This is a genomic window from Microbispora sp. NPDC004025, from assembly GCF_053604425.1.
In genome coordinates this window covers 517852-574949 of record NZ_JBSGHN010000002.1, presented here as the reverse complement: position 1 = coordinate 574949, position 57098 = coordinate 517852, and the positions used below count along the sequence as shown (strand labels likewise).

General features: G+C 72.6%; 50 protein-coding genes (1 of these 50 running past the window's edge). 23 read left to right on the top strand and 27 right to left on the bottom strand.

The window, feature by feature from the left end:
- Nucleotides 1-170, top strand: the final stretch of a protein-coding gene (locus ACWEQG_RS06975) for an amino acid permease (RefSeq protein WP_452282460.1). Its footprint begins 1312 nt before the window's first position; the window shows 170 of its 1482 coding nt (coding positions 1313-1482); the start codon falls outside the window, past its left edge; it ends in the stop codon at nt 168-170.
- Here the strand turns inward: ACWEQG_RS06975 and ACWEQG_RS06970 are convergent.
- The gene (locus ACWEQG_RS06970) at nt 136-756 is read right to left on the bottom strand and encodes a LysE family translocator (protein ID WP_452282458.1); all 621 of its coding nucleotides are present in this window, start codon (nt 754-756) and stop codon (nt 136-138) included. The genes ACWEQG_RS06975 and ACWEQG_RS06970 overlap by 35 nt on opposite strands.
- Before the next feature lie 960 nt (nt 757-1716).
- On the opposite strand from ACWEQG_RS06970, the gene ACWEQG_RS06965 reads away from it, so the two are divergent.
- Entirely contained in the window at nt 1717-3912 is a 2196-nt protein-coding gene (locus ACWEQG_RS06965; protein WP_452282456.1) for an alpha/beta hydrolase, read from the top strand.
- Between the two features lie 112 nt (nt 3913-4024).
- Here the strand turns inward: ACWEQG_RS06965 and ACWEQG_RS06960 are convergent, their stop codons facing one another.
- On the bottom strand, nt 4025-4393 hold the full coding sequence (locus ACWEQG_RS06960) for a MerR family transcriptional regulator (protein WP_452282454.1): 369 nt from the start codon (nt 4391-4393) through the stop codon (nt 4025-4027).
- 127 nt (nt 4394-4520) lie between these two features.
- On the opposite strand from ACWEQG_RS06960, the gene ACWEQG_RS06955 reads away from it, so the two are divergent.
- Nucleotides 4521-5594 carry an alkene reductase gene (locus ACWEQG_RS06955; RefSeq protein WP_452282452.1) on the top strand — a complete coding sequence of 358 codons (1074 nt, stop codon included), beginning with the start codon at nt 4521-4523 and terminating at the stop codon, nt 5592-5594.
- Nucleotides 5595-5684: 90 nt separating this feature from the next.
- On the opposite strand, the gene ACWEQG_RS06950 is transcribed toward ACWEQG_RS06955, so the two are convergent.
- Both ACWEQG_RS06950 and ACWEQG_RS06945 read right to left on the bottom strand, forming a co-directional pair.
- A complete protein-coding gene (locus tag ACWEQG_RS06950; protein ID WP_452282450.1) occupies nt 5685-7325 on the bottom strand; it encodes a LuxR C-terminal-related transcriptional regulator in 1641 nt (546 codons plus the stop codon).
- Nucleotides 7307-8308: an AAA family ATPase gene (locus ACWEQG_RS06945; RefSeq protein ID WP_452282448.1), complete on the bottom strand. Its 1002-nt coding sequence runs from the start codon at nt 8306-8308 to the stop codon at nt 7307-7309. The genes ACWEQG_RS06950 and ACWEQG_RS06945 overlap by 19 nt, the downstream gene beginning before the upstream one ends.
- Before the next feature lie 234 nt (nt 8309-8542).
- On the opposite strand from ACWEQG_RS06945, the gene ACWEQG_RS06940 reads away from it, so the two are divergent.
- Nucleotides 8543-9028: a GNAT family N-acetyltransferase gene (locus tag ACWEQG_RS06940; protein WP_452282446.1), complete on the top strand. Its 486-nt coding sequence runs from the start codon at nt 8543-8545 to the stop codon at nt 9026-9028.
- 425 nt (nt 9029-9453) lie between these two features.
- Here the strand turns inward: ACWEQG_RS06940 and ACWEQG_RS06935 are convergent, their stop codons facing one another.
- The 7 genes from ACWEQG_RS06935 to ACWEQG_RS06905 form a co-directional block, all read right to left on the bottom strand.
- Complete coding sequence (locus ACWEQG_RS06935) at nt 9454-11559, bottom strand: 3-hydroxyacyl-CoA dehydrogenase NAD-binding domain-containing protein (protein WP_452282444.1); 2106 nt, start codon at nt 11557-11559, stop codon at nt 9454-9456.
- Nucleotides 11556-12779, bottom strand: a complete 1224-nt coding sequence (locus ACWEQG_RS06930) for a thiolase family protein (RefSeq protein WP_452282442.1) — start codon at nt 12777-12779, stop codon at nt 11556-11558. Before ACWEQG_RS06930 ends, ACWEQG_RS06935 begins: the two co-directional genes overlap by 4 nt.
- Before the next feature lie 152 nt (nt 12780-12931).
- Nucleotides 12932-13576: a hypothetical protein gene (locus tag ACWEQG_RS06925; RefSeq protein WP_452282440.1), complete on the bottom strand. Its 645-nt coding sequence runs from the start codon at nt 13574-13576 to the stop codon at nt 12932-12934.
- Complete coding sequence (locus ACWEQG_RS06920) at nt 13567-14136, bottom strand: RNA polymerase sigma factor (RefSeq protein ID WP_452282438.1); 570 nt, start codon at nt 14134-14136, stop codon at nt 13567-13569. Before ACWEQG_RS06920 ends, ACWEQG_RS06925 begins: the two co-directional genes overlap by 10 nt.
- A 90-nt stretch (nt 14137-14226) precedes the next feature.
- Nucleotides 14227-14601: a VOC family protein gene (locus ACWEQG_RS06915; RefSeq protein WP_452282436.1), complete on the bottom strand. Its 375-nt coding sequence runs from the start codon at nt 14599-14601 to the stop codon at nt 14227-14229.
- A 1-nt stretch (nt 14602) separates the two neighbouring features.
- Complete coding sequence (locus tag ACWEQG_RS06910) at nt 14603-15826, bottom strand: HRDC domain-containing protein (RefSeq protein ID WP_452282434.1); 1224 nt, start codon at nt 15824-15826, stop codon at nt 14603-14605.
- A 3-nt stretch (nt 15827-15829) separates the two neighbouring features.
- Entirely contained in the window at nt 15830-16426 is a 597-nt protein-coding gene (locus tag ACWEQG_RS06905; protein ID WP_142563873.1) for a DUF3000 domain-containing protein, read from the bottom strand.
- A gap of 567 nt (nt 16427-16993) precedes the next feature.
- On the opposite strand from ACWEQG_RS06905, the gene hemE reads away from it, so the two are divergent.
- Nucleotides 16994-18031, top strand: a complete 1038-nt coding sequence (gene hemE, locus ACWEQG_RS06900; protein WP_452282432.1) for a uroporphyrinogen decarboxylase — start codon at nt 16994-16996, stop codon at nt 18029-18031.
- Nucleotides 18032-18036: 5 nt separating this feature from the next.
- On the opposite strand, the gene ACWEQG_RS06895 is transcribed toward hemE, so the two are convergent.
- From ACWEQG_RS06895 to ACWEQG_RS06885, 3 genes are all read right to left on the bottom strand, one after another.
- A complete protein-coding gene (locus ACWEQG_RS06895; RefSeq protein WP_452282430.1) occupies nt 18037-19275 on the bottom strand; it encodes a DUF4349 domain-containing protein in 1239 nt (412 codons plus the stop codon).
- 147 nt (nt 19276-19422) lie between these two features.
- A complete protein-coding gene (locus tag ACWEQG_RS06890) occupies nt 19423-22737 on the bottom strand; it encodes a PQQ-dependent sugar dehydrogenase (protein WP_452282428.1) in 3315 nt (1104 codons plus the stop codon).
- Nucleotides 22738-22845: 108 nt separating this feature from the next.
- Entirely contained in the window at nt 22846-23994 is a 1149-nt protein-coding gene (locus tag ACWEQG_RS06885) for a sugar phosphate isomerase/epimerase family protein (protein ID WP_452282426.1), read from the bottom strand.
- A gap of 375 nt (nt 23995-24369) precedes the next feature.
- Here ACWEQG_RS06885 and ACWEQG_RS06880 point away from each other — a divergent pair, with 375 nt between their 5' ends.
- Genes ACWEQG_RS06880 through ACWEQG_RS06850 form a run of 7 tightly spaced genes read left to right on the top strand, consistent with a single transcriptional unit; the run spans nt 24370 to nt 30948 of the window.
- Nucleotides 24370-25512 (top strand): inositol-3-phosphate synthase, encoded by a 1143-nt coding sequence (locus tag ACWEQG_RS06880; protein ID WP_452282424.1) that lies wholly within the window; start codon nt 24370-24372, stop codon nt 25510-25512.
- Nucleotides 25509-26354 carry an SCO3242 family prenyltransferase gene (locus ACWEQG_RS06875; RefSeq protein ID WP_452282422.1) on the top strand — a complete coding sequence of 282 codons (846 nt, stop codon included), beginning with the start codon at nt 25509-25511 and terminating at the stop codon, nt 26352-26354. Before ACWEQG_RS06880 ends, ACWEQG_RS06875 begins: the two co-directional genes overlap by 4 nt.
- Nucleotides 26351-27190: a sugar phosphate isomerase/epimerase family protein gene (locus ACWEQG_RS06870; protein WP_452282420.1), complete on the top strand. Its 840-nt coding sequence runs from the start codon at nt 26351-26353 to the stop codon at nt 27188-27190. Before ACWEQG_RS06875 ends, ACWEQG_RS06870 begins: the two co-directional genes overlap by 4 nt.
- On the top strand, nt 27156-27659 hold the full coding sequence (locus tag ACWEQG_RS06865) for an EboA domain-containing protein (RefSeq protein ID WP_452282418.1): 504 nt from the start codon (nt 27156-27158) through the stop codon (nt 27657-27659). Before ACWEQG_RS06870 ends, ACWEQG_RS06865 begins: the two co-directional genes overlap by 35 nt.
- A gap of 6 nt (nt 27660-27665) precedes the next feature.
- Nucleotides 27666-28508 (top strand): TatD family hydrolase, encoded by an 843-nt coding sequence (locus tag ACWEQG_RS06860; protein WP_363462924.1) that lies wholly within the window; start codon nt 27666-27668, stop codon nt 28506-28508.
- Between the two features lie 2 nt (nt 28509-28510).
- Nucleotides 28511-29623: a metabolite traffic protein EboE gene (gene eboE / locus ACWEQG_RS06855; RefSeq protein ID WP_452282416.1), complete on the top strand. Its 1113-nt coding sequence runs from the start codon at nt 28511-28513 to the stop codon at nt 29621-29623.
- On the top strand, nt 29623-30948 hold the full coding sequence (locus tag ACWEQG_RS06850; RefSeq protein ID WP_452282414.1) for an alkaline phosphatase family protein: 1326 nt from the start codon (nt 29623-29625) through the stop codon (nt 30946-30948). The genes eboE and ACWEQG_RS06850 overlap by 1 nt, the downstream gene beginning before the upstream one ends.
- 89 nt (nt 30949-31037) lie before the next feature.
- Here the strand turns inward: ACWEQG_RS06850 and ACWEQG_RS06845 are convergent, their stop codons facing one another.
- Nucleotides 31038-32216, bottom strand: a complete 1179-nt coding sequence (locus ACWEQG_RS06845; protein ID WP_363469113.1) for an ROK family protein — start codon at nt 32214-32216, stop codon at nt 31038-31040.
- Nucleotides 32217-32493: 277 nt separating this feature from the next.
- Here ACWEQG_RS06845 and hemG point away from each other — a divergent pair, with 277 nt between their 5' ends.
- Both hemG and hemQ read left to right on the top strand, forming a co-directional pair.
- Nucleotides 32494-33921, top strand: a complete 1428-nt coding sequence (gene hemG / locus ACWEQG_RS06840) for a protoporphyrinogen oxidase (protein WP_452282412.1) — start codon at nt 32494-32496, stop codon at nt 33919-33921.
- An 87-nt stretch (nt 33922-34008) separates the two neighbouring features.
- A complete protein-coding gene (gene hemQ, locus ACWEQG_RS06835) occupies nt 34009-34710 on the top strand; it encodes a hydrogen peroxide-dependent heme synthase (RefSeq protein ID WP_452282410.1) in 702 nt (233 codons plus the stop codon).
- On the opposite strand, the gene ACWEQG_RS06830 is transcribed toward hemQ, so the two are convergent.
- The 3 genes from ACWEQG_RS06830 to ACWEQG_RS06820 form a co-directional block, all read right to left on the bottom strand.
- Nucleotides 34682-35302 (bottom strand): hypothetical protein, encoded by a 621-nt coding sequence (locus ACWEQG_RS06830; protein WP_452282408.1) that lies wholly within the window; start codon nt 35300-35302, stop codon nt 34682-34684. The two genes, hemQ and ACWEQG_RS06830, sit on opposite strands and share 29 nt — an antisense overlap.
- Nucleotides 35303-35422: 120 nt before the next feature.
- Entirely contained in the window at nt 35423-36076 is a 654-nt protein-coding gene (locus tag ACWEQG_RS06825; RefSeq protein WP_452282406.1) for a response regulator, read from the bottom strand.
- Nucleotides 36061-37908 carry a sensor histidine kinase gene (locus ACWEQG_RS06820; RefSeq protein WP_452282404.1) on the bottom strand — a complete coding sequence of 616 codons (1848 nt, stop codon included), beginning with the start codon at nt 37906-37908 and terminating at the stop codon, nt 36061-36063. The genes ACWEQG_RS06825 and ACWEQG_RS06820 overlap by 16 nt, the downstream gene beginning before the upstream one ends.
- 145 nt (nt 37909-38053) lie before the next feature.
- On the opposite strand from ACWEQG_RS06820, the gene ACWEQG_RS06815 reads away from it, so the two are divergent.
- Nucleotides 38054-38659: a hypothetical protein gene (locus tag ACWEQG_RS06815; RefSeq protein WP_452282402.1), complete on the top strand. Its 606-nt coding sequence runs from the start codon at nt 38054-38056 to the stop codon at nt 38657-38659.
- Between the two features lie 3 nt (nt 38660-38662).
- On the opposite strand, the gene msrB is transcribed toward ACWEQG_RS06815, so the two are convergent.
- Nucleotides 38663-39064 (bottom strand): peptide-methionine (R)-S-oxide reductase MsrB, encoded by a 402-nt coding sequence (msrB, locus tag ACWEQG_RS06810; RefSeq protein ID WP_452282400.1) that lies wholly within the window; start codon nt 39062-39064, stop codon nt 38663-38665.
- Between the two features lie 405 nt (nt 39065-39469).
- On the opposite strand from msrB, the gene ligD reads away from it, so the two are divergent.
- The 3 genes from ligD to ACWEQG_RS06795 all read left to right on the top strand — a co-directional run bounded on the left by ligD (nt 39470) and on the right by ACWEQG_RS06795 (nt 41301).
- The gene (ligD, locus tag ACWEQG_RS06805) at nt 39470-40483 is read left to right on the top strand and encodes a non-homologous end-joining DNA ligase (protein WP_452282398.1); all 1014 of its coding nucleotides are present in this window, start codon (nt 39470-39472) and stop codon (nt 40481-40483) included.
- A gap of 258 nt (nt 40484-40741) precedes the next feature.
- Nucleotides 40742-40909, top strand: a complete 168-nt coding sequence (locus ACWEQG_RS06800) for a hypothetical protein (protein WP_363469100.1) — start codon at nt 40742-40744, stop codon at nt 40907-40909.
- A 104-nt stretch (nt 40910-41013) separates the two neighbouring features.
- A complete protein-coding gene (locus ACWEQG_RS06795; protein WP_452282396.1) occupies nt 41014-41301 on the top strand; it encodes a hypothetical protein in 288 nt (95 codons plus the stop codon).
- A gap of 102 nt (nt 41302-41403) precedes the next feature.
- Here the strand turns inward: ACWEQG_RS06795 and ACWEQG_RS06790 are convergent, their stop codons facing one another.
- Together ACWEQG_RS06790 and ACWEQG_RS06785 are read right to left on the bottom strand one after the other, a co-directional pair.
- Nucleotides 41404-42366 carry a tyrosinase family protein gene (locus ACWEQG_RS06790; RefSeq protein WP_452282394.1) on the bottom strand — a complete coding sequence of 321 codons (963 nt, stop codon included), beginning with the start codon at nt 42364-42366 and terminating at the stop codon, nt 41404-41406.
- 227 nt (nt 42367-42593) lie between these two features.
- Nucleotides 42594-43178, bottom strand: a complete 585-nt coding sequence (locus tag ACWEQG_RS06785) for a TetR/AcrR family transcriptional regulator (RefSeq protein WP_452282392.1) — start codon at nt 43176-43178, stop codon at nt 42594-42596.
- A gap of 100 nt (nt 43179-43278) precedes the next feature.
- Between ACWEQG_RS06785 and ACWEQG_RS06780 the strand changes: the two genes are divergently transcribed.
- The 3 genes from ACWEQG_RS06780 to ACWEQG_RS06770 all read left to right on the top strand — a co-directional run bounded on the left by ACWEQG_RS06780 (nt 43279) and on the right by ACWEQG_RS06770 (nt 46085).
- Nucleotides 43279-44148 (top strand): SDR family NAD(P)-dependent oxidoreductase, encoded by an 870-nt coding sequence (locus ACWEQG_RS06780; RefSeq protein WP_452282390.1) that lies wholly within the window; start codon nt 43279-43281, stop codon nt 44146-44148.
- A gap of 106 nt (nt 44149-44254) precedes the next feature.
- Nucleotides 44255-44992, top strand: coding sequence for a pyrimidine reductase family protein (locus ACWEQG_RS06775; RefSeq protein WP_452282388.1), 738 nt, complete (start codon nt 44255-44257; stop codon nt 44990-44992).
- Complete coding sequence (locus ACWEQG_RS06770) at nt 44976-46085, top strand: ATP-dependent DNA ligase (RefSeq protein WP_452282386.1); 1110 nt, start codon at nt 44976-44978, stop codon at nt 46083-46085. Before ACWEQG_RS06775 ends, ACWEQG_RS06770 begins: the two co-directional genes overlap by 17 nt.
- 69 nt (nt 46086-46154) lie before the next feature.
- On the opposite strand, the gene ACWEQG_RS06765 is transcribed toward ACWEQG_RS06770, so the two are convergent.
- The 6 genes from ACWEQG_RS06765 to ACWEQG_RS06740 form a co-directional block, all read right to left on the bottom strand.
- Complete coding sequence (locus tag ACWEQG_RS06765) at nt 46155-46460, bottom strand: AzlD domain-containing protein (protein WP_452282384.1); 306 nt, start codon at nt 46458-46460, stop codon at nt 46155-46157.
- Nucleotides 46457-47512 carry an AzlC family ABC transporter permease gene (locus ACWEQG_RS06760; RefSeq protein ID WP_452282382.1) on the bottom strand — a complete coding sequence of 352 codons (1056 nt, stop codon included), beginning with the start codon at nt 47510-47512 and terminating at the stop codon, nt 46457-46459. Before ACWEQG_RS06760 ends, ACWEQG_RS06765 begins: the two co-directional genes overlap by 4 nt.
- Nucleotides 47513-47651: 139 nt before the next feature.
- Nucleotides 47652-49769: a glycogen debranching protein GlgX gene (gene glgX / locus ACWEQG_RS06755; protein WP_452282380.1), complete on the bottom strand. Its 2118-nt coding sequence runs from the start codon at nt 49767-49769 to the stop codon at nt 47652-47654.
- Nucleotides 49770-49883: 114 nt separating this feature from the next.
- The gene (locus ACWEQG_RS06750) at nt 49884-50312 is read right to left on the bottom strand and encodes an OsmC family protein (protein WP_452282378.1); all 429 of its coding nucleotides are present in this window, start codon (nt 50310-50312) and stop codon (nt 49884-49886) included.
- Nucleotides 50313-50400: 88 nt separating this feature from the next.
- On the bottom strand, nt 50401-52047 hold the full coding sequence (locus ACWEQG_RS06745) for an isovaleryl-CoA dehydrogenase (protein WP_452282376.1): 1647 nt from the start codon (nt 52045-52047) through the stop codon (nt 50401-50403).
- Nucleotides 52048-52143: 96 nt separating this feature from the next.
- The gene (locus ACWEQG_RS06740; protein WP_452282374.1) at nt 52144-53724 is read right to left on the bottom strand and encodes an ankyrin repeat domain-containing protein; all 1581 of its coding nucleotides are present in this window, start codon (nt 53722-53724) and stop codon (nt 52144-52146) included.
- A 129-nt stretch (nt 53725-53853) separates the two neighbouring features.
- On the opposite strand from ACWEQG_RS06740, the gene ACWEQG_RS06735 reads away from it, so the two are divergent.
- Nucleotides 53854-54543 carry a DUF1707 SHOCT-like domain-containing protein gene (locus ACWEQG_RS06735; RefSeq protein ID WP_452282372.1) on the top strand — a complete coding sequence of 230 codons (690 nt, stop codon included), beginning with the start codon at nt 53854-53856 and terminating at the stop codon, nt 54541-54543.
- Between the two features lie 120 nt (nt 54544-54663).
- Nucleotides 54664-55620: a trypsin-like serine peptidase gene (locus tag ACWEQG_RS06730; protein ID WP_452282370.1), complete on the top strand. Its 957-nt coding sequence runs from the start codon at nt 54664-54666 to the stop codon at nt 55618-55620.
- Nucleotides 55621-57098 lie beyond the last annotated feature (1478 nt).

Genomic DNA, 57098 nt, shown 5'->3' with positions numbered 1-57098 from the left:
CGATCCTGTCGGTGCTGGCGTCCGCCTACCTGATGCTCAACCTGCCGGTGGAGACCTGGATCCGGTTCTTCGTCTGGATGGCCATCGGCGCGGCCGTCTACTTCCTGTACGGCCACCGCCGCAGCAGGGTGGCGACTACAACGCCCGGGGAAGCAGTCCTCGGACGGTGAGCACGGCGCCGACGGCGGCCAGCAGCAGGCCGCTCGCGCCCAGCAGCAAACGGTAGCCGCGGGCGGTCAGCCGGTGCCGGCCGGCCCCCACGGCTCCCGCGAGCACCACCTTGGAACCCACCAGGACCAGGTAGAAGCCGCCCACGAAGGCCAGCGCGTACGCCGGGGCGTGGTCCCACGCCGAGACGAAGATCGGGGACCCCACGGCGATCCAGAACAGCCAGGGGTGCGGGTTGAGCAGGTTCACCACGACGCCGCGCAGGACCTCCCCGGCCGAGGAGGGCGCCGCCGCACCCGGCCGGGGCGGCAGGGCCGTACGGGCCTCGCGCAGCGTCTCCACGCCCAGGTACACGACGTAGAGCCCGCCCCCGACCGCCAGGACGCGCAGCAGCATCTGCGGGAGCGCCCCGACGGCCGTCACGGCGAGCAGCACCACGGGAAGATCGGACAGCAGTGGCACGCAGGCCAGGCGCACCCCCGCGCGGAACCCGCCGCGCAGGCTGGCCGTGATGACGAGCGTCAGCAGCGCCCCGGGTGTGACACCCGCCCCCAGGCCGAGGCTGAGCCCCATCAGCAGTTCCGTCACGCCCGTAACCTCCCGTTTCGTCCGCACGAGAGGCTACCGCCGGTCGGCCGGCGGGTCCGGAAACGGTGCCCCCCGGGAAACGGCGCCTCCTCCCGAAAACGGTGCCTCCCGGAAACGGTGCCTGGGAACGGCACTCCTGGGGCCCGTGGCCCTGCGCGGGCCTCAACGCGGGGTCTGCTGGTGGAAGGCGAGCTTCCAGCGGGTGGCGGAAAGCGCCGCCCAGCCCGCTGTCTCCAGGGCGATCAGCTCGTCTTGTGTCCTTTCCATGTCCGGCCTCTTCTCGTCGTCGCGGACACACGGGCCGCTTACCCGATCGCGGACGAGTATGCGGCTCCCGCGCCATTGGGAGGACGGTGACTCGTCGGGCGAACAGCGCGAGCCGCCGCGCCGATAACGAATTCGGTTCGGGCGACTGCGCGTCGCGGAGACGGAAACCGTACGACGAGGAGTGCGATCGGATCGCCGTCTCCGGAAACGGCGTCTTTCGCCTGAGCTGCCGATTCGGCGACGTCAGAGACGCCAGTCAAGCAGCGGCGACAGTCACGCCGCGGTCGGCGCGGTCATGTCTGCGGCGCGGACGGCGCCCCGCTGCCGTCCGTTTCCCATCCCGGGCGGCGCACGGTCGGCGTCGGCCGCTGCGGGCGGCGGACAAATGCGAGGTCACCCCTTGCGACGGCGAACCGGTGCCGTGTCCGCGTGCACGCCGTGGATGCGACATGCGCCGAGCCGGCGCCGGCGGAGCGGCCGTGTTCCGGCGGGGCGGCGCGGAACAGGCTTGTGGATTCAGATCATATCAATTAACTTGATTCGTTGGAATCGCGGCCGATATCGCTCGCGACTAAAAGAGGGCGAAAGTTCCTGTGACTCGGACGTTCGGTCACAGAATCGGTGGCGCCATTCTACCGACGAGTAAGGTCGGTGGGTCAGACCGACCACTGCGGCCATCAGGGGAGTTTCGGTATGACGTTGTTCCAGCACGGCGGCCCGCGCCCCACGGGGGTGCGCCGGCTCTCGGCGGTGATCACCGCCGGAGTCGTGGCGGTCGCGGCGGTTCTGGTCGCGCCCCGGCAGGCGGTGGCGGACACGCCGTGGCTGAGCGTTTCGGACGACGGCTACGTGGCGATCAGCATTCCGGCGGCCTACATCGAGGCCAACGCGGGCCAGGTGTCGCAGGTGGCCGTCGAGGGGAACTTCGGCCCCTCCTTCGCCTGGGCGGAGTACGGCTTGACCCGCAGGGGCGACATCTGGTGGGGAGCCCTCGGGCCGCTCAAGCCGGGGCTGTACTCCTACCAGGTCACGGGCGACGACACCAAGAGCCTCAAGGACCCGACGAACGCCACCGGCGTGACGTCCAAGCCCCTGTGGAGCACCTTCCTCGTTCGGGGCGACTCGGCGCGCCTGCTGGCGGACGCGCCGCAGGGGCAGGGCGGCAAGGTCGAGACCCTGACCTACCAGGTCAAGAAGAAGGAGCGGTCGGCTCTGGTCTGGACCCCGCCGGGCTACCAGGCCAAGGGCGCCAAGGGTCCCAAGGGTCCCAAGGGGTATCCGGTGCTGTTCCTGCAGTCCGGCGAGGGGCAGAGCGCCACCGACTGGCTCGACCTCGGCCGGGCCAAGCAGATCCTCGACAACCTCTCGGCCCAGGGCTCCATGGAGCCGATGGTGGTCGTGGTCGGCGGCGGTGACGGGCGGGCGGACGACAAGGAGCTGAAGGACCTCCGGAAGGCGGTCGCGGACAAGTACGACGTCCTGCGCGACCCGGCGCACCAGGCGATCGCCGGTGTGGCCGAGGGAGGGGCGCTGGCGCTGCGTGCCGCGCTGACCCATCCGAACGAGTTCGCCTACGCGGGCTCGTTCTCGGGCCTGTCGACGGACGGCGCCGGCCGGCCGGACGCGAGGGCGGTCGGCCGAGGCCTCACGCTGCTGCGGCTGTACACCGGGAACGTGACCGATCCCGCGTACAACCCCACCGTTCGGCTCACGAAGGCACTGGACCGCGCGGGAGTCAGGTACGAGTTCGACGGGGTCAACCCCGACGGCGGGGCGAACTGGAACACCTGGCAGGAGAACCTGATCGACTTCGTGCCGCGGCTGTTCCGCACGGTGCGCGATCACGGTCCGAGCGCCGGTCACGGGCGGCTGAAGGGCGAGTTCCACCCGCCCGCGCCCGGCACCACGCCGACGCCGTTCGTGCGGGACGGTTTCGTCACCTTCGAGACCACGACGGACTTCAAGGACGCCAAGCACGTCACGGTATGGGCGAACGACGCTCCCGGCGGGAGCTGGCTGCGCGTTCCGATGTCCCGCGACGGCGACCGTTGGCGGGTGACCATCGGTCCGCTGGACCCGTGGTTCTACTACTACCAGTGGATCGTGGACCGGGTCGCGGTCAAGGACACGTCGAACCCGACGAAGGTGACCTCCGAGCCGAACTGGAGCTCTTTCTTCATCCCGGGGGAGAGGGCACGCCTGCTCTCGGACGTTCCCGCCGGCCGGGGTGGCAAGGTCGAGAGCCTGACGTACCCGAGCACGGTGGCGAACCAGGACCGGACCGCCTTGGTCTGGACCCCGCCCGGGTACGACGCCAAGCGCGCGGAGCCGTACCCCGTCCTCTACCTCCAGCACGGCAGCGGTCAGAGCTACACGGACTGGGTCGAGATGGGCCGCGCCAAGCAGATCCTCGACCACCAGTTCCTCGACGGGAAGCTGGTGCCCATGGTGGTCGTGATGGGCAACGGCAACGTGCCCGACTTCAACAAGGAACTGCTGGACAACATCGTCCCGGCGGCCCGCGCCCGCTACAACATCTCCGGCGACCCGTCGCGGCAGGCCCTGGCCGGTCTCTCGATGGGCGGCGTGCAGACGCTCGGGGTGCTCAAGGCATACCCGGGCCGGTTCGCCTACGTCGCCGCGTTCTCGGCCTGGTTCGGCAGCGGCGACGGCGTCGACGCGGCGGCGATCAACAACGGGACCAGGATGCTGCGTCTGTACGTCGGCGACCAGACCGACTTCGTGCAGCCCCTGTTCATGGGATCCTTGCCCACCTTGGACAGCCTCGGCATCCGCTACGAGTTCGACGGGGTCACTCCCGGGCCGCACGGCTGGGACGTCTGGCAGAAGAACCTCATCGATCTGGCGCCGCGTCTGTTCAGGCGCTGACGCGGCTTCCGCCGCGCCTCTCCCGCGCGTGCGCGGGAGGGGCGCGGTGGCCTGTCGCGGTGGTCACGATCGGCGGCGCGCCGTCGCTGTCGTGTCCGAGGTCAGCGGGGCGTCAGGTGGGCGTCAGGTGACCGCGGTGCGCTCGGTTGGCGTCGATGAGCAGGTCGAGGGCGTCGCGGGCCTGGGCGAGCTCGTCGATGTGCCGGCTGATCCGGTCCCGCTCCTGGACCAGCCGCTCGAACGCCTCGTCGGAGTTCCGCTCGCTCGGCGTGTCGACACACGGCAGGACCTCGGCGATCGTCCGGCTCGACAGGCCCGCGCCGTACAGGCGCTGGATGAACCGCACCCGCTCGACCTCGTCCTCGGTGTAGTGGCGCTGGCCGCTGGGGCTGCGCGTGCTGGTGAGCAGGCCCTGCTCCTCGTAGTAGCGCAGGGAACGGACGCTCACCCCCGCCTGCGACGCCAACTCGCCGATCCGCATCGCGCCTCCTGTCGGAAAATCTCGGCTCAAACGCTTGCATCTGACGTCAATGTCAGGTCTTAGCGTAGTCGCGTGTCCAGCCGGCGGACACGTCCAACCGCAGAGATTTTCCGAAAGGCGTTCAGGAATGACGACCCTCTTCGACCGCTACCGGCTCGGCGCGCTGACTCTGCCCAACCGTGTCGTGATGGCCCCGATGACCCGGGTCCGCGCGGCCGCGGGCGGCCTGGCCACACCGTCGATGGCCGCCTACTACGCCCAGCGGGCCACCGCCGGGCTCATCGTGACCGAAGGAGTACAGCCGAGCCTTGTGGGGCAGTCCAACCCGGGCACCCCCGGGCTGTACACCGACGAGCAGGTCGCGTCGTGGCGGCCGGTCACCGACGCGGTGCACACCAACGGCGGCCGCGTCTTCGCCCAGATCATGCACGGGGGCCGCGTCTCCCATCCCGACACCACGGGGATGCGGCCGGTGGGACCCTCGGCCGTCCCCGCTCCCGGCGAGGTTTTCACCCCGTCAGGGCCCAGGCCCGCGCCCGTGCCGAGGGCGCTGGAGACCGCCGAGGTGCCCGAGCACGCCATGTCCTACGCGCAGGCCGCGCTCAGGGCCGTCGACGCCGGCTTCGACGGCGTGGAACTGCACGGCGCGAACGGATATCTCATCGCCCAGTTCCTGTCGAGCACCGCCAACCTGCGCACCGACGCGTACGGCGGGTCGGTCGCGGGCCGCATCCGTTTCGCCGTGGAGGCGGTGTCGGCGACCGTGGAGGCGGTGGGAGGCGACCGGACCGGCATCCGGCTCTCGCCCGGCGCGGGCCTGTGGGGCGCGGAGGAGAGCGACGTCCCCGAGCTGTACGGCGCGCTGCTCGCCGAGCTGGCCCCCCTGGACCTGGCGTACGTCCACCTCGAGGCCACCACCGACGAGGACGTGCTCGTCGAACTGCGCAAGGCCTGGCCCGGCACGCTCATCGTCAACCCGGTCTTCCCGATGGGCCCGCGCAAGGCGGACAAGGCGGCGGCCGATCACTGGCTGGGGCTCGGCGCCGACCTGATCAGCTTCGGCCGCGCCTTCATCGCCAACCCCGACCTCGTGGAGCGGCTGCGCCAGGGGCTCCCCATCGCGCCGGACGACGAGTCCACCTGGTACCAGGGCGGCGACGCCGGCTACCTCACCTACCCCGCCTACCGGCACGCGGCCTGACCGCGTCCCAGACCGGGCCCCTCCCTGGTGATGCCCACCGGCAGACCGCTCGGCGACGGACGGTTCCGACGGGGAGTTCTCCGGCCGTCGTCATGCCCCCACGACGCCGGCGAGTTCGGTGCGTGAGGTGACACCCAGCTTGGGGAAGGCCCGGTAGAGGTGGTGGCCCACCGTACGGGGACTGAGGAAGAGCTGGGCCGCGATCTCGCGGTTGCTGATGCCGGCGGCCGCGAGCCGTACCACCTCCCGCTCCTGGGGGGTCAGGCGGCCGAGCAGGGTGCCGGTGGCGCCGGCCTCGTCGACGACCTCCCCGGTGCCGCGCAGTTCCGCTCGGGCACGGTCCGCCCAGGGGGTGGCGCCGGCCTTCTCGAAGGCTTCCAGCGCCGTCCGGAGGTGACGCCGGGCGTCGGTGCGCCGGCGTCGGCGACGTAGCCATTCGCCGTACAGCAGGTGGGTACGTGAGCGCTCCAAGCCCTGCTCGTGATGGTCGAGGGCGGCGGTGAAGTGGTCTTCGGCCCGTTCGTCAGGGCTCGTCAGGGCGCGGCAGCGGGCGGCCAGGGCGAGCGTGGCCGGGCGGCCGGTCAGCTGCGCCCATCGCTCGTAGCGGGCCACGATGTCGTGGCGGGGCGTACCGGTGCGTGCGGCGGCCTCGACGAGGTCGGGCAGCAGGTAGGCGGTCAGCATCGGCGGCCCGGATGAGACGGGGTCGAGGTGGGTGAGGGCCGGTTCGGGATCGCCGGCGCCGAGGTGGAGGAGGGCGAGCGCGTGGTGGGCGTGGGCGGCGGCGGTGCCGATGTCGTGGGCGACGGCGTGGCTGCCGGCGGCCTCGGCCAGCTCGCGGCAGCGGTCGTCGTCACCGTCCAGGGCCGCGAGCGTGGCGAGAGTGGCACGCAGGTGGCAGGCGCGGTGGTCCAGCCCCGCGTACTCGGCGATACGCAGCCCTTCCGCGGCCGCCTGTCCGGCCTGGTCGAGCCGGCCGAGGGCGAGGTCGCTCTCCGCCAGTAGATGCAGGCAGGTGGCCTGCCAGCCCATCAGCCCATGGGAGCGGCAGTGGGCCAGCAGGAGGGCGGCCAACTCCCGGGCGGTGTCATGATCGGCGATGGCGTGCGTGGCGTGGGCGGCCAGGAAGCGCTCACTGAACAGCACATCGGGGTCGCGTGCGGCGTCCTCGAACCGCGGGTCCGCGGGCTGCCCGGCCAGCAGGGCGGCCACGCCGGTCAGTGTGCCGTACCGGCCGGCCGGAAGCGCGCGTGCACGGCCGCACATCCGCGCGATCAGATCGGAATCGCCGGCCGATTGGGCCGCGTGGAAGGCCTCGATCGCGATGGCCGGTTCGGCGAGGTCCGACCCGAGCAGGACCTGGACCGCTCGGATGGCCGAGCCCGCGTTCAGTTCCAGCGCGGCGCGCACCCGGGCCGTCTCCGGCGAGCCGGTGTCGGTGCCGCGCTCCAGGAGTGCGGCCACGCGGGAGAACTGCCCGGCGTCGGCCGAGGCCTGGGCGGCCGCGATCAGCCGGCGCTGCCTGGCGCCGGGGTCGGCGCTGAGCTGGGCGGCGCGCTCGTAGGCGGCCGAGGCCGAGGCCATGCCCTGCCGGCCGGTGGCGCGTTCGGCGGCGCGCTCCAACTCCAGGGCGGCCTGCTCGTCGGCGCCGGTCGCCGCGGCCGCGCGGTGCCAGGCGCGGCGGTCGGCGTGTTCGTCGCCGTCCAGGCTCGTCACCAGGGCCTGGTGCACGGCGATCCGCCCGGCCAGGGTGGCGCCGTGGTAGGCCGCGGCCCGGACCAGCGGATGCCGGAAGGCAGCGTGGGTCCGGTCAGGCGGATCAGCCCGGCTTTCTCGGCCGGTTCCAGATCCGGCACCGTGGCCCCGGCCGCGCGCAGCACCACGGCCAGCTCTCCCGTGTCGTCGGCGGCGGCGACAAGCAGAGCCGTTCGCGTGGACTGCGGCAGCTGGTCGATCTGCGCGCCGAAGCCGGCCTGCACGCGGCTGGACGGGGTGGCGCCGCCCGGCGTCGGCGGAAGCGGGCCGAGCAACCCCGCGCGCTGTTCCTCGGTCATCGCGCGCGGCAGCTCGATGAGGGCCAGCGGATTGCCCCTCGCCTGCGCCGTGACACGTTCCCGCACATGGGCGGGCAGGTCGGCGCCGGGCCGGGAGGCGAGCAGCGCGGTCGTCGCCCCCTCGTCCAGCCCCTCCAGCCGTAGCTCCGGCAGCCCCAGCGGGCGCGGCTCGCGCAGTGCGAAGAGCATCACGACGCCCTCGGCGTCGAGCCGGCGCGCGACGAAGGTCAGCGCGTCCAAGGACGCCTGGTCCACCCATTGGGCGTCGTCGACCAGGCACAGCACGGGATCCTCCCCGGCGTGCTCCGACAGGAGCGTCAAGACGGCGAGCCCGGTCAGGAAACGATCCTGCCCGGCGGAGGCCGTCACGCCGAAGGCCGCCCGCAGCGCGGCCGCCTGCGGCTCGGGGAGCAGGTCCAGCCGCCCCAGCGCGGGTCGCAGAAGCTGGTGCAGCGCCGCGAACGGAAGCTCGGTCTCCGATTCGATCCCGGTCGTCCTCAGGATCTTGGCCGATCCCGCCCGGGCGGCCAGGTGCTCCAGCAGCGCGGTCTTGCCGATGCCCGCCTCCCCGGTGATCACCAGCGCCGCGCTGGCGCCCGCTCGGGCCTCGGTGAGGAGGCGTCGCAGTTGTTCTTCTTCGGCGGCTCGCCCGTACAACACCCGACAAATCTACCTAGATGACGGTACGTGGATCTGTCGCGTTAAGTCATGACGACCGATTCGGGACGGGGTGCCGCCCGCCTACCGTCGTCGTTGTCCACCTCACGACCAGGGAGCAGACTTGACCCCCTTCGACAACCCCGTTCCGTTCACCTCGCGATCGCGGAGGCGTCGCGAGCAGCGCGTGACCGTCTTCCGGCAGCCCGTTCGCCGCACGGGCGTGCGAGGTGGACGGTGACAGTGTTCACCCTGGAAACGGCACGGCTCCAGTTGCGCCCGTTCACCCGCGAGGAGGCCGAGCACGTCGTGGCAGGCTCTCGCGAGGGCCGGAACTGGAGCCCTGGCTACCCGCGCCACGACGACCAGGACATCGCGCGGCTCGTCCTCCAGGAAGCTCCGGCCGACCCGCTGTTCGGCCCGCTGCAGATCGTGCTGCTCGGCTCCGGCGCGGTCATCGGCGGCATCGGCTTCTTCGGCCCGCCCGGCGACGAGGGAAGCGTCGGTTTCGGGTACGGCGTCGCCCCCGAGGTCGAAGGGCGCGGCTATGCGACCGAGGCGCTGCGTGCCCTCCTGCACGAGGGGTTCGCCACCGGGCGGATCAGCCGCGCCCTCGCCGACACCGCTCACGGCAACCGCGCCTCCCAGCGGGTGCTGGAGAAGGCCGGCCTGCGCCGGATCTCCTCCGACGAGCGCCTCCACTACTACGCGACCGAGACATGAGTTCCGCTACGCGCACGCTGACGCCTCGCGGTCCGGAGAGGGTCGGCGCGGCGCGTACGCCGGGCCGCCGCGCCGGGAACCGGCGCGGCGGCCCGGGCCGGGGGGCCCGCGGGTGGCGGGCCCCCCGGTTCCGCGCGGCCCCGTGGTGGGGGGGCACGTGGGGTCCCGAATTAGTTGGTGGCGGGGGCAGGGGGAAGGGGGGGGCGGGGCTCCCCGCCAGACGGCCGCCGCGCCGCGAGGGCCCGGCCCCCCCCCCCCCGGGCCGGGGGCCCCTGTGGTGCGGGGCCCCGGTGTTCCGCGCGGCCCTGTGGTGAGGGGCCAGGTGGGTCCGCGATTTCGTGTTCGCGGGTCCACGGCGGAAGGCTCGGACGGGACGCCCGGCCCGGCTCTCGCCGTACGGCGGCGGGCCGGGGCGACCCCGTGCGTCAGGCCGGTACGGACGCCACGCCGGGCTCCAGGAAGCGGGAGCCGGTCACCTCCTCGGAGATGCCCGTACGGTCGAGGTACGGCGTGATGCCGCCGGTGTGGAACGGCCAGCCGGCGCCGAGGATCATGCACAGGTCGATGTCCTGCGGCGCGGAGACCACGCCCTCGTCGAGCATGAGCCTGATCTCCCGGGCGAGGGCCCGCAGTGCGCGCAGCCGCACCTCCTCACCGGTCGAGGGGGACGAGCCGCCCTCGAACAGCGCCCGCACCTCCGGATCGATCCGGAAGTCCGGGCCGTACAGGCCGGGCTTGCCCGTGGCGACCAGCTTGGCGAGGTTCTCCGACACGCCGAACCGGTCCGGGAACGCCGCGTGCATGGTCTCGGCCACGTGCAGCGCGACGGCCGGGCCGACGAGCTGGAGCAGCGCGAACGGCGTCATCGGCAGGCCGAGCGCGTCGAGCGCGTGGTCGGCGACCTCCAGCGGGGTGCCCTCGTCGGCGGCGGCCGTGACCTCGCCCATGAAGCGCGTCAGCAGCCGGTTGACGACGAACGCGGGCGCGTCCTTGACCAGGACGGACGACTTCTTCAGCGTCTTGCCGACCGCGAACGCCGTGGCCAGCGTGGCGTCGTCGGTGGCGGCGCCCCGGACGATCTCCAGCAGCGGCAGCACGGCGACCGGGTTGAAGAAGTGGAAGCCCACGACCCGCTCGGGATGCCGCAGGCCGGAGGCCATGTCCGTGATCGACAGCGAGGAGGTGTTGGTCGCGAGCACGCAGGTGTCGGAGACGACCTCCTCGACCTCGGCGAACACCTTCTGCTTCACGCCGAGGTCCTCGAACACGGCCTCGATCACGAAGTCGGCGTCGGCGAAGGCGTCCTTGGTCAGCGACCCGCTCACCAGGCCCTTCAGCCGGTTGGCCTGGTCGGCGGAGATCCGGCCCTTGCCGAGCAGCTTGTCGACCTCGGCGTGGACGTAGCCGACGCCCTTGTCGAGGCGGGCCTGGTCGAGGTCGGTCAGCACGACCGGGACCTCCAGGCGGCGGGCGAACAGCAGCGCGAGCTGCGAGGCCATCAGCCCGGCGCCCACCACGCCGACCTTGGTGACCGGGCGGGCCAGCGACCTGTCCGGCGCGCCGGCCGGGCGCTTGGCCCTGCGCTGCACCAGGTCGAAGGAGTACAGCCCGGCCCGCAGCTCGTCGCTCATGAGCAGGTCGGCCAGCGCCTCGTCCTCGGCGGCGAAGCCCTCGTCGCGGGACGCCGTACGGGCCAGGGCCACGAGGTCGAGCGCCCGGTACGGCGCGGGGGAGGCGCCCCGCAGCTTGAGGTCGACGAGGGTACGGGCCTGGTCGACGACCGGGGCCCAGTCCCCGGCGGTGTGGTCGGCCCGCTCGACGGTCACCTCGCCGCGCAGCACCTGGGCGGCCCACCGCAGCGACTCCTCGACGAAGTCGGCGGGCTCGAACATCGCGTCGGCGATCCCGAGGGCGAACGCGTCCCGTCCCTTGATCATGCGGTTCTGCGACAGCGGGTTCTCGATGACGACCTTGAGCGCCTTCTCCGGGCCGATCAGGCGGGGGAGGAGCTGGGTGCCGCCCCAGCCGGGCACCAGGCCGAGGAAGCACTCCGGCAGCGCGATCGCCGGGACGCCCGACGACACGGTGCGATAGGCGCAGTGCAGGGCGATCTCCAGGCCGCCGCCCATCGCCGCGCCGTTGACGAACGCGAACGACGGCACGTCCAGCTCGCCCAGACGACGGAAGACGTGGTGCCCGAGCCGCCCGATGGCCAGCGCCTCCTCGCGGGAGGAGACCGCCGCCGCGCCCTTGAGGTCGGCCCCGACCGCGAAGACGAACGGCTTGCCGACGACGCCGACGGCCGCCAGATCGGAGCGCGATGCGATCGCGTCGAGCGCGTCGTTCAGCGCGAGCAGGCCGTGCGGGCCGAAGGTGTTCGGCTTGATGTGGTCGTGGCCGTTGTCGAGCGTGATCAGCGCCATCGTGCCCGCGCCGTACGGCAGCTCGACGTCGCGCACGAGGGCCTTGGTGACGACCTCGTCGGCGTTCTTGCCCTCCAGGAGGGCCTTGCAGGTCTCGATCGTGCTCATGCCAGGTTCTCCCAGATGACCGTGCCGCCCATGCCCATGCCGACGCACATCGTGGTGATCCCGTACCGGACGTCGGGACGCTCGGCGAACTCGCGCGAGAGCTGGGTCATCAGCCGCACGCCCGACGACGCGAGCGGGTGGCCGAACGCGATCGCGCCGCCGTACGGGTTGACGCGCGGGTCGTCGTCGGCGATGCCGAAGTGCTCCAGGAAGGCCAGCACCTGTACGGCGAACGCCTCGTTGATCTCGAACAGGCCGATATCGCCGATGGACAGCCCGGCCAGGCGCAGCGCGCGCTCGGTCGAGGGGATCGGCCCGATGCCCATCACCTCGGGGTCCACGCCGGCGAAGGCGTAGGACACCAGCCGCATGCGCGGGGTCAGGCCCAGCTCCCGCGCCACGTCCTCGGCGGCCACGATGCAGCCGGTCGCGCCGTCGTTGATGCCGGAGGCGTTGCCCGCCGTGACCCGCCCGTGCGCCCGGAACGGCGTCTTGAGGGAGCGCAGGCCTTCCAGCGTGGTGCCGGGGCGCGGCGCCTCGTCCGCCGTGGCCAGGCCCCAGCCCTCGGCGGCCTTGCGGGCGGCCACCGGCACCAGGTCGACCTGGATCTTGCCGTCGGCGTACGCCTTGGCGACCTTCTCCTGGGAGGCGACGGCGAAGGCGTCGGCGCGCTCCTTGGTGATGGACGGGTAGCGGTCGTGCAGGTTCTCCGCGGTCATGCCCATGATCAGCGCCGAGCCGTCGACGAGCTGCTCGGACAGGAACCGCGGGTTGGGGTCGACGCCCTCGCCCATGGGGTGGCGGCCCATGTGCTCGACGCCGCCGGCGATGGCCACGTCGTAGGCGCCGAAGGAGATGCCGCCCGCCACCGTGGTCACGGCGGTCATCGCGCCGGCGCACATGCGGTCGACGGCGTAGCCGGGAACCGACTTCGGCAGCCCGGCGAGCACCGCCGCGGACCTGCCGATCGTCAGGCCCTGGTCGCCGATCTGGGTGGTGGCCGCGATGGCCACCTCGTCCACCCGCTCCGGGGGGAGGCCGGGGTTGCGCCGCATCAGCTCGCGGATGACGCGGACTACCAGGTCGTCGGCACGCGTCTCGGCGTACAGGCCCTTCGGGCCCGACTTGCCGAAAGGCGTCCGAACGCCGTCGACGAAGACGACTTCACGGGACGCAGGCACGGGTTCGCTCCTACTGGTCGGTAGCTTCCGGAGGCCCATGCTACTGGTCGGTAACCGGTCGCTGGATCAGAGGGGGCGACGGACATGCCGGCGGTCTCGCGCACGACGCGAAGACGCCCCCGGAGGCCGCGCGACGGTCGTGCCGCGCACCTCCGGGAGCCTCCGGCCGCACCGGGACGACGCGGGCGGGTTCAGCCCGCGTCCGGGACGGGCGTGCAGGGCTTCACGGGAGAGCCGGCCTCGGCCAGCCAGGCGCCGAGCCGCCAGGGCCGCCGCGCGTCCCGGTTGTCGCGGAACTCCAGGACGAGCGTCTCGCCCGGCCGGATGAACTCCGGGCGAATCCTGATCTCACGGACGTCGACCACCTGGGCCGCCTCGAACGAGCGCCACCGTTCCACGCCGTTCCGCAGCTGTTCCTCCGTGTGCCCCCGCGACCCGTAGGAAGGGTCCACGCCCTCGAACCGGGCGTCCGCGCACCGCGTGTGCGGCGCCAGGAACGACACGTCGGCCGTGACGCCTGCCGCCAGCAGATCGGCTCGCAGCCCCTCGGGGTCGCGCATCTCGTGGAGAGCCACCGTGATCGTGCCGTCGGCGTTCTCGGTCACGGCGTACGCCGGGGTCCCGCCTCCGGCGACCAGCGGTGCGGTGACGGCCGCCGCCGCGACGCCGGCCGCGATCAGCAGCCGAGGGGCGGTGAGGACCCGCCGCGGTGAGGTGGCGGGGGCGGGCCGCCGGGCCCGCATCCCGTCCAACAGCCGCCGCCTGGCCCCGGCGAGGTCGTCCTGCGAGGCCGCGGGGACGGCCTGCCACATGCTGGTGAGCGCGTTCACTGCCATGCTCCTTCTGGTAGATCCCGGCGAATCTGGTTGCGGGCCCGGTTGAGGCGTGAGGCGACCGTGCCCGGGGGGATCGCGAGCGCGTCGGCGACCTCCTGGTAGCTCAGCCCGGCCCAGGCGACGAGCAGCAGCACGTCGCGGTCGGCCCGTTTGAGCCGCAGCAGGGCCCGTGCGAGCGGCCGGTTGACGGCCAGGGTGTTGACTCCGTCCTCCACCTGCGCGCCCGGTATCTCCCCCGGATGGACGCCGCTGCGCAGGTACGCGCGGTAGAGGGCGGCCTCGGCGCGCCGCCGTTTCCCGATCATGTTCGAGGCGATGCCGTACAGCCACGGGCGGGCGTCGGGGCGGCCCAGGTCGTAGTCGTCCCGGCTCTGGAAGGCGGCCAGGAAGGTGTCGGCCACGACGTCCTCCGCCTCGCCGGGCCCCAGCCGCCTGGTCACATAACGGTGGAGGAGCGGTGCGTGCCGGTCGAACAGGACGGCGAAGACCTCCGGCTCGTGCAGCGATCTCCCGATGAGGGTCGCATCATCCGCCGCGACGACTTCGCGGGTAGTTGTCATGCATCTCGGCCTTTCCTGGCGTCTGCGGTCACCTGTACTTACCGAGCCAGGCCGAAATGCTTCATTTCCGGTGACGGTCGTACGCCCCGGTCAGGTCTCCGGGGTGAGGAACTCCAGGCGGTTGCCGACGTTGTCGTGGGCGTGGAAGCGACGATGGCCGGGGAAGTGCGGATCCCAGGCGACCTCGACTCCGGCGGCCTCCAGACGCGCGGCGAGGTCGTCGAGGCCGGTCACCAGGATGCCCGGGTGCGCCTTGCGCGCGGGGCGGGAGTCCTCCTCCACGCCGAGGTGGATCTCCAGGGCGCCGGCCCGCACCCACAGGCCTCCGCGCGCGGCGAGCGCGGGGGGCTTGCCGATCTCGGTCATCCCGAGCAGGCCCACGTAGAAGGCGCGGCACTCGTCCTCCGCCCCGGGCGGAACGGCGAGCTGGACGTGGTGCAGGCCGTACCCGAAGGCATCGGTCATCTCACACCTCGCCCTTGATCTCCAGCCGTTCCAGAGCCTTCGTCAGCGGATGGACGGTCAGGCCGATCTGCCAGTCCCGCGCGCCCAGCTCGCGCAGCCGGTCTCCCACGGTCTCCTCGCTGATGGGCACGGGCGGTTCCCACGTCAGCCTGCGTACGGCGTCGGGCTGGAGCAGGTTCTCCGTCGGCATGCGGTGCTCGTCGGCGAGCGCCGCCACGACGGTCCGCGCCGCCGCGAGGCGCCTGGCGGCGGCGGGGTCCCGGTCGGCCCACCGGTTGGCCGGGGGAGGGCCGTCACCCGGCCCCACGGGCTGCGGCAGGGCCTGCTCCGGCATCGTGCGGGCCCGGTTCACCGCCGCCAGCCAGTCGTTGAGGTGACGGCGGGCGCTGCGGCCGACGAAGGGGGTGATGTCGGTGAGGGCCTTGGTCGTACGCGGCTGGTCGAGGGCGGCCTGGACGATCGCCGAGTCGGGCAGCACCCGCCCGGGCGCGAGGTCGGCCTCCCGCGCGATCTGGTCGCGCAGCGTCCACAGCTCCCGCACCACCGCGAGCCCGCGCAGCGTGCGCACGCGGTGGATGCCCGAGGTGCGCCGCCAGGGGTCGGTACGCGGGGGAAGCGCGGGGGCGGCCAGGATCGACGCGAACTCCTCCAGCGCCCAGCCCAGCTTGCCGGTGGCGGTCAGCTCCTCGTGGAGGACGTCGCGCAGCTCGACCAGCACCTCCACGTCGAGCGCCGCGTAACGCAGCCAGTCCTCCGGCAGCGGGCGGGACGACCAGTCGGCCGCCGAGTGCCCCTTCTCCAGCCGAAGTCCGAGGACGAGCTCGACCATGGTCCCCAGGCCCACCCGCTCGTAGCCGAGCAGCCGCCCGGCCAGCTCGGTGTCGAACAGCCGCCGCGGGCGGAAGCCCAGCTCGGCCAGGCACGGCAGGTCCTGGTTGGCGGCGTGCAGGACGATCTCGGCGTCGCTCACGGCCTCGTCCAGCGCGGACAGGTCGGGGCAGCCGATCGGGTCGATCAGCGCGGTGCCCGCGCCGGCCCGGCGCAGCTGCACCAGGTAGGCGCGGCCGCTGTAGCGGTATCCGGAGGCGCGCTCGGCGTCGACGGCCACCGGTCCCGTCCCGCGGGCGAAGGCGTCCACGGCGGCCGCGAGCGTGGCGGAGTCCTCGATGACGGGCGGGATTCCCTCGCGCGGCTCCAACAGGGGCTGGACTACGGGTTCTGTCACGGGCTATGGAACTTTCGGATCATCTCGGCGGGCGGGACGCGGATGCAGCGTCGCGACGTCGGGCGGCAGTGGGGGGATGCCCGCGGCCAGGCACATGAGGTCGCACCACGCGGCCGCGTGCGGCGACAGGTCCTCGTCGAGCGGGGACCACGAGGCGCGCAGCTCGATCTCGGTGGTGACGGGGTCGTCCGCCTTGCCGCCGAACCCCTCCGAGACGGCGCGGGTGACCGTGCCGCCCACCGCGGCGTACCGCGCGCCGTGGGCGTCGAGCGCCTCGGTAAGCCAGCTCCAGGCCACCGGCCCCAGCAGCGGGTCGGTGGTCATCTCCGGCTCCATGTCGGCGCGTACGTAGGCGACGAGGCGGAACGGCCCCTCCCAGCCGCGCTGGCCCTCGGGGTCGAACAGCATGATCAGGCGGCCGACGGCGAGTTCGTCGTCGTCGCGGTACACGGACGCCCCGACGGCTCCGGAGTACGGCGCGAGCCGCTGGGGGGCGGGGATGTCCTCCAGCTCGATCTCCGGCCGTACCTCGGCAGGGCGCAACGTCTCCAGCGCGCGCCTGAAGGCGGCGGGAGGCGCCGGCGGTTCACCGAGGGTCATGACGGAAGAGTAGGTCGGATTCGGGATGGCGCGAAGCAGGGGGGTGGCTGTGGGGGGCATCGCAAGTCGTCAAACCGTCGCCGCCAGTCGAGCCGTAACCCGGGCGGACGTCCGCGCCGAGGCGCGTCCGAGCGTGCGGTCCCGGCGGTCGCCGCAGCCGTCCACACGGCGGCGCCGCCCCGTCGCGCGCGCCGCGCGGCTCGGACGGGCGGGGCGCGCGGCGTCGCTGCCGGCACAGCGCTCAGTGCGGCGTTCGGGGGAACTCCACATCGAAGTCATCGCTCCGGGGCCTCTCGTCGGATCCACGGTCGTGGCGGTCGCTCGGGACTGATCCGACGTTGGCACGTCCCGGCGACATTTCCCCGCATCGCGCTCGGCGTGTCTCGAAAGTGGTATTGGAATCGATGCCGGATGGCCGATTGGCGAACACATTGCCGAGGTGTGAGAGGACTCACAGGAGGGGATGGGGTTCACCTTACGCGATGAGCGGCCTTTCTCGCGTCGTTCTGGAACCCCAGGTCATGGGTCCGGGCGCCGGGCGACCCCCGGGCATGGCAGGCTGGTGCCGTGAAACCCCAGCTCGCCGATTCCGTTTTCGTCCGCGCCTGCCGGCGTGAGCCCGTCCCGCACACGCCGGTGTGGTACATGCGCCAGGCCGGTCGTTCGCTGCCCGAGTACCGCAGGGTGCGCGCCGGCGTCGAGATGCTCACCGCCTGCGCCACGCCCGACCTCGTGGTCGAGATCACGATGCAGCCGGTCCGCAGGTACGGCACGGACGCGGCGATCTTCTTCAGCGACATCGTGGTGCCGCTCAAGGCCATCGGCGTCGACCTCGACATCAAGCCGGGCGTCGGCCCCGTCGTCGGGACCCCCATCCGCGACAAGGCGGGCATGGAGGTCCTGCGCCCGCTGGAGCCGGACGACGTCCCGTACGTGACCGAGGCGGTCGGCGCGCTCACCGGGGAGCTGGGCGGGACCCCGCTGATCGGCTTCGCCGGAGGGCCGTTCACACTCGCGTCGTATCTGATCGAGGGCGGCCCCTCCAAGAACCACGACCGCACCAAGGCCATGATGTACGGCGAGCCCGAGCTGTGGCACGAGCTGATGGAGCGGCTCAGCGCGATCACGCTCGCCTTCCTGCGCGTCCAGGTGGCGGCCGGCGCCTCGGCCGTCCAGCTCTTCGACTCGTGGGTCGGCGCGGTCGCGCCGCAGGACTACCGCTCCTACGTGCTGCCGCACACCAGCCGGATCTTCGCCGGCCTGGCGGACCTCGGCGTGCCGCGCATCCACTTCGGCGTCGGCACCGGCGAGCTGCTCGGCCTCATGGGCGAGGCCGGCGCCGACGTGGTGGGCGTCGACTGGCGGGTGCCGCTCGACGAGGCCGCGCTCCGCGTGGGCGCGGGCAAGGCCCTGCAGGGCAACCTCGACCCGGCGATCCTGTTCGCGCCCTGGGAGGTCGTCGAGAGGCGGGCCAGGGACGTGCTCGAACGGGGCAGGGTGGCCGAGGGGCACGTGTTCAACCTCGGTCACGGCGTGCTTCCCTCGACCGACCCCGACCAGCTCGCCCGGCTCACCGACTTCGTCCACGAGTCGTCGGCCCGCTGAGGGTCCTACCTCCGTGTGTGCCCGGACGCCCGGCCCTCGTCCCGGGCGTCCTCAGAGGCCTCGGCAGAGGCGTCGTCGGGCCCGTCTACAGGGCCGTCGTCGCGGTCCTCGTCACGGTTCGCGTCCCTGTCCTCGTGCGGGGCCGGCGCCGGCGCCGCGGGGCGCGGCCGCCCAGGATGAGGCGCGGCAGGATCCGGTGAGCCCGTCACGGCCGGCCCGGCGGGCTCGCCGCCCGGTCCGTACGGCCAAACGGGGACAGGGGCGCCCCCGGGGGAGGCGGGCCCGTACCCGGGAGGCACAGGACCCGAGGGGACGGCACCGGGGGGCACGGCACCGGGGGGCGGAGCGGCACGGCGGCGCATCCGGCGCATGACGGTCCGGACGACCAGCCACACCAGCCCGGCCACGACGAGCCAGGGCAGCAGCGCGCCCAGCACGGTCAGCGCCACCACGGTCGACGCGGTGAGGGTGTCCCATCCGGTGCGCAGCCCGCCGAGGAAGCCGGACGGGTCCTCCTTCGTGGGCCGGGCCGAGGCCTTCGGCGGAGGCACGAGGGTGAGCGTCACGGTGGCCATGCCGGTCTGCGCCGCCAGCGCCTTCTGCCTGGCCTGCAGCGACTCCAGCTCGGCCTCGCGGTTGGTGATCTCCCGCTCGATCTCCAGGATCTCGCCGATCTTGTTCGCCTTCGACAGCAGCGTGCGGAACTGCCCGAGCGCCGCCTCGGCCGACTTCACCCGGCTGGCGACGTCGGCGACCTCCTCGGTGACGTCCTGCGCGTTCTGCCGCATCGACCGGCGTTTCCCGAGGTCGCGGCCGAGCTGGGCCAGCACGTCGGCGTAGCGGGCGGGCGGCACCTTGAACGCGATCACCGCGCGCTGGCCGCTCGAATAGGAGTCGCTGCGCTCCTCGGCGACGTACCCGCCCGCGCCGGTCACGATCGACTTGGCGCCGTCGGCCGCCGCGGTGACGTCCTTGGCCTCGACGGTGAGCTCGGCCTGGTAGATGACCGCGCGGTCGGCCGGATCGATCCTGGCCTTCTCCTGCCCGCCGCCCTCGCCGTCCGCGGCCTGCCGCTCCGCGCTCTGACCCGTGGTCCCTGTCGTGGGAGCGTCCGCGGCCGGCGCCGCGGGCGCGCCGCCGCTGTCGGCCGCCCCGCTGCTCGACAAGTCCTCCGCGCCGCCGCATCCCGTCAGCAGAAAGGCGACGGCCGCCAGGGCCGCCGCGCCGTACCGGATTCGCCTCATGCCCTTACATCGGATCACCGCCGGGCACAGTTCAGCGCCGGCGATCACGATGGCATCACGATGCCACCGTGGTCGCCGGCGCCTTGGCTGGGGATGGGGGTCCCGTGGGTCCCGGCCGGGCCGGGCCGGAACCCACGGGACGTCTGGCTAGCCGCGCAGCTGCTCGATCAGGGCCTGCGCGTCGCGGATGAGCGCGTCGCTCGCGGCCTTGTCGGTCACCCGCTTGGCGTCGCCGGCGAAGCCGGCGAACCGCTCCAGAGCCTTGATCGCGTTGTCCTTCTTGCCCATGCCGGCCTGCTTGGCCGCCTGGTCGAGCTGTGCGGTCAGGACGTCACCGTCGCCGGTCACCGTGCCGGCGGTCCGGAAGGCGGTGAGGAGGGCCTTCACGTCGTCGAAGGAGGTCGTGACCGTGAAGGTCACCGACTTCTCCGTGACGTGCCCGGCCTTGTCCTTGGCGCTGACGGTCAGCGTGTTCTCGCCGAGCGGCAGCTTCCACAGCGGGAGGGCCTCGCCCGACTTGACCTGCAGGTCGCCGATGGCGCCCGTCACGCTCGCCACACCGGAGCCCGCGTCGGTCGCGGTGAAGACCGGCGTGATCGAGGCCGAGTCGCCGTGCTCGCCGGACTCGACGCCGTCGACGGTCAGCGCGGGTGCGGTCTTGTCGATCTTCACCGTGACGGTGCCGATCTGCGAGACGTTGCCGCCGCTGTCGGTGGCGCGGTAGCGGACCTCGGTGGTGCCCTCGGTGCTCAGGGTCACCGGGTTGTTGGCGTTCGACCAGGTGGCGCCGCCGTTGACCGAGTACTGCCGGCTCGCGACCGTGCCGTTGTCGGTCGCGGTAACCGTCAGCGTCACGTTGCCCTTGTACCAGCCGTTCTCACCGTTCGGCTGGGCCGGGTTGAGAGTGGCGGTCACGGTCGGCGGGGTCTTGTCGGCGGCACCGTCGCCCACGAAGGTGAACGCGTCCACCTCCACGCCGCCGGTCGAGGTGACGTACAGCTTGCCGCTGCCCGTGGGGGCGTTCTTCAGCTCGGTGGTCACCGTCTGCCAGCCGGAGCCGGCCGGGATCGCGACGGTCGCGAACGGGGTCGCGGCCGGCGAGTTCCAGCGCAGCGACAGCGTGCCCGCGCCGCTGGCCACGGTCTTCACCGAGGTGATTCCGGCGAGGTTCACCGGGTCGTAGCCGATGTGGTCGCCGGCGTCGAACGAGGTGACCTTGTTGAGGCCGGACGCCGTCTCGTCCTGGGTCTTGGTGACGCCCTTGCTGTCGTCCCCGTGCTCGGCCTGCATGAGCTTGGGGTTGAGGATCAGGGTCGCGTCGCTGGAGGCGCCGGGGATGCCGTTGGCGCCGTTGTCGCGGTAGCTGACCACGACCACGCCGAAGATGTTCTCGGTCACGCCGTGCTCGGGAGCGTCCGCGGGGGTCGCCCAGGTGACGGTGCAGCCCGTGCCGGTGGTGATCGGGTGGGCGTGCGTGTCGTGGCCGAGGCCGAAGGTCCACGCGACCCGGCTGCAGGTCGGGTTGTCGCCGTCCTCCTGGTCGGTCACCTTGACCGTGAGCGGAACCGCGTTGCCCCAGTCGATGAAGGAGCCGTCGCCGGGGGTCTCGATGCTGACCTTGGGCGCGGTGTTGCCCACGGTGATCTCGATCGTGGCGAGGCCGAACCTGCCGCCCGAGTCGGTGACGCGGAGCCGGGCGGTGTACTGCCCGAGCTTGTCGTAGGTGTGGGTCGCCGTCACGCCCTTGGCGTCGAAGGTGCCGTTGCCGTCGAAGTCCCACTCGTAGGTCAGGTCGCCGGCCTCGGAGTCGGAGGACTTGGCGCCGCTGAACTCGACGGTGAGCGGCGCGTTGCTGCCCGACGTCTTGTCAGCGGTGATCTTCGCCTGCGGGGCCTTGTTGCCGGGCGAGTAGTCGATGCGGTACAGACCCGAGTCGGGGTTGGCGCGGAAGAAGCCGTCACCGTAGTCGAGCACGTACAGCGCGCCGTCGGGGCCGAACTCGATGTCGATCGGGTTGTCCGTGATGGGCATCGCCATCTTGGTCAGCTCGGCGTTCGGCAGGAAGTGCTCGAGCTTGGTCACCGGCCCGTCAGAACCCGTCACGGTGAACGCCGCCAGGTAGTCCTGGGAGAACTCCGCGAAGAAGAACTTGTTGTCCCAGTACGCGGGGAACTTGGTGGGCGAGGGGTTGTCGGCGTCGTAGTGGTACACCGGACCGCCCATCGGGCCCTGGCCGTTCTGCACCGGGTCGAACTCGGTCAGCCCGGCCCACTCCGCCGGCTGGTCGCCCGCGCGGTCGCCGTAGTACATGTCGGCGGGAACCGCGGGCGGGAGCTTGTCCAGGCCGGTGTTCCAGCGGGAGGTGTTGACCGGGCCGCCCGCGCAGTCGAACCACTCACGCGGCTTGGAAGTCGCGTAGTCCCAGTTGTTGTAGTTGAAGTTGTCGCCCGTGCAGTACGGCCAGCCGGCGTTGATGGGCTTGGTGATCGGGGTGACGTTCCACTCGACGTAGCCCATGGGGCCGCGGTTGGGATCGGCGGTGCCGGCGTCCGGCCCGTAGTCGCCCCACGACACCGTCCCGGTCTTCGCGTCCACGTCCATGCGGAACGGGTTCCGCACGCCGGTGACGAAGATCTCGGGCCGTGTCTTGGCCGTGCCCTTCGGGAACAGGTTGCCGTCGGGGACGGTGTAGGAGCCGTCCTCCTGCACCTTGATCCGCAGGATCTTGCCGCGCAGGTCGTTGCTGTTGCCCGCACCGCGCCGCGAGTCGAAGCCGGGGTTCATGCCGGGCGCGTCGTTGTTGGGGGCCATGCCGTTGGCGCCGGGCGTGCTGGCCGGGGTGTTGTCACCGGTGGCCAGGTAGAGGTTGCCGTCGTCGTCCCAGTCGAAGTCGCCGGCGACGTGGCAGCACTGCCCGCGGTTGGTCTCGACCTTGATGATGACCTGCTCGGTGGACAGGTCGAGCTTGTCGCCGTCCCACTTGAACCGGGAGAGCTGGTTGTAGCCCTTCCACTGGTTCCAGTAGGACTCGTCCGCGCCCGCGGGAAGGGAGTTCGGCGCCGACCCCGCCGGGGTCTCCGAGGGGTACGGCCCGGTCATCTTCCGGGGCGCGTAGTAGACGTAGACCCACTTGTTGTCCGCGAAGTCGGGGTCGATCCCGATCGTCTGCAGGCCGTCCTCGGAGTTGTTGTAGACGTCGATCTTGTTGATGATCTTCGTGACGCCGGTGGCGGGGTCGGTCAGCCGTACGTCGCCGTTGCGGGCGGTGTGCAGCACCCGGCTGTCCGGCAGGATCGCCATGTCGATCGGCTCGCCGACGTCCTTGGTGAGCGTGACCTTCTCGTAGTTCTCCCAGTGCAGGGCGTCTTCGTGCGCCTGCGCCGGTGCGGCGGTGAGCGCCGCCGCGAACGGGAGCGTCAACGCGGCGGCGAGAGCGCCGCCCAGAATGCGAGTACGCTTCAAGTCTGCTGCGCCTCTTCTTTCACAGGGGGGTGACAGGGGAAAGGCGGGCCGCCGCGTGCCGGTGGAACGGGTCGAACGCGTGGCGGTCCGCCATACTCGTCGAAGTCGTCAGCCGCGCAGAGCGGACATGTTCCGGTAGCTCAGGTCCGCGTACTGCAGGGACTGGCCGGGGTTGGCCGTGCCGCCGGGGGCGGTGTCCTGCTCGTACATCGGGTTGTGGTAGCCCTTGGCGCCCACGCCGCGGAGGAACGCCGCGTAGTCGATGTCACCGGTGCCGAACGGAACCATGTCGTAGCCGTTGGCCGTGCCCGTGTTGATCTTGCCGTCCTTGGCGTGGAACAGCGGGAACCGCTTGGTCTGGGCCTGCACGACGCCGAGCGGGTTGAAGACCTGGGTCTGGGTGGACCCGTCCGGGGCGGTGAAGGTCTTGTGCTTGTACTGCGCGACGTGGGCCCAGAAGATGTCCATCTCGAGCCAGACGTGCTTGGGGTCGGTGATCTGGAGGAAGTACTCGAGGCGGCGAATGCCGGAGGAGCGGGTGGGCCGGCCCTGCGCGTCGAGCGGGCCGCTGTCGAGCAGGAAGCTGTAGGCCACGTCGTGGTTGTGCGTGTACAGCTTGAGGCCCGCGGCGGTGGCGATCTCGCCGAGCGCGTTCCACTTCTCCGCGGCGACGTCCCAGTCGGCCTTGTAGGCGCTGCCGGTCGGGTCGCTGCCGGTGCCGACGTGGGCCATGCCGAGGATGTTGGCGATCTCCAGGTGGAGCTTGAAGCGGTCCAGGTCGGCCTGGTTCAGCGGCCAGGAGCCGGGGATGAAGCCGTGGTTGCCCTGGGCGACCAGGCCGTTGTCGTCCAGCCAGCCGCGCAGCAGCTTGGCGCCCTCGACGCTCTCCAGGCTGGCGCCGCCCTCGGCGTTGCGGTGCTGGCTGTAGCCGGCGAACTCCACCTGCGCGTAGCCGATCCGGGCGAGCTCCTCGAACACGGCGCGGAAGCCGGAGGGGAGGTTGCTGGACAGCGGGTCACGGGAGATGGCGTCGCGGACCGTGTACAGGATGATGCCGCGCCGCGGCGGCGGGATCAGGACGCCGTTCGGGCCGTTGCCGGCGGTCGCCGCACGCGCGACCGACTTCATCGGACCGGCGGCGGCCACGGCGGCGGCCGCCGCCATGCCGGTCGTGGCCGCGAGCAGCTGGCGGCGGCTGAGGCCCAGCCGGCGTCCGAGGTTGCCGGCCGACTCCATCTCTTCTTCGTACGCACTCATCGTCTTGCCAACTCCATCTGCGTGAAGAACCTTGATCCCCCGATGACGCGGCCGAGCCGCGGGTGCACTTGGCGAGCAAGCTACGCCACTTTTGTCTGACAGGGAAGAAGTTTCTACATGATCTTTTGTACTTTGTGTTGACACAGGACAAAGTCCGAGGAGTGAAGGGAGAAGGGCGGCGACGGTGACCGTACGCGCGCGGGGGCTCCGACGGGCGGTCGGCGGCCGGGACCCGTTGATCACGGTTCCAAGGTGAGGGGCGTTGAACTTTCCGTAGCCTGCTGGAAACTTTTTCTTGTCAGCGACGAAAGATGCCTCTTAGTATCCGAATGTTCCGGGGTCATCCTTCATACCCGAGTTGACGGGAGAGTTACAGTGCCCATCGGTGTCTGGCTGGTCGGCGCCCGGGGGTCCGTCGCGACCACGGCGGTGGTCGGGGCGGCGGCGGTTCGCGCGGGAGCGGCCCCGCCCATCGGGTGCGTCATCGAGGCCGCCGGCTTCCCGGGAGGCTTCGCTCCCCTCGGTGACCTGGTGTTCGGCGGTCACGACGTGGTCGGGACCCCGCTGCGGAAGAGGGCCGAGATGCTCGCCCAGGCGGGAGTGTTCCCTCCCGTCCTGACGACGCTGCTCGCCGCGGACCTCGACGCCGCGGAGGCGGAGAGCAGGCACGGCTACGTGCCCGGCGAGGAGAGCCAGGCCGACGCCGCGCGGCGGCTGGCCGCCGACCTCACTGACTTCCGGGAGCGGCACGGCCTGTCCCACGTCGTCGTGGTGGACGTGTCGTCGACCGAGCCTCCCGCGGAGGTGCCGTACGCGCGGCTCGCCGACCTGGAGGAGGCGCTCGCGGCGGGGCAGGACCCGCTGCCCGCCAGCTCCCTGTACGCCTACGCGGCCTTCACCGCCGGCTGCGGCTACGTCGCGTTCACCCCGTCCGCCGGTCCGACGCCTCCCGCTCTCGACGAGCTGGCGCGGCGCAACGGCGTGCCGTACGCGGGACGCGACGGCAAGACCGGGGAGACGCTGGTCAAGAGCGCGCTCGCGCCGATGTTCGCCGGCCGTGCGCTGCGCGTGCGCTCGTGGTCGGGGCTCAACCTGCTCGGCGGCGGCGACGGCGCCACGCTGGCCGACCCCGCGGCCCGGGCGAGCAAGTCGGCGAGCAAGGCGCGCGCCGTCCCCGCGATCGTGGGCGAGGACGTCGAGGGCCTGACGCACATCGACTACGTCGCCGACCTCGGCGAGTGGAAGACCGCCTGGGACCACATCACGTTCGAGGGGTTCCTCGGCGTCCGGATGACCATGCAGTTCACCTGGCAGGGCTGCGACTCGACGCTGGCCGCCCCGCTCGTCCTCGACCTCGCCCGCCTCGTCGCGCGGGCCCACGAGGCCGGGCACAGCGGTGTGCTCGCCGAGCTCGGCTACTTCTTCAAGGACCCGCTGGGCGGCGCGGGACACGACCTGCCCACCCAGTACGCCCGGCTGGTGGACTTCGCACAATCGATCTCAGGTGAACGGCCGTGAGGGCCTGGCTGGAGCTGGTCCGCGCGCCCGCCGCGCTGTCCGTCCCCGGTGACACGCTGGCGGGCGCGGCGGTGGCCGGGCGGCCGGCACGGCCCGGGCTCGCCGCCGCGTCGGTGCTGCTCTACTGGGCCGGCATGGCGCTCAACGACTGGTCGGACCGCAAGCTCGACGCGAAGGAGCGCCCGGAACGGCCCATCCCCTCCGGCAGGATCAGGCCGGAAGGGGCGCTCGGCCTCGCCGTCGCCCTGACCGGCGCCGGGGTGGCCGCCGCCGCGGTCTTCGGCGGGCGTCGCGGGCTCGCGGTCGCGAGCCTGCTCGCGGGCTCTGTGTGGGCCTACGACCTGAAGCTCAAGCACACCCCGGCGGGCCCCGCTGCGATGGCGGCCTGCCGCACGCTCGACGTGCTGCTCGGGGCGGGCCCCGACACCCGGGCGGCCGCCCCGATGGCGCTGGCCGTCGGCGCGCACACCTACGGGCTCACCGTGCTCGGCACGGCCGAGGTCGACGGCGCCACCCCCGCGATCGTCACCCAGGCGCTGGCCGCGACCGGCGCGTCCGCGGCGCTGGCCGCCGTCGCCTGCCGCCACGGCGAGACGCCGGGGCGGCTGGGCGCCGCCGCGATGATCGCCGGCTACCTCGCCACGGCCGGCCGGGCCCAGCTGGCGCTGCGCGCCGACCCCGACCCCGAGCAGGTGCGCCAGGCGGTGCGGATGAGCATCCTCGGCCTGATCCCGCTGCAGGCGGCGGCGGTGGCCGGGCGGGGCAGGCTCGCCCAGGCGGCGGCGCTGCTGGCCGCGCTGCCGGCCGGCCGCTGGCTGTCGGCGAAGGTGGCCACATCGTGATCTGGGCCTACTGCACCAACGGCTTCCGCGACCATCCGCTCGACCAGACGCTGGAGGTGCTCGCCGACCTCGGCTACACCGGCGCCGCGGTCACGCTCGACCACGGGCACCTCATGCCCGGCGCCTCTCCGGCGGAGGTCGGGCGGATCGCGGCGCTGGCGCGGCGGCTCGGCCTGGCCCTCGCCGTGGAGACGGGCGGCAGGTACACGCTCGATCCCCGGCGCAAGCACTTCCCGACGCTGCTGCACGACGAGGCCGAGGCGCGGGTGGACTTCATCCGCGAGGCGATGCGGATCGCGGCCGACCTCGGCGCCCCCGTGGTGCACCTGTGGAGCGGCATCCGGCCGCCGGAGGTGCCCGAGGCCGAGGCGTGGGACCGGCTCGTCCGGCACTGCGAGCGCCTGCTCGGCGAGGCCGACGAGGTCGGCGTCACGCTCGGGTTCGAGCCCGAGCCGGGGATGCTCGTGGCGGACCTGGCCGGATACGAACGGCTGCGCGACCTGCTAGGCGGCCACGCGAGGTTCGGCCTCACCCTCGACATCGGGCACTGCCGCTGCCTTGAGCCGTACGACGTGCCCGAATGCGTCGAGCGGGCGCTGCCGTACCTCGTGCACGTGCAGATCGAGGACATGCGGCGAGGCGTCCACGAGCATCTCGAGTTCGGCGAGGGCGAGATCGACTTCCCGCCCGCGCTCGCCGCGCTCGACGGTTTCGGCGGGCTGGTCGCCGTCGAGCTGGCCAGGCACAGCCACGCGGCGCCCGACGTGGCGCGAAGGTCGATCGAATTCCTGAGGAGGGCACATGACCTGGCTGGCGCAGGCCGTAGCCGACGTTGAGCGCGACCCGGAGACCGTCTACGCGCTGTTCACCCGGGCCGCCAGGGAGGGCGGCCCGGGCGCCCGTGCCGAGCTGCTGAGAACGCTCACAAAGGCCCTGCCGGATCCGGTGGCGGCCATCACGAAGCTCTACTGGCAGGGCGACGCGGGGGAGCGGCTGGAGATCCTGGAGGCGCTTGCGCAGCTCGACCTCGGTCCGGCCGCTCTCCCGCTCGTCCACGACGCCCTGCGCACCAACGACACCCGGCTGGTCGCCGCCGCGCTCGGCCCGTACGGCTCGGCGTGGCTGGACGACCACGCCTTCCGTCAGGGCGTGCTCAAGTGCGTCTTCATGTCCGTTCCGCTCGCGTCGGTCGAGGGCCTCGACCGGCGCTTCGACGACGAACTGCGGCGCATGCTCGCCGACTTCGCCGCCGAGCGCCGTGCGGCCGGACGGCCCGTTCCCCCCGACGTTCTCGAGAGGCTCTGATTCCCGATGAGGATCTTCGACCCCCACATCCACATGACGTCCCGCACGACGGACGACTACGAGCGCATGTACGCCGCCGGGGTCCGTGCCGTCGTGGAGCCCGCCTTCTGGCTCGGCCAGCCGCGCACGAACGTCGGCAGCTTCCTCGACTACTTCGACGCCCTGCTGGGGTGGGAGCCCTATCGGGCGGCGCAGTACGGCATCCGCCACCACTGCACGCTCGCGCTCAACCCCAAGGAGGCCAACGACCCGCGCTGCGCGGGCGTGCTGGACGAGCTGCCCCGCTACCTGCTGAAGGACTCCGTCGTGGCCGTCGGCGAGGTCGGCTACGACTCGGTGACGCCGGAGGAGGACCGCGTCTTCGAGGCGCAGCTGGCGCTCGCCGAGGAGCACGGCCTGCCGGTGCTCGTGCACACGCCGCACCGTGACAAGGCGGCCGGGACCCGGCGCACGCTCGACGTGGTCAAGGGCATGGACCCGGGCAGGGTCCTGGTCGACCACCTCAACGAGCTGACCGTCGGCATGGTCCGCGACGCCGGGTGCTGGGCGGGCTTCTCCATCTACCCGGACACGAAGATGGACCCGGACCGGATGGTGGCCATCCTCAAGGAGTACGGCACCGAGCGGATGATCGTGAACTCCGCCGCCGACTGGGGGCGCAGCGACGTGCTGAAGACCCGCGAGGTCGGCGAGGCCATGCTGGCCGCCGGGTTCACCGACGAGGACGTCGACCGGGTGCTGTGGCAGAACCCGGTCGCCTTCTACGGTCAGAGCGGGCGCCTGCACCTGGACGACGTCGAGTCCGGCGGCGACTACGAGGGCAACACGATCCTGCGCGGGACGCGCTGACCATGCGCCTGCTGCATCCCTCCGGTTCCGTCGTCCACCTGGCCTACTGCACCAACGTCCACCCCGCCGAGGACCTCGACGGGATCCACGGACAGCTGTCCGGAGTCGCCGCCCGGGTGCGGGCGCTGACCGGCGCGCCGGTGCTCGGCCTCGGGCTGTGGCTGTCGTCGCGCGCCGCGCGGGCGCTGCGGGCCGACCCCGCCGAACTCGCGCGGCTGCGCGCCCGGCTGGACGAGCTGGGGCTGGAGGTCGTCACCCTCAACGGCTTCCCCTATCAGGGCTTCCACGACCAGGTCGTGAAGCTCCGGGTGTACCGGCCCGACTGGGCCGAGCCGGAACGGCTCGCCTACACCCTCGACCTGGCCGAGATCCTCACCGCGCTGCTGCCGGACGACGTGACCGAGGGCTCGATCTCGACGCTGCCCCTCGCCTGGCGCACGGAATGGACGCCGGACAAGGCCGCGGCGGTCGACGCCAACCTGGCCGCGCTCACCCGGGGCCTGCGGGCGCTGGCGGAGCGCACCGGCAAGACCATCCGCGTCGCCTTCGAACCGGAACCGGGCTGCATCGTGGAGACCACCCCGCAGGCCGTCGCGCTGCTGGGCGGCACCGACCCCGAGTTCATCGGCGTGTGCCTGGACGCCTGCCACCTCGCCGTCGGTCTCGAGGAGCCCGCCGACGCCGCCGCCATCGGGCTGCCGATCGTGAAGCTCCAGGTGTCGGCCGCGGTCGAGGCGCCGCCGGGCGGCCAGTCCGCCCTGGCGGCGTACGAGGAGGAGCGGTACCTCCACCAGACCCGCTGCGCGGCCGGGTACGCCGACGACCTGCCGGAGGCGCTGGCCGGAGGGCTCCCGGCGGACCTGCCGTGGCGCACGCACTTCCACATGCCCCTGCACGCCGCGGCCCCGCCGCCGCTCACCACGACGGCCCCGTACCTGGAGGACCTGCTGGAACGCCTCCTGGCCTCCCCGGACGCGCCACTCATCCGGCACCTCGAGGTCGAGACCTACACCTGGAGCGTGCTGCCCGGCGCGGTCGACGTCGCCGAGGGCGTCGCGGCCGAGCTGGACTGGACCCGGCGGCGGCTCGCCGCCCTCGGACTTAAGGAGATCTGATGGCGCCCGTCGTCGTCGTGAACGTCGTCGGCCTGACCCCGCGCCTGCTGGCGCACATGCCGAACGTGGCCAAAGTGGGGGCCGCCGCGTCCCTGAAGCCCGTGCTGCCCGCCGTGACCTGTTCCGTGCAGGCCACCCTGCTGACCGGTTCGATGCCGCGTGACCACGGCATCGTCGGCAACGGCTGGTACTTCAGGGACCTCGGCGAGGTCTTCCTGTGGCGGCAGCACAACCGGCTGATCCAGGGCGAGCAGCTGTGGGACGCGGTGCCCGGCATCCGCACCGCCAACGTCTGCTGGTGGTACGCGATGGGCGGCTCCAGCGACTTCATCGTCACCCCGCGGCCGATCTACTACGCGGACGGGCGCAAGGAGCCCGACTGCTACACCAGGCCGCCGTCGCTGCACGACGACCTGGTGGGCGAGCTGGGCGAGTTCCCGCTGTTCACCTACTGGGGACCGACGGCGAGCATCGCCTCGTCCAAGTGGATCATCGCGGCCGCCCGCCGGATCCTCGCGAAGGAGCGGCCCGACCTGCTCATGGTCTACATTCCGCACCTCGACTACGACCTGCAGCGGTTCGGGCCCGACGCGCCGCAGGCCGTCGCGGCGGCCCGGGAGGTCGACGCCGCGCTCGCGCCGCTGCTGCGGGAGGACGCCACCGTCGTCGTGCTGTCGGAGTACGGCATCACCAACGCCTCCCGCCCGGTCGACGTCAACCGGGCGCTGCGCCGGGCCGGGCTGCTCGAGGTCTACACGCAGGACGGCATGGAGTATCTCGACCCCTGGGCCTCGCGGGCCTTCGCGGTCGCCGACCACCAGGTCGCCCACGTCTACGTGAACGACACCGCCGACCTGCCCCGCGTACGCGACATCGTGGCGGAGTTGCAGGGCGTGGACGAGGTCCTGGACCAGGAGGGCAAGGCGAGGTACGGCCTCGACCACGAGCGGGCCGGAGACCTGGTCGCGGTGGCGGAGCCGGACGCCTGGTTCACCTACTACTACTGGCTGTCCGACGACCGGGCGCCCGACTTCGCGAAGCTCGTGGAGATCCACCGCAAGCCCGGCTACGACCCGGCGGAGCTGTTCATGGATCCCAACGACCCGCTGGTGAAGCTGCGCGCGGGCGCGGCGCTGGCCCGCAAGAAGGCGGGCATGCGCTACAAGATGTCGGTGGTGCCGCTCGACCCCGCCCCGGTGCGCGGCAGCCACGGCAGGTTGCCCGACGCGGCGGCGGACGGACCGGTGCTGCTGGGCCCCTTCGACAAGGACGCGTACGCCGCGACCGAGGTGAAGGGCCTGCTGACGCAGCTGCTGAAGGGCTGACAGGATCACGCGGACCGGCCGCCGTCCCCGGGAGGGGACGGCGGCCGGTCGGCGTTCGGATGAGGGCGCGGCACGCGGTGCCGCGCGGCTCACTCGGCGGAGAAGACGTGGTCGCTGATCAGGCGGGTGGCCCCGATGATCCCGGCCGTGTCGCCCAGCTCGGACAAGACGATGGGCAGGTTTCCGGTCGCCAGCGGCAGCGAGCGCTGGTAGACGACGCTGCGGATCTCCGCGAGCAGCGCGTGGCCGAGACCGGCGACCCCGCCTCCGATGATCACCAGGCCGGGGTTGAAGAAGCTCACGAGGGACGCGAGCACGAGGCCCACGTGCCGGCCGCCCTCGCGAATCATCCGTACGGCGGCGGCGTCGCCCGAGCCGGCGGCCGCGGCGACGTCCTCGGCCGTCAGCGTGCCCTCGTGCGTGAGCCGCTCCGCGAGGAAGGGGGACTCGCCCGACTCCGCCGCGGCCAGGGCGTCGCGGGCCAGCGCCGCGCCGCCGAAGTAGGCCTCGAGACAGCCGGTGTTGCCGCACGTGCACAGAGGGCCGTCGTCCGACACCCGGATGTGGCCGATGTCGCCGGCGCTGCCGGTCACCCCGCGGTAGATCTCGCCGTCGACCACGATGCCGCAGCCGACGCCGGTGCCGATCTTCACGAGCAGGAAGTCGCCGACGGCCCTGGCGAGCCCGGCGTGCAGCTCGCCGAGCGCCATGATGTTCACGTCGTTGTCCACGAGCACCGGGCAGCCGAACTCCCGGCTCAGCGTCTCCCGAACGGGAAAGCGGTCCCAGCCCGGCATGATCGGGGGCGAGACGGGCGTCCTGTCGAGGAAACTCACCGGGCCGGGCACGCCGATTCCGACGCCGTGGATCTCGGTCGTCTCGCCGGTGCGCAGCTTGCCGACGAGTTCGAGGGCCTGCTCCAGCACCGCCTCGGGGCCGTCCCGCACGTCCGCCGGCTTCGACAGGTGGCCGAGCACCTCAAGCTCGCCGTTCGTCACCCCCACGTCGATGGACGTGGCGCCGATGTCGATGCCGACGAAACGCAGGTGCGAGGCGATCCGCACGATGCCCGACCGCCGCCCGCCACGCGAGGCCGCGAGGCCGCCGGTTTCGAGGAGGTTCAGCTTGGTGAGCCGGTCGAGCTCGAGTGCGAGCTTCGACGGTGACAGACGGGCCACCTCGCCGAGTTCGGCGCGTGAGCGCGCGCCGTCCTGACGCAGGAGGCGCAGGAGCCGCGCCTGGTGCGGGTTCTCGGGGCGAGCCGTCATTCGCTTCACGCCGCTCTTCCGGTCGGGGAATTCGGGGTGCGTGCCAGAAGTGACTCTACTTCTGCTTCGACGACAGCAACTTTATTACAGCAAACCCTTACTTTTTGCCCTACAGGTGAAAAGTTTCTGAGAATCTTGCCTTCCCGACCGCTTTGTCGGGCGTTGTTCCAGTGGGTGACTATCTGTGCTCTTTCTGTGGCGGCGAGGTTCCCGCTTCGTGGCGGACACGCCCCGCGCCGATGCGGGAGCCGCCCGTACGGGCCGATAGTTTTTCCCCATGGACGGGATTACGGGTCGTCATGTGATCGTCGTCGGCGGGGGCATCGCGGGTCTGGCCGCGGCGCTGCACCTGAACCGGGCCGACGCCGGTCTGCGGATCACAGTGCTGGAGGCGGCGCCGAGGGTCGGCGGCAAGCTGTACGCCTCACAGGTGGCGGGGGTGGAGGTCGACGCGGGCGCCGAGTCGATGCTGGCGCGGCGGCCCGAGGGCAAGGATCTGGCCCGGCTGGCCGGCCTCGGCGACGACCTGGTCGACCCGGGCACGACGCGAGCCGCGGTCCTGTCGCGCGGGTCGCTGCGCCCGCTGCCCCGGCAACAGGTGATGGGAGTCCCCTCGGACGTGGTCGCCCTCGCGCGCTCGGGCGTCCTGTCGCCGGCCGGGCTCGCCCGGGTGCCCCTCGACCAGTTCCTGCCGCCCACACTCGTGACCGGCGACGTCTCCGTCGCGGCCTACATCCGGGCCCGGATGGGCGGCGAGGTCGTCGACCGGCTGGTAGAGCCGCTGCTCGGCGGCGTGTACGCGGGCCGGGCCGACATGCTGTCCCTGGACGCGACCATGCCGCGGATCGCCGCCGCCGCCCGCACCGAGCGGTCGCTGCTGCAGGCGGCCAGGGGCATCGCCGCGGAGGCGCCCGGGAACGCCGGGCCGGTGTTCACCACGCTCAGGAACGGCCTGGGGTCGCTGCCCGCCGCCGTCGCGAAGGAGTCGGGCGCGCAGATCCGCACCGGCGTCACCGTACGCGACCTGATCCGGACGCCGGACGGGTGGCGGCTGGTCACCGGGCCCACCCGGGACGAGGAGGTGATCGACGCCGACGCCGTCGTCCTGGCGGTCCCCGCGCGGCCCGCCTCCCGCCTGCTCCGGCGTGAGGTGCCGAAGGCGGCGGCCGAACTGGCCGGGATCGAGTACGCCAGCATGGCGATCATCACTCTCGCCTATCCCCGTAGCGCCTTTCCCGAGCCGCCGGAGGGCAGCGGCTACCTCGTGCCGCCGGTCGAGGGCCGGCCGGTCAAGGCCGCGACGTTCAGCAGCGTCAAATGGCCGCACCTGGCCGAGGCCGACCGCAACGTCGTGATCGTGCGGTGCTCGGTCGGCCGCCTGGGCGAGGAGCTCGTGCTCCAGCGCGACGACGCCGAGCTGACCGCCCTGGCGATGAACGAGATGGCCGAGATCATGGGCGTGCGGGGCCTGCCGCTGGACACCCGGGTCACCCGCTGGGGTGGCGGGCTCCCGCAGTACGACGTCGGCCACCTCGACCGGATCGCCCGGGTGCGCGCCGCGATCGCCGGGCAGCCCGGCCTCGCCGTCTGCGGCGCGGCGTACGAGGGTCTCGGCATCCCGGCGTGCGTCGCGACCGCCCGCACCGCCGCCAAGCTCGTCGTGGAGCACCTGCGGGGCGACCGGGCGGCGGCCTCCGACGCCTGACCGTACGCCCGGCCCCCGGCCGCCGGTGCGTATTCCCGGTAGGCACCCGGCGGCCGGACCACCACGTCGTACCGGCAGAATGGAGGCATGACGGAGCCTGCCCCGCGGCCCAAGGCACGCGATCTCAACCTGGTCATCCGATACACCATGTGGTCGGTCTTCCGGCTGCGCGACCAGCTTCCCGTCGCCCGCGACGGCGTGGCCGACGAGGTCGAGGAACTGCTCGCGCAGGCGGCGGGCAAGGACGTGACGACCCGCGGCTGCTACGACGTCGCCGGGTTCCGCGCCGACGCCGACTTCATGTTCTGGTGGCACGCCCCCTCGCCCGAGGACCTGCAGGAGACCTACACCCGCTTCCGCCGCACCACGCTCGGCCGCGCGAGCGAGCCGGTCTGGTCGGCCATGGCCCTGCACCGCCCGGCCGAGTTCAACAAGTCCCACATCCCGGCCTTCCTCGCCGAGGAGGAGCCCAGGGGCTTCGTCTGCGTCTACCCCTTCGTACGGTCGCTGGAGTGGTACCTGCTGGAGGACTCCGACCGCCGCAGGATGCTCGCCGAGCACGGGAAGATGGCCCGCGACTACCCCGACGTGCGGGCCAACACGGTCGCCTGCTTCGCGCTCAACGACTACGAGTGGATGCTGGCCTTCGAAGCCGACGAGCTGCATCGCATCGTCGACCTGATGCGCCACCTGCGCGGAGCCGAGGCGAGGCGGCACACCAGGATCGAGATCCCCTTCTACACGGGCACCCGCAAGCCGGTCAGCGAGCTCGTCGCCGCGCTGCCCTGACGATCGCGACCGCCAGGACGGCCCAGGTCAGGGCCTCGACCAGAGGCCCCGCCGCGCCCAGGGCCATCGCCAGCGGCAGCGTCGCCGGGAGGACGACGGCGACCGCGCGGAGAACCGGCGCGGAGCGGAAGACCGCGACCGCGAGCGGGACCAGGCCGGCCAGCCACAGCACGATCCCCGGCGCGTACAGCGCGCCGAGCGGGTCCGGCGGGTTCACGGCGAGGACGAAGGTGGCGGTCACCGGGACCGCCACGACCGCGTGGCCGAGGCCGTACAGCAGCGCCCCGGCGTCGCCGGTCCGCCCCCAGCCCGGCGCCGCGCGGTGGACGCGGCGCAGGGCCAGGACGGCCCCGATCGCCGCGACCAGGTAGAGGGCGTACGCGCCCTCGACGACGTAGTCGGCCGCCGAGGCGAACGGCACCGTCTGCGTGTGCAGGATCTGTGTCACGCCGAGCGTCAGCGACGCCGCGACGGCCACGAGCGGCGCGGCGACGACCGAGGCGACGGCGGGCCTCCCGCCCACCGGGTCGTCCGGACGCGCGGCTCGATCATGTGCGGTGGCGGGAGTGCGGGGCGACGCGGTGGCGTCCATGACGTTCTCCTCCGGAGGGTGATGTCGTTACCCGCCCAGATTCGGGCCGCGACGTTCCCGGCCGGAGGAGCCGATGGTCCCGCGGGCCCGGGAACGCCTCCCGAGCCCGCGGGAACCGGCTCAGCCCGTCGCGAGTCCCGCCGACCGCGCGGCGGCGACCGCCTCGGCGCGGTCGCGTACGCCGAGCTTGACCAGGACGCCGGACACGGCGTTGGCCACGGTCTTCGGGCTGACGCCCAGACGCGCCGCGATCGCCTGGTTGCCCAGGCCCCGCGCGACGAGTTCGAGGATCTCGTACTCCCGCTCGGTGAGCGTGGGGAACGGCCGCTCGGACACCCGGGGCGGCGCGTGCAGGAGTTTGATCACGGCCTCGGCCGCGCCGGTCCCGAAGACGGCCTGGCCCCGGGCCGCCGCGCGCACCGCGGCGACCACGTCGTCCTGGGCGGCGGTCTTGAGCAGATAACCCCTCGCCCCCGCGCGGACGGCCGCCAGCAGCGACAGGTCGTCGTCCGACATCGTGAGCATGATCACGCTGGGCGGGCGGGGCCCGGCGGACAGGCGCCGGGTCGCCTCGATGCCGTCCATCTCCGGCATCGCGATGTCCATCAGCACGACGTCGGGGGAGTGCTCATGGACGGCCGCGAGCGCCCGGCGGCCGTCCTCGGCCACCGCGACGACCTCGATGCCCTCCACGGTCGACATCAGCGCCCCGAGCCCGTCACGGACCACGGGGTGGTCGTCGACGACGAGCAGCCTGATCACAGGGGAATCCACGCGGTCACCACCGTTCCGCCGCCCGGAGCGGCGTCGATCGTCAGCTTTCCGTCCAGCTCCTCCACCCGCTCCCGCATCGAGGTCAGGCCGACTCCCGGGACGGCCTGCGGCCCGAGGCCACGCCCGTCGTCGCGGACGCTCAGCTCGAACCCGCCCGCCACCCGGCCCAGCCGTACGGCGCAGCGGCGGGGCGCGCCGTGGCGCACCGCGTTCGTGAGCGCCTCGCGGGCCACCAGGTAGGCCGTGACCTCCACGGCGGCGGGCAGGCCGCCCACGTCCTCCGCGGTGATCTCGATCTCGACCCCGCCGTCGCCCAGCGTCGCCGCGGTGTGCTCCACGGCGCCGGCCAGGCCCAGCTGGGCCAGCTCGGGCGGCCTCAGCCCCCGGACCAGGCGGCGTACGCCCGCGCCGGCCTCGGCGACCTGGGTCCTGATCTGGGTCAGCAGGCCGCGGGCCCGCTCCGGGTCGGCCTTGAGCGCGTTGCCCGCTGCGTCCACGGTGAAGCCGATGCCCGCGAGGAAGGCGCCCAGCCCGTCGTGCAGGTCCCTGCTGATCCGCCGCCGCTCCTCCTCCCTCGCCGTGACGAGCAGCGTCCGCGAGCGCTGCAGCGCCGCCGCGCGGTGGGCGGCGGCGAGCGCGGCCCCCGCGTGCGACGCGAGCGGGGCGAGCACCCGTGCGTCGCCTCCCGACGCGCCCAGGGCGCCGAGGATCTCGTCCTGGAAGCGCAGCGGCACCGACACGCCGAGCGGGGCGGGCGTTCCCCGCTCGACGACCTTGAGCGGCTCGCCCGGCGCGCCCAGCTCGGCCCGCACGTACGCGGCCCGGGTCGCCTCGGCCACGGCGTCGGCGACGGCGGACAGGATCTCCCCGGGCTCCGAGGTCGCGGCCAGGCGGGCGCCCAGCCGGGCGTGGACGGCCTCGGGGTCGGGCCCGCCGCCGTACAGGATGCGGCCGGAGGCCCGGCGCAGCCAGCGGTGCAGCGGCTCGACCGCGACCGCCACGGCCGCCGCGGCGGCGAGGTGCGCCCCGGTGAGGCCGTCGACCGCGAAGTACAGCAGGGCCAGCGCGCCCGCCAGCAGCCCCAGGGTCAGCGCGCGGCGCAGCCACGGACCGGTCCCGTACAGATCGTGGCGGAGCATCGCCACGCCGACACAGGCCGGCAGGGCCAGGATGAACGGCACGCCGGCGGCGGGCAGCCGGACGACGGCCGGCAGGAAGACCCCGGCCACGAACGCGGCGGCGCCGAGGCAGATCCACAGCAGCTGGGTGCGCTGCTCGCCCTGCGCCCGCGCCGTACGGACGACGAGCCCGGCCGCGCAGGCGAGCGAGGTCGCGGCCAGGATCAGGACGACCGCCGGCAACGCGTCGCGCACCGGCGCGAGGGCCTCGACGGAGAACGGCCGGTCCGCGCCCTCCGGCACGAGCGCGGCCACGACCGTGAAGGCCGCCGTGGCGGCCGCTCCCGTCGCGGCCACCGGCCGCCAGGCCCGCCCGGGCAGGCGGCCGTCCGGCACGAGCAGCAGCAGGACGCCGCCCACGGTCAGCAGGGCGGGAGCCCAGGCCCACGTGCCCACCCAGGCGGCCCAGCGGGCGCCCGGCAGGCCGGGCCGTGCGGAGTAGGAGTCGGCGAAGTAGGCGACGGCGCCGAGCACGGTCACCAGGCAGCACGGCCCCACCGCCCCGCCCTCGCGGCGGGACAGGAGGTAGGCGCCGAGCGGGGTGAAGCCGAGCGCGACCGCCGCGTCCACGGGGTCGGCGCCGCCCAGCGCCCCGCCTGCCGCGACCAGGACGCACGCCAGCCCGAACACGAGCCAGGACATGACGGCCGGCACGCACCCTCCCCTCCGAACGGCGTCGACCACTGACCCGTTCAGAAGGGACATTCTGGTGGACCGTGCGCGAAGCGTCGGAAACGGTCTTGGCTGCCGGAAGTCTTTGCCATACTGTGACGAAGGATCGACGTCTATGTGAGGCAGAGTGGCAAGCGGGCTGGCACGTTCCAGGGGGCGCCGCCGCAAGAGGCGGGCCCGTTCGCACGTCGTCGAGGTGTCGCTGGGGGTGACCGCCTTCGCCGTCGGGGCCGCCGCGATCGCCTGGCCGTTGTCCCGGTCCGACGCGGCTCCACCCCAGCGCGCGGTCGCCGCGCCCGCGCCGCAGGCCTCCCCGGCGGGGGAGCTGACCGTCGCGAGCGTCGACACCGGCGAGAAGGCCGACGCCAAGCGGGAGAAGAAGGAAAAAAAGGCGGCCGAGCACAAGGCCTCGGGACCGTCGAAGTACACCGACACGAAGGCCGAGGCCTACTTCCGCAGCAGGTGGAACGACAAGACGGCCAAGCGGGTCAAGGACATCCGCACAGAGGGCGGCTACCTGCGCATCTACACGAACCTGCCGGAGAACGCCGACAACTCCAAGACCGCGATCACCCTGTGCAAGCGCGGCCTGGAGTACCTGGCCGAGCGGGGGGAGGCCAACCCCGTCGTGTTCGTCCAGTCCCGGTTCGGCGAGAACGGCAATCCCGTCCTCGCCAACGTCCTCGGGCCGGACGACGACGACTGCCGGGTCACCTACCCCAAGCCCAAGTGATGGTCAGCCGGCCGGCCGCAGGGTCAGGCACACGGAGTTGATGCAGTACCGGTCGTCCGTCGGCGTGGGGTAGCCCTCGCCGTGGAACACGTGCCCGAGGTGCGAGTCGCAGCGGGCACAGCGGACCTCCACCCGGCGCATGCCGAGCGAGTCGTCCTCGTGCAGCGTGACGGCGTCCGACTCGGACGGCTCGTAGAACGACGGCCAGCCGCAGTGCGACTCGAACTTGGTCTCCGACCGGAACAACTCCGCCCCGCACGCGCGGCAGGAGTAGACGCCGACGGTCTTGGTGTCGACGTACTCGCCGCTGAACGGACGCTCCGTCCCCGCCTGCCGGAGGACCCGGTACTCCTCGGGGGAAAGCCGCGCGCGCCACTCGGCGTCGCTCTTGACGATCTTCTCCATAGCTCACCACCCTGCCTTCTGTGGCCCCTCGCGGGGATTACGAACTGAGGAACCCCGCGACGGCCAGGGATCTTCCCGGCAGATGTTCACGGTGCGAGGCATCCTTTTCCCGGTCTTCCGGCGTCTTCACTGACGAGGGGCTGATCGCCGCACCCGCGGGGGCGGTCGCCCGCACCGCCGTCAGGGCGGCGAAGCACCCGACCCGTGCTGGACGCCGCCGGACGGTGAGAGGAGGCCGCCCACGGGCGGCCGTCGTGGTCCGTCCCGTCGCGTACGGCGCAGCCGAACGCGAGCGCGCCGTACGCGACCACGCGCCTGCGCCGGTAGGGCGCGGCCGTGGGAGCGCCCGGTCCGGCCGCCGTCGGCAGCCCGGGACGGACCCCCTCCTCCCTATAGGGTCGGTCCATGGCTTCGCCGTACATCGAGATAGAGGTGGGTGGCCGCACGGTCAAGGTCACCAACCCGGACAAGGTCTACTTCCCGGAGATCGGCGCCACCAAGCGCGACCTGGTGGAGTACTACGTGAGCGTGGGGGACGGCGTGCTGCGCGCCCTGCGGGAGCGGCCGACCTACCTCAAGCGGCACCCCGACGGCGTCGGCACCGACGCGATCTACCAGAAGCGGATGCCCCGGCATCCCGACTGGATCGAGACCGTCACGGTGCGCTTCCCCAGCGGGCGCACGGCCGACGCGTTCTGCCCGACGGAGGTGGCGGCCATCGCGTGGTGCGCCAACCTCGGCACGATCGACTTCCATCCCTGGCACGCGCGCCGGGCCGACCTCGACCACCCCGACGAACTGCGCATCGACATCGACCCGCAGCCCGGCACCTCGTTCGAGCAGGCCCGTACGGTGGCCTTCACGGCCAGGGAGATCCTCGACGAGCTGGGCATGACGGGCTTCCCGAAGACCTCGGGCAGCCGGGGCATCCACGTGAACGTGCGCATCGAGCCCCGCTGGACCTTCACCGAGGTGCGGTACGCCGCCATCGCCTTCGCCCGCGAGGTCGAGCGGCGCTCGCCTCTCGCGACGAGCGCCTGGTGGAAGGAGGAGCGGGGGGAGAAGGTCTTCATCGACTACAACCAGAACGCCCGCGACCGCACGGTGGTGGCCGCCTACTCGGTCCGCGCGCGGCCCGACGCGCGGGTCTCCGCGCCCGTGACGTGGGAGGAGCTGGCCGACTGCGACCCGCGCGACTTCGACATCAGGACGATGCCTGAGCGGTTCGCCAAGCTGGGCGACGTGCAGTGGGCGATCGACGACCGGGCCTGCGACATCGGCACGCTGCTGGAGTGGTACGACGCCGACGAACGGGGCGACATGCCGTACCCGCCGAACTACCCGAAGATGCCCGGCGAGCCGAGGCGGGTCCAGCCCAGCAAGGCCAGGCCGGCCGGAGATGAGGACGCGGCCGGGTGACCCTCCGTGCCGTGTGCCGGCACGATGCTGGCTTTTGTCCACCTGTCTCCGCTCTTGATCGGCTCTTGCATTCCCGCCCGGTGTCCCTGGAGGCGGGTGCGGGGATGGTCCTGGCGAGCGCTCGCCGACGGGGGAGCGGGCGCTCGTCCCCGGGCAAGACCGCACACGGACGAACCTGGAACACCCGAGCGCCTCGCCCTCGCACCGCTGCAGGGGGCGGGGCGCCTTGCACGAGACCGAGCGGGGGGAGACACCCGGATGTGCCTGAGCTGCGGCTGCGGCGAGCCTGACGACGACCACGGCGATCCCGACCACATCACCTGGACGGATCTGCGGAAGGCCTCCAGGGCCGCGGACATCAGTCCGGCGCAGGCCGCCGACAACATCAGGTCCGGGACGCAGTCCCTCGGCACGCCGCCTTCCTGACCGCCGGGCCCCGGCCGCGCGCCCGGCGAGGAGAGCGGGCCGTTCTCCCCTGGTTGCAACAGGTGGAAGCCGCCGCCAGACCGATATTTATGGAGAGTGACCAAGTGACAACACCGGTCAAGAGGATCACCATGTCCAAGCCGTTCTGCGCCCTCGCCGGCGTCGGCCCCTACGCCCTGGCCAAGGCCGGCGAGGTGTACGAGGACATGGCCGTCCGCGGCCGCAGGCTCGTCAGCAGGATGAGCCGGGAGGCCGCGCAGGAGTTCGAGGAGACCGCGCACGAGCTGGAGGACCTCTCCAGGTCCGCACGCCAGGCGCAGGCGCAGGAGAGGGAGAAGGAGACCGCGCAGACGGCCGGCCGGGCCCGCGCCACCACGGGCACCAGGGCCTGACACGCCGGGCCGTGACGCACCCGGCCGGGTTCCCGGGGAACGGGAACCCGGCCGGGTCGCGTGAGGCCCCCGCCCTCTCCGGGGGCGGGGGCCCCTCGCCGTTCAGCGTGCGCGCGGCCACGCGCCGTCGTAGCGGTAGCCCAGTTTCTCGATGTCCAGGACGTCCGCGACCGTGTCGCCGTACCGCGGCAGCCTGCTCGCCTCGGTGACGTTCCCGTACGCCGACCGGATCGGGGCCTCGGGATGCCTGGAGCGCCACATGTGCCAGAGCAGGTCGCCGAAGCAGGCGACGGCCCAGAACAGGGGGTCGTTCGGGGCGGCGGGCTGGGCCAGATCGCCTCCGATGCCCATCTGCACCGCTCCGATGTGGATCTCCAGCTGCATGTTGAACACCTGGAAATCCGGATTTTTCAGCATGTTGGCGATGACCTCGGGGGTCGCCCACGCGGGAATCGTCCCGCCGTCGACGTAGGACCGCCGGAGCGGATGAGCCCGCGGGATCTTGGCGGTCCATCCCGCGAACGCGCCGTCGAGCACGGCGTGATCGCGCGCGGCGTTCCCGTTCCCCCCGAAATACTTCTTCGACAGCATCGCCGAGCGCGCCGGCGCCCGGCCGTCGAGAGGCCAGTCCCAGTACGGCACGGACACGGCCGGATCGACGCGCCGGAGCTCCCGCTCGAAGTCCAGGAGGTATCTGCGCTGCCAGGGCAGGAAGAAGCCGTTGGCGTGGGTGGCCGTGAAGCCGTCCGCGTAGGTCCGGACCAGCGCGTCGTAGGTTCCCCGCGCCTTGAGCGTGCGCACCGCCCGGACGAACGCCGCCCACTGCGCCGTGCTCATGTCGCCGGCCCGCCGCCGGGTGCTCATGTCGCCGGCCGGTCGTCGGACGCTCATGTCGCCGGCTCGCGGGCGCGTGGTCATATCACCGGCCCGCGGGGTGGTCATGTCACCGGCCCGCGGGCGGGCCCGCGGCCGGGCCGGGTCCGCGTGCGCCGCCGTCCCGCCCGCCCCGAGCGCCATCGCCGCCGTACCCCACAACGCCGTGCCCCACAACGCCGATGCCAGCATCTCCCGCCTGCTCGGCCCCCGCATGTGCGCCCCCCGAATGTCGCCGTGTTCCGTGGCCTGGTCCGACCGGCGCAAAGATTAGAACGGCACAGCCGCCGGGGCGCCGCATTTGACGCCGTGTCGGCCTGCCGGGAGCGATGGGACGGCCATCGGCGGCAGCGGGTCCCCGGTGGGGAGACCGCGCCGGCCGCCGTTCGGACGTGCCGTAGGAGGCCAGGACCGCGTGATCACTCGGCGGAGAGTGCGCGGACGAGCCGGGCGACCAGGGGACGCGTCCGCTCGAACGAGGCCTCGCTGAGCGCGGGTGAGCCCACGATCGAGCGCATCACTCCCATGCCGAGCAGGAGCGCGCCGATCATCTCGGCGCGCAGCGCGGTGTCCTGGCCTTCGAGACGGTCGGCGAAGTCCCGCAGGTAGCCCTCGCACAGTTGGATGTGCAACTGCTCACGCACGGCGGGGTTGCCGGAGGAACGCAGCATCACCAGGAACGGATGCTCGCCGTGGAACTTCTCCCAGCCGCCGAAGACCACCTCGCGCAGTAGGGCGTCGGCGATGTGGGGGACCGGACGATGCGGGTCCGCGGTCAGGCCCGCCGGTATGTCCACGCGCACCGCCTCGGCGTACAGCTTCCTCTTCGAGCCGAAGTAGCGGGGGATCAAAGCCGGGTCGACGCCCACGTCGGCGGCGATCTCGCGGATGCCGGTGCCGTCGTAGCCCTGCCGGGAGAACCGCAGCCGCGCGGCGTCCAGGAGGGCGGCACGGGTCGCGGCGCGGTCGCGGCGCCGGGGGGCCGGCGGTGGCTGATCGCTCATGCGGTCAGCATAAGTCATCAAATGTTGACTTACGCGCCGGGCCCCTTCTAGCGTTCGAGTCATCGGTCGATGACTTGACGGCGGCCCGAGAGGGAGACCCATGCGAACCTATGTGATCACTGGAGGCACGGACGGGATGGGAAAGGGGCTGGCCCTGCGGCTCCTCGGCCGGGGCGACCGGGTGATCGCTGTGGCCAGCGGTGCGTCCAAGGGACGACTGCTGCTCGCCGAGGCCGAGCGGATCGGCGGCGCGGACCGGGCGGTCTTCGTGCCGGCCGACCTCAGCACGCTGGCGGGGATGCGTGCGGTCCTGGGCGAGATCGCGACGGTCACCGATTCCGTCGACGGGGTGGTCTTCGGAGCCCAGCGGTTTCGCCCACGGCGGGAAGAGACCGAGGACGGGTTCGAGTTCACCTTCGCGCTGGCCTATCTCAGCCGGTACGTGCTCGGACACGGACTGGTCCCAGCCCTCGAACGGGCCGGGGCGCCGGTCATCGTGAACATCGCCGGTCCCGGCGGCCTGCCGGGCGCCGTCCACTGGGACGACCTGCAACTGCGTGAGGGCTACAAGGGCATACGGGCCGCCATGCAGTCGTCGCGATGCAACGACCTGCTGGGCGTGGACTTCCCGCGCCGCCACCCCGGGGCGCGCACCCGTTACGTGCTCTACAACCCGGGATTCGTGCGGACGAGCATGGCCGACCCGCTGCCCCGGCATCAGCGGATCCTCACCAAGGCGCTGGCGAGGGTCTTCGCACAGCCGGTGGAGAAGGCGATCCTGCCCGTCATCCGGCTGCTGGACCGGCCACCCGCCGAACCGGTCACGGCCTTCATGCGCGGCAAGCCGCTGCCCCTCGAAGGCGAGGACTTCGACCCCGGCCGCGCCCGGCGTCTGGACGAGGTGACTTCGCGGCTGCTGAGCGTGGGCGGCACCGGTGCCCCGCCTACGGCGGCAGGCCCGTTCGGCTGAGGGTGGACGCTTGAGGGCGGACGCTTGAGGGCGGACGCCGCGGCGACGAGCGTGGGACGGGGCGTCGCGGGCGGCCTTGTCGGTGTCGTGTGCCACTGTAGGAAGCGTGCGCCGCATCCACCCCTGCTCCGAGGACGAACCGGACATCCCCGCCGCCTACGCCTACCCGCGCGACCACTGGCTGCGCCTCAACATGGTGTCCAGCGCCGACGGCGCGGCCTGGGTGGAGGGCCATTCGGAGGGCCTGTCCGGCCGGGCCGACAAGCGGATCTTCGGGCTGCTGCGGGGCCTTGCCGACGTGGTGCTGGCCGGGGCCGCGACGGTCCGCACGGAGGGATACCGCCCGGCCCGCCCCCGCGAGTCGTGGCGGGCCCTGCGGGAGGGCAGGCCCCCGGCGCCGCCCATCGCCGTCGTCACCCGCCGCCTCGACCTCGACCTCGAGGCCCCGCTGTTCACCGAGGCCGAGCCGTACGCCCGGACGATCGTGATCACGACGGAGTCGGCGCCGAAGGACCGGCGCGAGGAGGCGGCCGGGAGGGCCGACGTGATCGTCGCGGGCGACGAGGCGGTCGATCTCGCGACCGCCCTGGGCGAGCTGCGGGACCGGGGGCTCGGCCGCGTCCTGTGCGAAGGCGGCCCCCGGGTGAACGCGCAGCTCGCCGCCGCCGGCCTGGTCGACGAGCTGGCGCTGACCGTGAGCCCGATGCTGACCGGCGGCGACGCGGCGCGCATACTGGACGGCGTCGCGTCGCACACGCCGCTGACCCTCGCCCAGGTGCTCGAAGAGGACGGCTTCCTCTTCTGCCGATACATCAGGGAGGCGCAGGATGAAGCCGCCGGTTGAGCCGCAGATCCCCGACCTGGAGCTGCCGGTCGTGCCGCCGGTCGCGCCGATGCTCGCCAAGGCCGTCAAGGCGCTGCCGAAGCAGGACGGCACGCTCTACTACGAGCCGAAGTGGGACGGCTTCCGCTGCATCGTCTTCCGGGACGGCGACGAGGTCTTCCTGGGCAGCAGGAACGAGCGGCCCTTCACGCGCTACTTCCCCGAGCTGGTCGAGGCCGTCAGACGGGAGCTGCCGCCCAAGTGCGTCGTGGACGGCGAGATCGTGCTGATCAGGGGGCAGTCGCTCGACTTCGACGCGCTGCAGCAGCGCATCCATCCCGCGCAGTCCCGGGTGCGGCTGCTGGCCGAGAACACGCCCGCGTCGTTCGTCGCCTTCGACCTGCTCGCCACCGCGACGGAGGACCTCATGGAGGCGCCGTTCTCGGAGCGGAGGGCCCGGCTGGAGGAGGCGCTGGCGGGCGCGGGCCGGTCCGTACGGCTGACGCCGGTCACCCGGGACGAGGGCCGGGCCGCCGAGTGGTTCGACGCGTTCGAGGGCGCCGGACTCGACGGCATCGTCGTGAAGCCGGGCGACCAGCCGTACACGCCGGACAAGCGCGTGATGTTCAAGGTCAAGCACGAGCGGACGGCCGACTGCGTGGTGGCGGGCTACCGCGAGCACAAGTCCGGGCCGGTCGTCGGGTCGCTGCTGCTCGGGCTCTACTCGCCGGACGGCCGCCTGCATCACGTGGGTGTCGCGGCGTCGTTCCCGATGAAGCGCCGTGAGGAACTCGTCGAGGAGCTCGCGCCGTACCGGGTGCGGGACCTGAGCGAGCATCCGTGGGGACACTGGGCCGAGGTCGCGGCGGGCGGCGCCGAGGGCCAGCGCCTGCCCGGCGCCGTGTCGCGGTGGAACGCCAAGAAGGATCTGTCGTTCATCCCGCTGCGGCCCGAACGGGTGATCGAGGTGGCCTACGACCACATGGAGGGCGACCGGTTCCGCCACACCGCCCAGTTCCGCCGCTGGCGGCCGGACCGCACTCCCGAGTCCTGCACCTACGAGCAGCTCGACCGCCCGGTGAGCTACGACCTCGACAAGATCCTCGCCCGCTGACCGTCCTGCCGCGGCACCGGGCGCGCACGCGGGCGGCCGTACGGCCCGGTCCCCGGCCGGTACGGCGGGTCAGCCGGTGAGGGCGCGGACGGCGGCGGTGACGACGACGGCGACCGCGACGATCACCAGGAACGGCGCGCGCAGCAGCAGGGCGACGGCCGCCGCCGCGAGCCCGGCGGCCCGGGCGTCGACGACGAGCGTGCCGCCGTCGGCGAAGGTCTGCAGGGCGATCAGGGCGGCCAACGCCGCGATCGGCACCAGTGTGGCCAGCCGGCGTACGAGCGGCCGTTCGAGCACCGCCGCCGGGACCGACAGCCCGAGCAGCTTCACCGCGTAACACCCGGCGGCGGTGACCACGATCGCGGCCCAGATCATCGGCGTCCTCCTCGGGGCGAGCGGCGGGCATTGGGGCGGGCGTTAGGGCGGGCGCTAGGGCGGGCACGGAGCCGGGACACGGCCAGTACGGCCGGTGCGGCGAGCACGGCCACCAGCACCGGCACGCCCGCGGGCACGAACGGCACGCAGGCGAGGGCCAGCACGACGGCCAGCGCCGCCACCGCCGCCTCCTGCCACGGGAAGGCCGTGTCCCCAGCCGTGCCCCGGGCCGTGTCCCCAACCGTGTCCCCAGCCGTGCCCTGAGCCGTGTCCCCGGCCGTGCCCCTGGACGTGCCCTGAGCCGTGTCCCTGACCGTACTCGTGCCCGCCGGGCCCGTCTTCGCGACCGGCCGCTCGTCCTGAACGCCGGCGGGGACGGACGCATCGATCCCCGCAGCATCGCGTCCGGACGCATCGGGCACGGAAGAATCGGGTCCGGACGCATCGGGTTCGGCAGCATCGGGTCTGGCAGCATCGGGCGCCGCGGAGCGGCCCCGGAGCATGGGCAGGAGCAGGGCGAGGAAGACGGCCGGGCCGGCGACGTCGAGCCCCCAGGCCGCCGGGTCGCCCAGCGCGGAGGCGCCCAGCGCGCCCAGGAACGTGGTGATGTTCCAGCCGGCGTACAGGCTGGCCCCGGTGACCGTGAACCCGAGCCGGGCCAGGCGCCGGTCGGGCTGGGCCAGGGCCACGGCGGAGGTCTCGTCGATCACCCACTGCGCGGCCAGGGGACGGACCGCCGCGGGGAGCCCCAGCAGCTGCGACAGCCGCAGCCCGTAGAAGGCGTTGCGGACGCCGAGCAGCAGCGCCCCGGCCGCGGCGGCGAGCGGGTTCCCGCCGGTGCCGAGCGCGCCCACCAGCGCGAACTGGGACGCCCCGGTGAACACGAACAGCGACAGCACGCAGGTCTGCACGACGCTCATCCCCGCGCCCGCCGAGGTGACGCCGAACGCGAAGCCGGACAGGCCGACGGCCGTGCCCACCCCGAGGGCGTCCCGCACCACCGCCGCCCTGGGCTTCGGCGGCAGGCCGGCCTGCACTGATGTCCTGGTCACCTGCCCGAGGGTAACGAACTGGGCGGGATAGTCCCTTATAGGGGTCAATGCCGTGTTCGTCCCCCGCCTGTCTCGCCTTCCGGGGTCCACGGAGTGGCCCGGGCCGGGACCGGCCGCCCATGCGCGGAGGCGCGTGGGATCAGCCGGCGCAGACCAGGATCCGCATGGACCGGTCGGCGACGCAGATCTTGGCCCCGGCGGGCAGGCTCTCCTCGGCGTACGGGTCGTCGCGGACGCTCTCGTCGGCGGTGTCGAGGACGGGACGCCAGGCGGCCCCCAGCTCCGGGCCGGGGAGAGCGAACGTCAGGCTCTCGTGGTGCGCGTTGATCAGCAGCAGGAACGTCTCGTCCCTGATCCGCTCGCCGCGCGTGCCGGGCTCGCTGATCGCGTCGCCGTTGACGTACACCCCCAGCGACTTCGCGTAGCCCGTGTGCCAGTCGCCGTCGGTCATCTCGGTGCCCGACGGCGTGAGCCAGACGATGTCCCTGCTACCGCCCCCGACGGTGCGGCCGTGGAAGAACCGGCGCCGCCGGAAGACGGGATGGGCCCGCCGTAACGCGGCCAGGCGGCGGACGAACTCGAGCAGGTCGTCCTCCTGGCGCAGCAGCGACCAGTCGATCCAGGAGACGTCGTTGTCCTGGCAGTAGGCGTTGTTGTTGCCGTGCTGGGTGCGGCCGAACTCGTCGCCCGCCAGCAGCATCGGCACGCCCTGGGACACGAACAGCGTGGCGAGGAGGTTGCGCCGCTGCCGCCGGCGCAGCCGTACGATCGCCGGGTCCTCCACCGGGCCCTCGGCGCCGCAGTTCCAGGAGCGGTTGTCGTCGGTGCCGTCGCGGTTGCCCTCGCCGTTGGCCTCGTTGTGCTTGTGGTCATAGGAGACGAGGTCGGTGAGGGTGAACCCGTCGTGGGCTGTCACGAAGTTGATCGAGGCCACCGGGCGGCGGCCGCTGCTGGCGTACAGGTCGCTCGACCCGGCCAGGCGCGAGGCGAACTCGGGCAGCGTCTGGGACGCGCCGCGCCAGAAGTCCCGCACGGAGTCGCGGTACTTGCCGTTCCACTCGGTCCACAACGGCGGGAAGTTGCCGACCTGGTAACCGCCGGGGCCGACGTCCCACGGCTCGGCGATCAGCTTGACCTGCGAGATCACCGGGTCCTGCTGGATGAGGTCGAAGAACGCGCTCAGCCGGTCCACGTCGTGCAGCTCCCGCGCCAGGGCGGCGGCGAGGTCGAAGCGGAAGCCGTCCACGTGCATGTCGAGCACCCAGTAGCGCAGCGAGTCCATGATCAGCTGGAGCGCGTGGGGCGAGCGGACGTTCAGCGAGTTGCCGCACCCGGTGTAGTCGAGATAGTAGCGGCGGTCCTCCTCGCGCAGCCGGTAGTAGGCGACGTTGTCGATGCCGCGGAAGCCCAGCGTCGGGCCCATGTGGTCGCCCTCGGCGGTGTGGTTGTAGACCACGTCGAGGATCACCTCGATGCCCGCCTCGTGCAGGGCGCGCACCATCGCCTTGAACTCCTGGACCTGCTCCCCGCGCTGCCCGGAACTGGCGTAGGTGTTGTGCGGCGCCATGTAGGCGATCGTGTTGTAGCCCCAGTAGTTGGTCAGCCCTCTGGCCACCAGGAAGTGCTCGGGAACGAACTGGTGCACGGGCATGAGCTCGACCGCCGTGACGCCGATCGACAGGAGGTGGTCGATCACCGCCGGGTGCGCCAGCCCGGCGTAGGTGCCCCGCTGCTCCTGCGGGACGGACGGATGGCGCATGGTCAGGCCGCGCACGTGCGCCTCGTAGATCACCGTCTCGTGGTACGGCGTGCGGGGCGGCCGGTCGTTGCCCCATTCGAAGAACGGGTTCACGACCACGTTCTTCGGCATGTACGGCGCGGAGTCCTCGGTGTTGAGCCGGGCGGGGTCGGCGAACTGGTAGGAGAAAAGCGACTGGTTCCACCGCACCGAGCCCTCGATCGCCTTGGCGTACGGGTCGAGCAGCAGCTTGGACGGGTTGCACCGGTGCCCGTGCTCGGGCCGGTAGGGCCCGTGCACGCGGAAGCCGTACCGCTGTCCGGGCATGATCCCCGGCACGTACCCGTGCCAGACGAACCCGTCGACCTCGGGCAGATCGACGCGGGTCTCCCCGCCTCTGTCGTCGTACAGGCACAGCTCGACCCGCTCGGCCGCCTCCGAGAACACCGAAAAGTTGGTGCCCACACCATCCCAGGTGGCGCCGAGCGGGTAGGGCTCTCCAGGCCAAACCTCGCGCATGTAACCTCATTCTCCACTGCCGGGGCGAATCGTGCACCCGCGACGACCCCTGCTCTCGCACGGGAACGCGGGAGCCCCCGCCGGATCGGGTCCGGCGGGGGCTCCCGCTGCCGCTCAGCCGACGAGTTCGGCCTTGAGGCTGATCGTCGTTCCGGCGAGCGCCTTGCTCACCGGGCAGTTCGCCTTGGCCGTCTCGGCGGCCTGCTGGAAGTCCTCGGCCGAGATGCCGGGCACCTGGGCCCGCACGGAGATCACGATGCCGGTGATGCCCTCACCGGGCTGGAAGGTCACGTCCGCGCGGGTCTCCACCGACTGCGGCGGGGTGCCCGCCTGGGCCAGGCCGTGGGACAGGGCCATCGAGAAGCACGAGGAGTGGGCGGCCGCGATCAGCTCCTCCGGGCTCGTCTTGCCGTTGGCCTGCTCGGCCCGGGAGGGCCAGGAGACGTCGAAGGTGCCGACGCCGGAGGTGTCGAGCGAAACGGTGCCCGAACCGTCGAGCAGCGCGCCCTTCCACTGCGTCGTCGCGGTACGAGTGGTCGCCATGGCGATATCCCTTCAGTAAGCGGAGCCTATCCACAGTGACCTTAACGCCGCCGCCGGTGCGCCGGGCTCACCGGCATGGCCGGTCGGCTCACGCCGGCGCCGCGCGGTCGAGGATCGCGTCGAGGTCGAGGCCGGACGGCAGCGTGCCGAAGGCGCGCCCCCAGTCGCCGGACAGGCGCGAGGCGCAGAACGCGTCGGCCACCGCGGCGGGGGCGTGCCGTACGAGCAGGGAGGCCTGCAGGACCAGCGTCATCTCCTCGGCCACCCGGCGCGCGTCGGCCTCGCCCGCGGAGGCGAGCGTCTTGAGCGCCCGCTCGGACGCGTCGGCGACCCGTCTGTCCTCGGCCGCCGCCACCTCGGCGAAGAACGCCTCGACCGCCTCCGGCTCCCTGGCCAGCACCCGCATGAGGTCGAGGGCGGCCACGTTGCCCGAGCCCTCCCAGATGCCGTTCAGCGGCGACTCGCGGAACAGCCGGGGCATCTGCGACTCCTCGACGTAGCCGTTGCCCCCGAGGCACTCCAGCGCCTCGGCCGCGTGGACCGGCGCCCGCTTGCACACCCAGTATTTGGCGGCGGCGAGCGCGGCCCGCCGGAACAGGCCCTCGGCCGCGTCGCCCCGGATCGCCCGGTCGGTCGCCCCCGCCAGGCGCGTCATGAGCGTGGTCGCCGCCTCGGACTCCAGCGCCAGGTCGGCGAGCACCGAGCGCATCAGCGGCTGCTCGGCCAGGACCCGGCCGAAGGCCGTGCGGTGGCGGGCGTGGTGGAGCGCCTGCGTCAGCCCGTACCGCATGCCGGCGGCCGAGCCGATCACGCAGTCGAGCCTGGTCATGTTCACCATCTCGATGATCGTGCGGACGCCCCGGCCCTCCTCGCCGACGAGGAAGGCGACGGCGCCCTCGTACTCGACCTCGGCGGAGGCGTTCGACCGGTTGCCGAGCTTGTCCTTCAGCCGCATCAGCCGCAGCGCGTTGCGGGTGCCGTCGGGCAGCACGCGGGGGAGCAGGAAGCACGACAGCCCGCCCGGGGCCTGCGCCAGCACCAGGAACACGTCGCACATCGGGGCGGAGTTGAACCACTTGTGGCCGGTCAGGGCGAAGCTGCCGTCGCCCAGCGGCTCGGCCCGCGTGGTGTTGGCCCGCACGTCGGAGCCGCCCTGCTTCTCGGTCATCGCCATCCCGGCCAGCACGCCCCGCTTGTCCTGCGGCGGGCGCAGCCCGAAGTCGTACGTCCGGGAGGCCAGCAGCGGCTCCCACTCCGCCCGCAGCGACGGCGAGTGCCGCAGCGCGGCCACGGCGGCGTACGTCATGGAGATCGGGCAGCCGTGCCCGGCCTCGACCTGGGACCAGGTGAAGAACTTGGCGGCCCTGGCGACGTGCGCCCCCGGCCGTGCCGACGTCCAGGGCGCGGCGTGCGCACCGCTCTCGACCGCGACCGCCATGAGCTCGTGCCAGGCCGGGTGGAACTCGACCTCGTCGATCCTGTTGCCGTACCGGTCGTGGGTGCGCAGCACGGGCGGGTGCTCGTTGGCCAGCCGCCCCCACTCCTGCGCCTTCGCCGAGCCGGCCAGCAGGCCGAGCTGACGCAGCTCTCCGGTCGCCCAGTCCGCCCCTTCCCTGGCGAGCCCCTCCAGCAGCGCGTGATCGGCCGAGACGTCGTTGCCGGTCAGCGGGGGCACCTGGTTGGTCACGTCGTGGGTCACTGGGTCCTCCTGCGTTCGATGCCGGGACTCGTCCATCCGGGACGTCCACGATGCGGGGAGTCCGGTACTGCTGGGACTCCATCTCAACACTCCGGGCGGCCGGGACAAACACCGGGCGGAGTCCGGGTCCGGTCAGGCGCCCGAGATCTCCAGACCGAGTTCCTGGGCCGCCTCCAGGGCGAGATCGCGGGCGTAGTCCTGGTCGGCCCCCGCCTCGCACAGCACCCGGTGGATGCCGTCGAGCGCGCGCCGGTCCCCGCGCCCGGCCAGGCCCCGCGCGGCCTCGGCCACCGTCGTCAGATCGCGGTCCGCCAGGCGCGTGGTCAGGGCGTCCCTGATTCGGGTGCTGTCGGCGGCCAGGCCCGCGATCCCCATCGTCGCCCAGTCGCGCACCTCGTCGTCGGGGCACTCGCTCAGCCGGATCAGCGTGGCCAGCCCGTCCTCGTCGTCCGGGGGCAGGACCGCGGCGAGCGCGACGGGGTCGTGGACGGTCGGCTTCCGGCCCGGGCTGTTCACGATGTTCAGCACCTCGGGGAGCGCCCGTTCGTCGGCGTGGTGGCCGAACGCGTGCAGCAGCGCCTCGACGACCGCGGGCTCGCTCTCGTGCCGGGCCATGTCGCGGAGGATCGCCAGAGTGCGGTCCCGGTAGGGGGCGCGCCCCGCGTCCCGGCCGGGCCCCGCTCCCCGGGCGACTCCCGATTCCTGGCCGACCACCGGTTCCCGGCCGATCAGCGTCTCCTGGCCGATCAGTGTCTCCTGGCCGGGCCGCGTCTCCTGGCCGAACTCCGCGAGCACGTCGACGCCGAACTCCCGCTCCACCGGGTCGTCGCTCTCGCACAGCCGGGCCAGCGCGAGGAACGTCTCCTCGTCGTGGCGGGACTGCAGCGCGTGGACGGCCGCCCACCACGTCTCGTCGTCCTCGTCCAGGTCGCGGTACGGCAGCACGCGCCTGAGCAGCACGTCCGCGGACGGCCGCAGGCCGAGCGCCGACTCCAGGACCGTCGCGACGGCGGCGTGGCCGCGCTGGCGGGTGATCGAGTAGCCGCCGTCGGCGCCCCGCGCCTCGACCGTGACCCGCCGGGTGCCGTCCGGTGCGGAGCCGTGCGCCACCAGCACGGTGTGCTCGCCCTCCACTCTCGTGGAGACCTCCTCGCGGAGCATGGCTTCGAGATCCACCGCCGAGAGCCGCGTGGCGATCTCCAGCGGGGTCGCGCCGTCCCAGCCGGGCGCGGACGGGTCGGCGCCGTGTTCGAGGAGGGACCAGACGATCCCGTACGCCCCGAAGATCGCGGCCAGTGTCAGCGGGGTGTCGCCGTCGTCGTCGGCCCGGCCGGGGTCGGCCCCCGCGTCGAGCAGGATGTCGGCCGACTCGAGGTTGCCGTTGGCCGCGGCCCACAGCAGGGCCGTCCAGCCGCCCTCCTCCGCCGCGTCGGGGTCGGCGCCGCCGTCGAGCAGCGCCTGCACGGTCTCGGCGTGGTCCCAGCAGGCCGCCGCGCAGAGCGGAAGGCCCTCCTCGTGCCCCCCGCTCGGCCGGTCGGGGTCGGCGCCGTACTCCAGGAGCAGCCTGACGATGTCGTGGTGACCGGCGACGGCCGCCCGGTAGAGCGGCGTCGTTCCCTGAGCGGGGTTCACGGCGGTATCCGGGTGCAGCATCGCCGCCACCCGCGAGACGTCCCCTCCCGCTATCGCCTCGAGCAACCTGCTGCGGGTCACGTTTCCATGCTCACACAGCCCCGGGCGGCGTCGTCGTCAGGGATCGTCCTCCCGCCGTGCCAGAGGACGGTTCCGGGATCGTTCCCGAGGAGGATGGGGGAGCGGTGCCGGCCGGGATACGGTAAAGGCGTGACTGATCCGGGTGGAATGCGGGCATCCGACGCCGAACGCGAGTCCGTGGTGGAGCGGCTGCGAGTGGCGTCCGCGGAGGGACGGCTGACCCTCGCCGAACTGACCGAGCGCACCGAGGCCGCCTACCTGGCGCAGACCCACGGCGAGCTCGCCCAGGTCACCGCCGACCTGCCGGGTGCCGCCCCTGTCTCCGCCTCCGCTCCTGTGGCGCCGGCCGCCCGGGGGAGCAGAGTGCGCAAGTGGATCGTGGCGGTGCTGGGCGACGCCAAGAGGACCGGCTCCTGGCGGATCGACGACGGCATCGGCGCGGTCTGCGTGATGGGCGACGTGGTCCTCGACCTGCGCGAGGCCGAGGTGCGCGGGCGTGAGGTGGACATCGTCGCCACGTGCGTGATGGGCGACGTGAAGATCATCGTGCCGGACGGCGTCGACGTCGAACTGTCCGGCGTCACGATCCTGGGGGACAAGAAGGTCCAGGTGGTCGAGGCCCCGCGTGGCCAGGCCGCCCCCGTGGTCAAGGTCACGGCGTACGTGCTCATGGGCGACGTGAAGATCATCGGCGACTCCCGGGCCGACCCGATCAAGCGCGGCTGGTTCGCCTGGAGCGAGTGGTGGCAGGAGCGCCGGCAGCGCCCGGGCCACGGCGGATACGACCTCCACGACCGCCGCCACCACGGCCTGCACTGATCCGCCGGATCGCCCACCCGGAGTGTGCCGCCTGGGCGCGTCCCAGTTGGTCACCATTCAGCTGCAAGATCGACTCTCTACATCTGGTGCTCATCTGTCACTGCGAAGAGATGAGCATCGATGCGCATACGTTGGAAGGCCGTCTTGGCCGCGATCCTGACGGCCGCGGTCGCCCTGCCGGCCTCCGCGGCCACGGCCGCCGGACCGGCCCCGCGGGACGCCGTCAGGGGAGGCGTGGGCGGCGAAGAACGGGCGGTGCGTGCCTTCTGGACACCTGAGCGGATCGGCCAGGCGCGGCCGCCGGCCGCTCCGGAGGAGCCCGTCACCGGGAGATCCGGAGACGGCCGCCCGCCCGCGGAGACGTCCCCGGAGACGTCCGCCGGGCCGGTCCTGGTGCCCGGGCGCGCGCCCGCGTCCTCCGTCGCCGCCGCGAGCCTGGCCCAGTTCGCCACTCCCACGGTGGGCGCGATGTACACCAACGGCGACGACGGCTACCAGTACTGGTGCAGCGCCTCGACCGTCCCCTCGGGCAACCGCAACCTCATCCTCACGGCCGCGCACTGCGTCTACGACCGGGACCGGGGGACCTGGCGTACGAAGGGGATCTACATGCCCTTCTACCGGTACGGCCCGGATCCCGCATACGGCTCCTGGGTGCTCGACCAGGCGTTCGTCTCGCAGGACTGGCTGTCCGGGGGCGGCAGGGCGAACGATGTGGCCTTCGTGACCGTCCGGCCGCGGTCCGACGGCGTCCGGATCGAGGACGTGACGGGCTCCAACGGCATGGGCTTCTTCCCGCCGCCCTGGTACCAGGGCACGGTGTTCGGCTACCCCGGAGAGCCTCCCTACGACGGCAACCTGCAGATGAACTGCACGGTCTACATCTCTCTGAGCATCGCCAAATGCCCCTTCACGGGCGGCTCCAGCGGGGGGCCGTGGCTGCGGGACTACCAGAACGAGCGCCGGTGGGGCTACGTCACCGGCCTCACCTCCACCGGAGTCGCGGGCACGGACGTCCGGTCCCCCGACTTCGGCTTCAGCGCGTACTCGCTGTGGCAGGGCGCCCAGGCCGGCTGAGAGACGGCCCCGCTCCTGGAATCGTCCGCGCCCGGCAGCGGTCAGGCCGCGTCGCGGCCCGACGCTCGGCCCGCATCCGCTGCTCGTCCGGGCCCTCGAACGCCGTCTCACCGAGGCCGGCGTGGAGATCGGCGACCCGGAGACGGCCGTGGTGGCGCCCCGCGGGTCGTGGTGGCGCCCTACCTGTTGGCCCCCGGGCACTTCGCCGACAAGGTGGAGCGCGACACCCTGGAGGCCGGCCGGTCGAGGCGCTGCACCAGTACTGGTAGCCGTCGTCGCCGTTGGTGTACATCGCGCCCACCGTGGGAGTGGCGAACTGGGCCAGGCTCGCGGCGGCGACGGAGGACGCGGGCGCGCGCCCGGGCACCAGGACCGGCCCGGCGGACGTCTCCGGGGACGTCTCCGCGGGCGGGCGGCCGTCTCCGGATCTCCCGGTGACGGGCTCCTCCGGAGCGGCCGGCGGCCGCGCCTGGCCGATCCGCTCAGGTGTCCAGAAGGCACGCACCGCCCGTTCTCGGGGCGATCCGGCGGATAAGTGCAGGCCATGGTGGCGGCGGTCGGGGACGTCGTGTCCGGCGGCGACTTCCTTCGCGGCATGACTGAAAGTTTCACCATAAGTTAAGCCGACCCGGTGAGCAGCCTTCGCGATAAGGCCAGTCAGCCCATGCTCACAACCATGGGGGCGGCGGGAACGGGTGCTCCGGGCGCTTGACAGTGGCGCTCTCCCTCGTATTTGCTCCGCCCGGCACCACCGCCATCCATCGCAACGGAGAGGGGCTCGGTCGGCAGACAAATTGTGAGCGTTAACAACAGGACGCGGCGCGCGGAGGCGACCGGATCGCCGTGCGACCCCGATGGAACCACGTCACAGCTGTCCGTCCTCACGATCCGCGACCCCGCCGGCCGCCGGGTTCTCCGCACGCACAGGTGAAAGGCCGGAGCCGCCGGTGCGCAGGTCGTCGCGACAGGTCCCGGCCGGCGAGCCGTCTGCCACAGATCGAAGTACGGCACGCCCGACCGGTGATGTCAGCGCCGCCACGCATCACCTGCGAGCCGGTGCGTCACGTACGCGGCCCGAAGAGGCGTCAGCCGCAAGGCTCGACACCAGCCGGTTGCCGCGTCGCCGGCGGGCGCCGCCCCACCAACAGGGCCTGCGGACCCCGCCGGGTCCACCGGGCGAAACCCCCGCACAGTCTCCTGGCGCGCTGTCCTGCGACGGTCGATCCGTCGGCTGCGCCGTGGGTGCGCGGGAAACGGTGGCCCGCGCCACGGGATGAGGCGTTCTATGTCAGAGCTTGACAAGGAGGAACACAACGGTGCGAAGACATACGAGTGAATCTCCAGAGCACGGTGCCTTCCCGGAGCACGGTGCCTTCCCGGAGCACGGTGCCTTCCCGGAGCACGGTGCCTTCCCGGAGCACGGTGCCTTCCCGGAGCACGGTGCCTTCCCGGAGCACGGTGCCTTCCCGGAGCACGGA

Bases quoted from the DNA above. Each gene is read 5' to 3' on its own strand.
- ACWEQG_RS06965 (WP_452282456.1), top strand. From the start codon at position 1,717: ATGACGTTGTTCCAGCACGGCGGCCCGCGCCCCACGGGGGTGCGCCGG.
- ACWEQG_RS06960 (WP_452282454.1), bottom strand. From the start codon at position 4,393: ATGCGGATCGGCGAGTTGGCGTCGCAGGCGGGGGTGAGCGTCCGTTCC.
- ACWEQG_RS06955 (WP_452282452.1), top strand. From the start codon at position 4,521: ATGACGACCCTCTTCGACCGCTACCGGCTCGGCGCGCTGACTCTGCCC.
- ACWEQG_RS06935 (WP_452282444.1), bottom strand. From the start codon at position 11,559: ATGAGCACGATCGAGACCTGCAAGGCCCTCCTGGAGGGCAAGAACGCC.
- ACWEQG_RS06930 (WP_452282442.1), bottom strand. From the start codon at position 12,779: ATGGGCCTCCGGAAGCTACCGACCAGTAGGAGCGAACCCGTGCCTGCG.
- ACWEQG_RS06925 (WP_452282440.1), bottom strand. From the start codon at position 13,576: ATGGCAGTGAACGCGCTCACCAGCATGTGGCAGGCCGTCCCCGCGGCC.
- ACWEQG_RS06920 (WP_452282438.1), bottom strand. From the start codon at position 14,136: ATGACAACTACCCGCGAAGTCGTCGCGGCGGATGATGCGACCCTCATC.
- ACWEQG_RS06915 (WP_452282436.1), bottom strand. From the start codon at position 14,601: ATGACCGATGCCTTCGGGTACGGCCTGCACCACGTCCAGCTCGCCGTT.
- ACWEQG_RS06905 (WP_142563873.1), bottom strand. From the start codon at position 16,426: ATGACCCTCGGTGAACCGCCGGCGCCTCCCGCCGCCTTCAGGCGCGCG.
- ACWEQG_RS06895 (WP_452282430.1), bottom strand. From the start codon at position 19,275: ATGAGGCGAATCCGGTACGGCGCGGCGGCCCTGGCGGCCGTCGCCTTT.
- ACWEQG_RS06885 (WP_452282426.1), bottom strand. From the start codon at position 23,994: ATGAGTGCGTACGAAGAAGAGATGGAGTCGGCCGGCAACCTCGGACGC.
- ACWEQG_RS06865 (WP_452282418.1), top strand. From the start codon at position 27,156: ATGACCTGGCTGGCGCAGGCCGTAGCCGACGTTGAGCGCGACCCGGAG.
- ACWEQG_RS06860 (WP_363462924.1), top strand. From the start codon at position 27,666: ATGAGGATCTTCGACCCCCACATCCACATGACGTCCCGCACGACGGAC.
- eboE (WP_452282416.1), top strand. From the start codon at position 28,511: ATGCGCCTGCTGCATCCCTCCGGTTCCGTCGTCCACCTGGCCTACTGC.
- ACWEQG_RS06850 (WP_452282414.1), top strand. From the start codon at position 29,623: ATGGCGCCCGTCGTCGTCGTGAACGTCGTCGGCCTGACCCCGCGCCTG.
- ACWEQG_RS06845 (WP_363469113.1), bottom strand. From the start codon at position 32,216: ATGACGGCTCGCCCCGAGAACCCGCACCAGGCGCGGCTCCTGCGCCTC.
- hemG (WP_452282412.1), top strand. From the start codon at position 32,494: ATGGACGGGATTACGGGTCGTCATGTGATCGTCGTCGGCGGGGGCATC.
- hemQ (WP_452282410.1), top strand. From the start codon at position 34,009: ATGACGGAGCCTGCCCCGCGGCCCAAGGCACGCGATCTCAACCTGGTC.
- ACWEQG_RS06830 (WP_452282408.1), bottom strand. From the start codon at position 35,302: ATGGACGCCACCGCGTCGCCCCGCACTCCCGCCACCGCACATGATCGA.
- msrB (WP_452282400.1), bottom strand. From the start codon at position 39,064: ATGGAGAAGATCGTCAAGAGCGACGCCGAGTGGCGCGCGCGGCTTTCC.
- ligD (WP_452282398.1), top strand. From the start codon at position 39,470: ATGGCTTCGCCGTACATCGAGATAGAGGTGGGTGGCCGCACGGTCAAG.
- ACWEQG_RS06800 (WP_363469100.1), top strand. From the start codon at position 40,742: ATGTGCCTGAGCTGCGGCTGCGGCGAGCCTGACGACGACCACGGCGAT.
- ACWEQG_RS06790 (WP_452282394.1), bottom strand. From the start codon at position 42,366: ATGCTGGCATCGGCGTTGTGGGGCACGGCGTTGTGGGGTACGGCGGCG.
- ACWEQG_RS06785 (WP_452282392.1), bottom strand. From the start codon at position 43,178: ATGAGCGATCAGCCACCGCCGGCCCCCCGGCGCCGCGACCGCGCCGCG.
- ACWEQG_RS06780 (WP_452282390.1), top strand. From the start codon at position 43,279: ATGCGAACCTATGTGATCACTGGAGGCACGGACGGGATGGGAAAGGGG.
- ACWEQG_RS06770 (WP_452282386.1), top strand. From the start codon at position 44,976: ATGAAGCCGCCGGTTGAGCCGCAGATCCCCGACCTGGAGCTGCCGGTC.
- ACWEQG_RS06765 (WP_452282384.1), bottom strand. From the start codon at position 46,460: ATGATCTGGGCCGCGATCGTGGTCACCGCCGCCGGGTGTTACGCGGTG.
- glgX (WP_452282380.1), bottom strand. From the start codon at position 49,769: ATGCGCGAGGTTTGGCCTGGAGAGCCCTACCCGCTCGGCGCCACCTGG.
- ACWEQG_RS06750 (WP_452282378.1), bottom strand. From the start codon at position 50,312: ATGGCGACCACTCGTACCGCGACGACGCAGTGGAAGGGCGCGCTGCTC.
- ACWEQG_RS06745 (WP_452282376.1), bottom strand. From the start codon at position 52,047: ATGGACGAGTCCCGGCATCGAACGCAGGAGGACCCAGTGACCCACGAC.
- ACWEQG_RS06730 (WP_452282370.1), top strand. From the start codon at position 54,664: ATGCGCATACGTTGGAAGGCCGTCTTGGCCGCGATCCTGACGGCCGCG.